40 protein-coding genes and 2 pseudogenes are annotated in these 47,860 nt (G+C 73.8%); 23 read left to right on the forward strand and 19 right to left on the reverse strand.

All coding sequences use genetic code 11. The features are described from left to right. The first annotated feature begins 274 nt into the window (after positions 1 to 274). Positions 275 to 598 carry a plasmid stabilization protein gene (locus ACIBH3_RS32110; protein ID WP_396315629.1) on the forward strand — a complete coding sequence of 108 codons (324 nt, stop codon included), beginning with the start codon at positions 275 to 277 and terminating at the stop codon, positions 596 to 598. Between the two features lie 346 nt (positions 599 to 944). On the opposite strand, the gene ACIBH3_RS32115 is transcribed toward ACIBH3_RS32110, so the two are convergent. Beyond that, positions 945 to 1,472, reverse strand: coding sequence for a hypothetical protein (locus ACIBH3_RS32115; protein WP_396315630.1), 528 nt, complete (start codon positions 1,470 to 1,472; stop codon positions 945 to 947). A gap of 452 nt (positions 1,473 to 1,924) precedes the next feature. Next, positions 1,925 to 2,293 carry a low affinity iron permease family protein gene (locus tag ACIBH3_RS32120; RefSeq protein ID WP_396315631.1) on the reverse strand — a complete coding sequence of 123 codons (369 nt, stop codon included), beginning with the start codon at positions 2,291 to 2,293 and terminating at the stop codon, positions 1,925 to 1,927. Positions 2,294 to 2,564: 271 nt separating this feature from the next. On the opposite strand from ACIBH3_RS32120, the gene ACIBH3_RS32125 reads away from it, so the two are divergent. Next, complete coding sequence (locus ACIBH3_RS32125) at positions 2,565 to 3,245, forward strand: HAD family hydrolase (RefSeq protein ID WP_396315632.1); 681 nt, start codon at positions 2,565 to 2,567, stop codon at positions 3,243 to 3,245. Between the two features lie 29 nt (positions 3,246 to 3,274). On the opposite strand, the gene ACIBH3_RS32130 is transcribed toward ACIBH3_RS32125, so the two are convergent. Then, positions 3,275 to 4,231 (reverse strand): TIGR03557 family F420-dependent LLM class oxidoreductase, encoded by a 957-nt coding sequence (locus ACIBH3_RS32130; protein WP_396315633.1) that lies wholly within the window; start codon positions 4,229 to 4,231, stop codon positions 3,275 to 3,277. A gap of 228 nt (positions 4,232 to 4,459) precedes the next feature. Then, positions 4,460 to 4,918: pseudogene (locus ACIBH3_RS32135) on the reverse strand (SRPBCC family protein); the annotation flags it as partial. Between the two features lie 328 nt (positions 4,919 to 5,246). Here ACIBH3_RS32135 and ACIBH3_RS32140 point away from each other — a divergent pair. Then, positions 5,247 to 6,815 (forward strand): CHAD domain-containing protein, encoded by a 1,569-nt coding sequence (locus ACIBH3_RS32140; RefSeq protein WP_396315634.1) that lies wholly within the window; start codon positions 5,247 to 5,249, stop codon positions 6,813 to 6,815. Between the two features lie 112 nt (positions 6,816 to 6,927). Here ACIBH3_RS32140 and ACIBH3_RS32145 read toward each other — a convergent pair whose 3' ends face one another. Next, the gene (locus tag ACIBH3_RS32145; RefSeq protein WP_396315635.1) at positions 6,928 to 7,950 is read right to left on the reverse strand and encodes a YihY/virulence factor BrkB family protein; all 1,023 of its coding nucleotides are present in this window, start codon (positions 7,948 to 7,950) and stop codon (positions 6,928 to 6,930) included. A 180-nt stretch (positions 7,951 to 8,130) separates the two neighbouring features. On the opposite strand from ACIBH3_RS32145, the gene ACIBH3_RS32150 reads away from it, so the two are divergent. The 4 genes from ACIBH3_RS32150 to ACIBH3_RS32165 all read left to right on the forward strand — a co-directional run bounded on the left by ACIBH3_RS32150 (position 8,131) and on the right by ACIBH3_RS32165 (position 10,032). Further along, positions 8,131 to 8,259 (forward strand): hypothetical protein, encoded by a 129-nt coding sequence (locus tag ACIBH3_RS32150; protein ID WP_396315636.1) that lies wholly within the window; start codon positions 8,131 to 8,133, stop codon positions 8,257 to 8,259. Positions 8,260 to 8,404: 145 nt separating this feature from the next. Beyond that, positions 8,405 to 8,899 carry a flavin reductase family protein gene (locus tag ACIBH3_RS32155; RefSeq protein WP_396315637.1) on the forward strand — a complete coding sequence of 165 codons (495 nt, stop codon included), beginning with the start codon at positions 8,405 to 8,407 and terminating at the stop codon, positions 8,897 to 8,899. A 226-nt stretch (positions 8,900 to 9,125) separates the two neighbouring features. Next, a complete protein-coding gene (locus ACIBH3_RS32160) occupies positions 9,126 to 9,782 on the forward strand; it encodes a HemK2/MTQ2 family protein methyltransferase (RefSeq protein WP_396315638.1) in 657 nt (218 codons plus the stop codon). Between the two features lie 64 nt (positions 9,783 to 9,846). Continuing rightward, entirely contained in the window at positions 9,847 to 10,032 is a 186-nt protein-coding gene (locus ACIBH3_RS32165; RefSeq protein WP_396315668.1) for a CDGSH iron-sulfur domain-containing protein, read from the forward strand. On the opposite strand, the gene ACIBH3_RS32170 is transcribed toward ACIBH3_RS32165, so the two are convergent. Continuing rightward, positions 9,976 to 11,001, reverse strand: a complete 1,026-nt coding sequence (locus ACIBH3_RS32170) for an iron-containing redox enzyme family protein (protein ID WP_396315639.1) — start codon at positions 10,999 to 11,001, stop codon at positions 9,976 to 9,978. The two genes, ACIBH3_RS32165 and ACIBH3_RS32170, sit on opposite strands and share 57 nt — an antisense overlap. 306 nt (positions 11,002 to 11,307) lie before the next feature. Between ACIBH3_RS32170 and ACIBH3_RS32175 the strand changes: the two genes are divergently transcribed. Next, on the forward strand, positions 11,308 to 12,372 hold the full coding sequence (locus ACIBH3_RS32175; RefSeq protein ID WP_396315640.1) for a YihY/virulence factor BrkB family protein: 1,065 nt from the start codon (positions 11,308 to 11,310) through the stop codon (positions 12,370 to 12,372). A 215-nt stretch (positions 12,373 to 12,587) separates the two neighbouring features. Here ACIBH3_RS32175 and ACIBH3_RS32180 read toward each other — a convergent pair whose 3' ends face one another. Then, positions 12,588 to 13,898 carry a peptidase C39 family protein gene (locus ACIBH3_RS32180; protein ID WP_396315641.1) on the reverse strand — a complete coding sequence of 437 codons (1,311 nt, stop codon included), beginning with the start codon at positions 13,896 to 13,898 and terminating at the stop codon, positions 12,588 to 12,590. Between the two features lie 398 nt (positions 13,899 to 14,296). On the opposite strand from ACIBH3_RS32180, the gene ACIBH3_RS32185 reads away from it, so the two are divergent. The 3 genes and pseudogenes from ACIBH3_RS32185 (at position 14,297) to ACIBH3_RS32195 (ending at position 17,902) form a co-directional block, all read left to right on the forward strand. Then, entirely contained in the window at positions 14,297 to 15,586 is a 1,290-nt protein-coding gene (locus ACIBH3_RS32185) for an alpha/beta hydrolase family protein (RefSeq protein WP_396315642.1), read from the forward strand. 305 nt (positions 15,587 to 15,891) lie between these two features. Beyond that, positions 15,892 to 16,307: pseudogene (locus tag ACIBH3_RS32190) on the forward strand (DUF2871 domain-containing protein). A gap of 371 nt (positions 16,308 to 16,678) precedes the next feature. Continuing rightward, a complete protein-coding gene (locus tag ACIBH3_RS32195) occupies positions 16,679 to 17,902 on the forward strand; it encodes an FAD-dependent monooxygenase (protein ID WP_396315643.1) in 1,224 nt (407 codons plus the stop codon). A gap of 85 nt (positions 17,903 to 17,987) precedes the next feature. On the opposite strand, the gene ACIBH3_RS32200 is transcribed toward ACIBH3_RS32195, so the two are convergent. From ACIBH3_RS32200 to ACIBH3_RS32210, 3 genes are all read right to left on the reverse strand, one after another. Then, the gene (locus tag ACIBH3_RS32200; RefSeq protein ID WP_396315644.1) at positions 17,988 to 18,971 is read right to left on the reverse strand and encodes a TIGR01777 family oxidoreductase; all 984 of its coding nucleotides are present in this window, start codon (positions 18,969 to 18,971) and stop codon (positions 17,988 to 17,990) included. Positions 18,972 to 19,111: 140 nt separating this feature from the next. Next, the gene (locus ACIBH3_RS32205) at positions 19,112 to 19,588 is read right to left on the reverse strand and encodes a hypothetical protein (protein WP_396315645.1); all 477 of its coding nucleotides are present in this window, start codon (positions 19,586 to 19,588) and stop codon (positions 19,112 to 19,114) included. A 291-nt stretch (positions 19,589 to 19,879) separates the two neighbouring features. Continuing rightward, the gene (locus tag ACIBH3_RS32210; protein WP_396315646.1) at positions 19,880 to 20,362 is read right to left on the reverse strand and encodes an SRPBCC family protein; all 483 of its coding nucleotides are present in this window, start codon (positions 20,360 to 20,362) and stop codon (positions 19,880 to 19,882) included. Between the two features lie 63 nt (positions 20,363 to 20,425). On the opposite strand from ACIBH3_RS32210, the gene ACIBH3_RS32215 reads away from it, so the two are divergent. Beyond that, positions 20,426 to 21,052 carry a TetR/AcrR family transcriptional regulator gene (locus tag ACIBH3_RS32215; protein ID WP_396315647.1) on the forward strand — a complete coding sequence of 209 codons (627 nt, stop codon included), beginning with the start codon at positions 20,426 to 20,428 and terminating at the stop codon, positions 21,050 to 21,052. A 132-nt stretch (positions 21,053 to 21,184) separates the two neighbouring features. Then, positions 21,185 to 21,706: a cupin domain-containing protein gene (locus ACIBH3_RS32220; protein ID WP_396315648.1), complete on the forward strand. Its 522-nt coding sequence runs from the start codon at positions 21,185 to 21,187 to the stop codon at positions 21,704 to 21,706. Positions 21,707 to 21,901: 195 nt separating this feature from the next. On the opposite strand, the gene ACIBH3_RS32225 is transcribed toward ACIBH3_RS32220, so the two are convergent. Next, positions 21,902 to 22,828: a ketopantoate reductase family protein gene (locus tag ACIBH3_RS32225; protein WP_396315649.1), complete on the reverse strand. Its 927-nt coding sequence runs from the start codon at positions 22,826 to 22,828 to the stop codon at positions 21,902 to 21,904. Between the two features lie 265 nt (positions 22,829 to 23,093). On the opposite strand from ACIBH3_RS32225, the gene ACIBH3_RS32230 reads away from it, so the two are divergent. Beyond that, entirely contained in the window at positions 23,094 to 23,990 is an 897-nt protein-coding gene (locus tag ACIBH3_RS32230; RefSeq protein ID WP_396315650.1) for a LysR family transcriptional regulator, read from the forward strand. Here ACIBH3_RS32230 and lepB read toward each other — a convergent pair. From lepB to ACIBH3_RS32245, 3 genes are all read right to left on the reverse strand, one after another. Continuing rightward, positions 23,892 to 25,145, reverse strand: coding sequence for a signal peptidase I (gene lepB, locus ACIBH3_RS32235; RefSeq protein ID WP_396315651.1), 1,254 nt, complete (start codon positions 25,143 to 25,145; stop codon positions 23,892 to 23,894). The two genes, ACIBH3_RS32230 and lepB, sit on opposite strands and share 99 nt — an antisense overlap. Before the next feature lie 130 nt (positions 25,146 to 25,275). Further along, complete coding sequence (locus tag ACIBH3_RS32240; protein ID WP_396315652.1) at positions 25,276 to 26,322, reverse strand: hypothetical protein; 1,047 nt, start codon at positions 26,320 to 26,322, stop codon at positions 25,276 to 25,278. Positions 26,323 to 26,911: 589 nt separating this feature from the next. Next, complete coding sequence (locus ACIBH3_RS32245) at positions 26,912 to 27,925, reverse strand: hypothetical protein (RefSeq protein ID WP_396315653.1); 1,014 nt, start codon at positions 27,923 to 27,925, stop codon at positions 26,912 to 26,914. A 319-nt stretch (positions 27,926 to 28,244) separates the two neighbouring features. On the opposite strand from ACIBH3_RS32245, the gene ACIBH3_RS32250 reads away from it, so the two are divergent. From ACIBH3_RS32250 to ACIBH3_RS32265, 4 genes are all read left to right on the forward strand, one after another. Further along, positions 28,245 to 30,716, forward strand: a complete 2,472-nt coding sequence (locus ACIBH3_RS32250) for a HAMP domain-containing protein (RefSeq protein WP_396315654.1) — start codon at positions 28,245 to 28,247, stop codon at positions 30,714 to 30,716. 96 nt (positions 30,717 to 30,812) lie between these two features. Beyond that, on the forward strand, positions 30,813 to 32,366 hold the full coding sequence (gene pgsB, locus ACIBH3_RS32255) for a poly-gamma-glutamate synthase PgsB (RefSeq protein WP_396315655.1): 1,554 nt from the start codon (positions 30,813 to 30,815) through the stop codon (positions 32,364 to 32,366). Next, positions 32,363 to 32,845, forward strand: coding sequence for a poly-gamma-glutamate biosynthesis protein PgsC/CapC (locus ACIBH3_RS32260; RefSeq protein WP_396315656.1), 483 nt, complete (start codon positions 32,363 to 32,365; stop codon positions 32,843 to 32,845). The genes pgsB and ACIBH3_RS32260 overlap by 4 nt, the downstream gene beginning before the upstream one ends. Positions 32,846 to 32,879: 34 nt before the next feature. Beyond that, positions 32,880 to 33,974: a C40 family peptidase gene (locus ACIBH3_RS32265; RefSeq protein ID WP_396315657.1), complete on the forward strand. Its 1,095-nt coding sequence runs from the start codon at positions 32,880 to 32,882 to the stop codon at positions 33,972 to 33,974. 39 nt (positions 33,975 to 34,013) lie between these two features. On the opposite strand, the gene ACIBH3_RS32270 is transcribed toward ACIBH3_RS32265, so the two are convergent. Then, positions 34,014 to 34,622, reverse strand: a complete 609-nt coding sequence (locus ACIBH3_RS32270) for a SixA phosphatase family protein (protein ID WP_396315658.1) — start codon at positions 34,620 to 34,622, stop codon at positions 34,014 to 34,016. A gap of 99 nt (positions 34,623 to 34,721) precedes the next feature. Further along, positions 34,722 to 35,186: a YidB family protein gene (locus ACIBH3_RS32275; protein WP_396315659.1), complete on the reverse strand. Its 465-nt coding sequence runs from the start codon at positions 35,184 to 35,186 to the stop codon at positions 34,722 to 34,724. A 298-nt stretch (positions 35,187 to 35,484) separates the two neighbouring features. Here ACIBH3_RS32275 and ACIBH3_RS32280 point away from each other — a divergent pair, with 298 nt between their 5' ends. Beyond that, positions 35,485 to 36,744 (forward strand): cation:proton antiporter, encoded by a 1,260-nt coding sequence (locus tag ACIBH3_RS32280; RefSeq protein ID WP_396315660.1) that lies wholly within the window; start codon positions 35,485 to 35,487, stop codon positions 36,742 to 36,744. Positions 36,745 to 36,774: 30 nt separating this feature from the next. Here ACIBH3_RS32280 and ACIBH3_RS32285 read toward each other — a convergent pair whose 3' ends face one another. Together ACIBH3_RS32285 and ACIBH3_RS32290 are read right to left on the reverse strand one after the other, a co-directional pair. Next, a complete protein-coding gene (locus ACIBH3_RS32285) occupies positions 36,775 to 38,187 on the reverse strand; it encodes an FAD-binding oxidoreductase (RefSeq protein ID WP_396315661.1) in 1,413 nt (470 codons plus the stop codon). Between the two features lie 104 nt (positions 38,188 to 38,291). Beyond that, on the reverse strand, positions 38,292 to 41,564 hold the full coding sequence (locus ACIBH3_RS32290; RefSeq protein WP_396315662.1) for a tetratricopeptide repeat protein: 3,273 nt from the start codon (positions 41,562 to 41,564) through the stop codon (positions 38,292 to 38,294). A gap of 421 nt (positions 41,565 to 41,985) precedes the next feature. On the opposite strand from ACIBH3_RS32290, the gene ACIBH3_RS32295 reads away from it, so the two are divergent. The 3 genes from ACIBH3_RS32295 to ACIBH3_RS32305 all read left to right on the forward strand — a co-directional run bounded on the left by ACIBH3_RS32295 (position 41,986) and on the right by ACIBH3_RS32305 (position 44,516). Next, positions 41,986 to 42,339, forward strand: coding sequence for a hypothetical protein (locus tag ACIBH3_RS32295; RefSeq protein ID WP_396315663.1), 354 nt, complete (start codon positions 41,986 to 41,988; stop codon positions 42,337 to 42,339). Positions 42,340 to 42,514: 175 nt separating this feature from the next. Next, complete coding sequence (locus ACIBH3_RS32300; protein ID WP_396315664.1) at positions 42,515 to 43,000, forward strand: hypothetical protein; 486 nt, start codon at positions 42,515 to 42,517, stop codon at positions 42,998 to 43,000. A gap of 202 nt (positions 43,001 to 43,202) precedes the next feature. Next, complete coding sequence (locus ACIBH3_RS32305) at positions 43,203 to 44,516, forward strand: diacylglycerol/lipid kinase family protein (RefSeq protein ID WP_396315665.1); 1,314 nt, start codon at positions 43,203 to 43,205, stop codon at positions 44,514 to 44,516. Positions 44,517 to 44,584: 68 nt separating this feature from the next. On the opposite strand, the gene ACIBH3_RS32310 is transcribed toward ACIBH3_RS32305, so the two are convergent. Continuing rightward, positions 44,585 to 47,260, reverse strand: a complete 2,676-nt coding sequence (locus ACIBH3_RS32310) for a SpoIIE family protein phosphatase (protein WP_396315666.1) — start codon at positions 47,258 to 47,260, stop codon at positions 44,585 to 44,587. Between the two features lie 148 nt (positions 47,261 to 47,408). Here ACIBH3_RS32310 and ACIBH3_RS32315 point away from each other — a divergent pair. Then, positions 47,409 to 47,860, forward strand: a 452-nt coding sequence (locus ACIBH3_RS32315; protein WP_396315667.1) for an SDR family oxidoreductase, incomplete at its 3' end; no start/stop codon positions are given.

Raw genomic sequence — 47,860 nt, forward strand, 5'->3', positions numbered from 1 at the left:
CTGTGCATACCTCACAGCACACGACTACCGGGACCGACCCTCCACCGGCAGGCGAACGCTACTGCTTCACCCGTCCGAGCGACATCACGAATTCAACTTCAGTAGCGATTGAAGGCCACCCGTCCGCCGGCTGGCGAATCCTGTGTCGACGCACTGCGACGGCGGTGACACCGGCGCCGGACGGGTGAGAGCGGGTTGCCCCGAATCCTTGCCGGGTTCGTTTCACGGATGCGGGGTAGACGCGCCCGTAGTCACAGGACAGGAGCAGGTGGCCATGCCTCGCGGATCAACTCCCAAGCGGGAGCGTCAGTACGAGCACATCAAGGACAGCGCATTGGAGCGAGGTGAGAGTGAGAAGCGCGCCAAGGAGATCGCCGCCCGCACGGTGAACAAGGAACGCGCCCGCCACGGGGAGTCGAAGACCGCCAGCCGCAGCTCGGTCAAGGACACCTCCTCCGCCCACCGCGGCGGGCAACGCTCTCACAGCGGCTCCCAGGGCCCCACCAAGGAGCAGCTGTACAACGAAGCCAAGCAGCGCAACATCCAAGGCCGCTCGAATATGAACAAGAAGCAACTCGAGAACGCCCTCGGCCGATAGGAACCTGTGATCACCATGCTGCCCGACCCCTCCGACATCACCCGGGTTCCGCCGCCAGAGCTCTCGTCGCTGCCGAGGCCGCCGGAGCCTGTTGATCCACCCGGTCCGCCGGAGCCGACCGAGCCGCCGAGGCCGCCGGACCCCCCGGCGCCGCCCGGCTCGCCCACCCCGCCGCCCGAGCCGCCCATCCCACCCCGTGAGCCTGCCCCGCCGGAGCCGGGGCCCCGCGCACCGGAACCGCCCGACTGAACGCAGGTGAACGCAGGCCGCTCGGCGGCATTGGGCCCGCCGGGTGTCCGTCTCCGCAGGGTTCCCGCGGCGTTCCCTGCCCGCCCTGGGCTGGTGTTCACAGGGGTGACGGCGCGCCGAACCTGGCGCCATGCCGGGTGAGGACCTCGGCGCTGACGGCCTGGTGCCAGGCGGTCAGCGTGCGTGCCTGGTCGGCTGCGCGTTGGGAGAGACGATCCAGGTCGACCGGATCCAGTCGCGGGTCCTCGTCGGCGATGGCGCGAAGTGCCCGCCACAGTGCGGCCTTGCCCTCGACGCCGGTGCGCATCGCTTCCAGTTCGATCAGGTCCGACAGCGGGGCACGGCGGACCAGGGTGCCGTTGGGCTTGAGCCGGCCGATCCGCTCGCCGGCGACCCCGAGCCAAGTGCGGTAGTGGCGTACGGGCACGCCCAGCCGGTTCATGATCCGTACGAGTTCGTCCCGGTCCTCCTCCACTTGCCGGGCCAGGAGGCGCAGCTCGGCGGCGCGCCGGCTGTCGGAGTGGGTGTCGGCCATTCGACGGGCGAGAGCGGCACCGCCGAAAGCTCCGGTGAGGTGGTCGTTCAGGTAGATGTTCAGGGGCTGCGCCAGGCTGTGAGGAGACATGACGTGTCCTCCGGGGATCGGGCTCGCGGGCTGCCGCCCATTGCCGAGCGCGTCACGGTCGAACCGCAAGCGCCCGAGGTGCACAGGCGTGCTCTCTCATGGTGCCCCTCAGCGGGGGCCGACGCTTGGCGAGCACCCATCGCTCCGGCCCTCGGATCGACAGCGGGCACAATCAGACGGGGGCACCTTCACCGCGTGGCTGGGCCCTGCGCACGCCGGCGCCTCACGATCAGGGGCGACCCGGGCTTCGAGAACGGCATCGCGTTCGAGTACGCGCTCCAGGCGGCAGGGCGCGCCCGCCAGGAATCCTGCAGTGGACTGGCAGCGCGGCGCGAAGGCGGTGATGTCGCGCGCCGGAGACCGGGCAGCCCGGTGGCCGGCCTTGGCGACGGCCGGGAACCACGGGTCACGTCCCCGGGTAGCACGGCGGGCTGATCCGTACGGCGGGAATCTCAGAGCCGCTCTTCCATGCGGATGGCCTTCCTGAGCTCTTTGTGCGCGTCGCCCTCGTGGCCTTCGTGCTGTTCGAGGAGGGCCGCGGCGATCGCGTCCAGTTTGCGCTGGACGGCGTGCTCGGCGCGCCGCTCTGCATTCTTGAGCAGCGCCAGCAGGAGCAGTGTGATCGCGGTCATGGTGTCACCTACGAGGATCTGCCACTCCGTCGACAGACCGGCCGCGTGGACCGCGATGAAGGCGGCCACCAGAAGGACGCAGAACAGGGAGAAGGCAGGCGAGCTGGTGAGGTTGGAAGCGGTCTCGGCAAGCCGCTCGAACCGGCCGCGCGCGCCGTCACCGCGGTCTGCAGGGTGCGAGAGAGTCATGTCCCTTTCCCTACCACCCGCCGCTGTGGAGGCGTCCGACGCCACGCATGCCCCGCGCTCCCTCCGGACAGGGCCGCACCCCTTGTGAGCGGGAGCGGTGCCGCCCCCCGGGGGCCGGCACCGCTTTCAGTGCCCGACGGCGTCGGCAAGCTGTTCGTCGTCTGCCCGGCGGGCCCAGGTACAAACGCGCCGGGCGCGGTGCGTCGCGTTTCGATTGGAGCCGCCGTAGCGTCGTTGACCAGATCAGCCGTTTCGGACAGGAGGCAGCCAGATGGCGCCGACGGCGCTCTTCGACGTCGACGGGACACTCCTCGACACGAACTACCTGCACACACTGGCCTGGGCGGAGGCGCTCGCCCAGTACGGCCACACCCCGGCGATGGCCCGCATCCATGCCTCGATCGGCATGGGCGGCGACCAGCTCCTCGACCACGTCCTCTCCCAGGACCGCGACCGGGCGCAGGACGGTGACATCAGCTCCGCCCAGCACGCGCTGTTTGCCCGGTTCTGGCCGCGCCTGCGGCCCTTCGACGGTGCTGCCGACCTCCTGCGCGCGGTGGCTGTGCGGGGCTGGACGGTGGTCCTGGCGAGTTCGGCGTCCGGGCGGGACCTGGAGGTGATGCGCCGCGCCCTGGACGCGGACGACGCGGTCTCCGCCGCGACCAGCGCGGATGACGTCGAAGCCAGCAAGCCCGCGCCCGACCTGGTCCATGCCGCACTGGACAAGGCAGGTGCCCGTGCAGGCGAGGCCGTCTTCGTCGGTGACACGGTGTGGGACGTCCAGTCCGCGACCGCCGCTGGGGTGCCGTGTATCGCCGTGCTCTCCGGCGGCTGGAGCGAGCGCGATCTGCGGGCCGCGGGAGCGGTGGAGGTGCATGCGGACCCAGCCGCCTTGCTTGCGAGTCTGGCGGACAGCGCGCTCGGGCAGCCGCCGCCCTCGCGCCGTGGCTAGCGGGTGGCTGTGCGGCACGCGCCGGCCGTTCAGCCGGGCAGCGCCGGAAGGACCGCGCTCCGGTAGTTGTCGAAGAAGGCCTCGTTGTCGGGGCCGATCTGGCCGACGTACACCTCGTCGAAGCCGGCCTCGACGTAGGAACGCAGCGTCGCGATGTGCCGGTCGGTGTCGTTGCCGCAGTTCACGGCGTCGCTGATCATCTCGGATGTGACCAGCTCACTCGCCTGCTCGAAGTGCGCCGGGGTGGGGAGGATCTGGGCGAGTTCACCCGGCAACAGTTCGGTCGGCCACAGGCGGAGTACCAGGTCGACGGCCTTGTCCCGGTCCTCGTTCCAGCAGACCTTGACACCGCCGATCACCTGCTTGCCGGCGCCGCCGGCCGAGCGGAACTCCTCAACCAGTTCGCGGTCGGGGGCCATGGTGACGAAGCCGTCGCCGATCCGGCCGGCCAAGGCGGCCGCGTTCGGCCCGAAGCCGGAGACGTAGATCGGTGGCGCGTCGGCGGGGACAGTGTAGAGGCGGGCGTTGTCCACGGCGTAGTGCCGGCCGCAGTGGGAGACCTGACGTCCGGTGAACAACTCTCGCATCACCTCCACGGCTTCCTCCAGCATGTCCGCCCGCTCGGCGAACGACGGCCAGCGGTCGCCGTGCACGTGCTCGTTCAGTGCCTCACCGGTGCCGACGCCCAGGGTGAAGCGGCCGCCCAGCAGGACGCTGGAGGTGGCGGCGGCCTGCGCGGTGACCGCCGGGTGCAGGCGGACCGTCGGGCAGGTCACGAGTGTGGTGACGGGCAGGTCGACGCTCTGGGAGAGTGCGCCGATCATCGACCAGACAAAGGGGCTGCTTCCCTGGGCGTCGTTCCAGGGGTGGTAGTGGTCGGAGATCGCCAGGCGAGTGAATCCGGCGTCCGAGGCGCGCCGAGCCTGGTCGAGGAGCTGGGCCGGGGTGAACTCCTCGCAGGAGAGGAAGTAGCCGAACGCGGTCATGGGTCCGCCTGTCATTCCGGGGCCGCTGGGCGGCACGGTTCGATGACGCCCGGGCGCCGGCTCGTCCTTCGAAGCGCCGGCGCCCGGGCGTCCGGGAAGGGGTCAGCCGTGCCGCATGTCGTCCGGGTCCTCGGGCAGGGGTGGCGCGCCCTCGCCGGTCATCCGGGCCTGGGGCCGTTCGCGCACCGGCGCGTCACCGAGGCCGGCCGGCGCACCGGCAGCCGACCCGTCGCCGGGGGCGAGCCGGCCGCGCCAGCCGCCGCCTTCGCGGCCCTGGTCCTCGATGAAGCCCTTGAACCGCTTCAGGTCGCCCTTGACCTGGCGGTCCAGGACGCCGAGGAGATCGCCGGCCCTCTCGGCCATGCCGTGGGGCTCGAAGTCCATGGCCAGGCTCACCCGGGTGTGGGAGTCGTCGAGGCGCTGGAACGTCACGACTCCCATCTGCTGGACGTCACCCCCCACCGTGCGCCAGGAGATCCGCTCGTCGGGGAGCTGATCGACGATCTCGGTGTCGAACTCGCGGCGGGCACCGGCGACCTTCGTCGTCCAGTGGCAGTGCCGGTCGTCCGTCTGGCGGACCTCCTCCACACCGTTCATGAAACGCGGGAAGTCCTCGAACTGCGTCCACTGGTTGTAGGCACTGTGCAGCGGGACGTCCACGTCGATGGACTCCTTCACCTTGCTCACAACATTCTCCTTCCGAGCGATAGACCGGACATTCCGTATCAAGCGTGCGCCTGCCCTCCGATCGGTCACCTAATCGGGCAGCTCGGCCGTCTGACGACCTTCGAGGCGCGGGCCTGTCCGAGAAGCAGCGCGCATTCGGTCCCGGACACGCCACCCACATGCCGCAGGCCGCAGGCCGCGCGCACCTTCGGATCACGCCGAAGGCACTCCCGGCGGACGGGCAGCCCTGGCAGACACGCGCCCCGACCTGCGTGCCGAGCTCCAGGCCGGGCCTGGCCCCAGCCGATGCCCTGGGCGTGAATCCACGATCTGCGGGAAGGCGCTGAGCATGAGCGCCGAACACATCGAGAGGGAGCGAAAGTACGACGGAGGATGGCCACCTCGGCGGTTCGAGGGCCTGCCGGGCGTCGCACAGGTGGTGCCCGCCGAGCCGCAGATGCTGGATGCCGTCTACTACGACACCCCGGACCTGCGCCTGCTGCGCCGACAGATCACCCTGCGCCGGCGCACGGGCGGCAACGATGCCGGCTGGCACCTCAAGCTGCCCCGTGACGCGGACACGCGCGAGGAGATCCACGAACCGCTGGCAAGCGGTGCGACAGGTCAGGTGCCCTCGCCGCTGACGCTCCGACTGGCGGTGCTCGTACGTGGCCGCACGCTGGTGCCCGTCGCCCACCTGCACACGCGCCGACGCCGCGAGCTGCTGCTCGACGCGGCCGGAGCCACGCTCGCGGAGATCACCGAGGATCAGGTCACCGCCCAGACCCTCGATCCACCGTCCCAGGACAGCAGCCATGACGGAGCTCCCGCGGGTGCCCGGTCCGGCGGCCCCCGTACGCAGGTGACCGCCTGGACCGAGACCGAGGTCGAACTGGAGGAGGGTGACGTTGCGCTTCTCGACGGTGTCGAGGACGCGATCACAGGCGCGGGCGGGACCCGCTCCCGCTTCTCGTCCAAGCTCGCCAGAGTACTGAGCGACAGACGGACGCCCGCCTCGGGCCGGGTTCGGCTGCGCCAAGAGACACCCGGTGCGGTGGTAGCCGGACGGATCCGCGAGCAGTTCGGAACGCTCATGACACTCGATCCGCGGGTGCGTCTCAACGAGCCCGACTCGGTGCACCGCATGCGAGTGGCGGCCCGGCGCCTGCGTAGCCTCCTCAAGGCCCACCGCCGGTTGTTCGATCGCGGGCAGGCCGATCCTCTGGCCGCTGAACTCCGCTGGCTGGGAAGGTCATTGGGTCGAGCTCGAGACCAGGAGGTACTCGGCGAGCACCTGGCTGCTGCGGTCGACGGCCTGCCCCCGGAGGTACGGCGGGGCGATCTTCGCGCCCGGATCACCGGCCGGTACGCCCACGCCTATCGGCAAGCCTGGGAACACACGGCTGCTGACCTCGCCACTGCGCGCTATTACAAGCTGCTCGACGCACTGGAGGCCTTCGCCGACGATCCGCCCTTCGCTGAGCAGCCGGACGGCGACGGGAACGCCACTGAGCTACTGTCCCGGACGCTGCGCCGGGAACAGCGCAGAACGGTGAAGAGGCTCGACGCCGCGCTTGTACTCGACCCTGGGCCTGCACGCGACGACGCGCTGCACCGCGCCCGCAAGGCGGCCAAGCGTGCCCGCTACACCGCTGAGAGTGCCCGCCGCGTCTCCCCCGAGCGCGCCAAGAAGTTCGCCAAGCGGATGAAGTCCCTGCAGCGAGCCCTCGGCGCCCACCAGGACGCGGTGATCGCGCGCACCGCCCTGATGAAAGCCGGCTCGTCGGATGGAGGACGCCACGCATTCGCCTACGGTGTCATGTACGGGCACCAGCAGGAGGTGACCCGAGAGACCGAGAGTCTCATGCCAGATCTGCGCCGCCGGGCGCACAAGCACGGGCTCGCCAACCTCACCTAGCCACTGCTCCTGCCTGGCCGAACACCGCCAGGGACCGATTCGGCGGCACGCGGGTCGGGCGGTTGTCCGTCGGCCGGTTGGTGGCCGCGATGCCTTCGTCCTTTGCCGTGGGTCAAGGCTGTTCGTCGTCAGGCCAGGCCCTGATGTCGCGGGGCCGGACATACGGCTCCTCACCCTTCGGCAGGCCGCCCTCGATGGCGCGTTCACGGGAGAGCTCGGCGTCGAACTCCAGGCCGAGGAGGATGGCGAGGTTGGAGATCCACAGCCAGACGAGGAAGACGATGACGCCTGCCAGCGTGCCGTAGGTCTTGTTGTAGGAGGAGAAGTTCGCGACGTACAGGGCGAACCCGGCGGAGGCCGCCATCCAGAGCGCGACCGCGAGCAGACTGCCGGGGGAGATCCAGCGGAACCCACGGTCGCGCACGTTGGGCGCGGCCCAGTACAGCACGGCGATCATCAGCACGACGAGGAGCACCAGGACCGGCCACTTGGAGATCGACCACACCGTCAGCGCGGTACGGCCCACACCCAGCGCCCGGCCGACGCGGTCCGCCAGCGGGCCGGTGAACACGACGATCACCGCGCTCGCCGCCAGCATCATCAACAACAGCATTGTCAGGCCCAGGCGCAGCGGTGTGGTCTTCCATACGGGGCGGCCCTCGCGGATGTCGTAGACCGCGTTGGAGGAACGGGTGAAGGCCGCCACGTAGCCGGAGGCCGACCACAGAGCGCCGGCCAGGCCGACGATCATCAGGATCGTGCTGGTGCCGCCACTGTTCTGCAGCTGGTCGACGGCACTGCGCAGGATGTCCCGGGCGGCGCCGGGTGCGAGGTTCTGCAGATTGTCCAGGACGCTGCTCGTCGCGGACTGCCCGATGACGCCGAGCACCGAGACCAGGACGAGCAGGGCGGGGAAGATCGCCAGGACGCTGTAGTAGGTGAGGGCCGCGGCCCGGTCCGGCAGCTCGTCGTCCAGGAACTCCTTGCCGGTGCGCCGCAGCACGGCCCGCCAGGAGTGCCGAGGCAGGTCGCTGGGTTCGTCGGGGGCCGCTGCCTCGACCTGCCGGCTCGGGCCGGGTCCGTCGGTACTCTCCCTGTCTCCGGTCGTGTGCTTGCGGCTGAATAGGGATGCCATGCCGTGCGTCTGTCCGCAACGCCCGCGATGAACCTTCACCGAGCGCCCCCGAGGCATGGCGGCCCACCGCTGGAGCCCGGACCGGCCTGGGGCGCGGCGTGGAGCCCGTCTGCGAGACGCCGGAGGTCTCCGGCCTCGATCTGGAAGGCGGCCACCGGCGGCCCGACATAGATTGCGGGCATGACCAGTGACGCGGCAATCACCCCCGCCCTGGGGGTGCGCGGCCTGGACGAGATGTTCGAAGCGACCACGGGGGCCAGCGAGCAGCCGCAACCATGGACCGGCTTCGAACATATGCTGGACACCTAAGGATGGGCCGCCGCATCCCCCTGCGGCGCCCCGATAGCGGCCCGAGCAAAGACTTGCTGCCCGCTGACGGGCCAGCTGGCCCGAGGGCCAACCGCCGTCGCCGCACACACCGCTGGCCCAGCTCGCTCGCGCGCCTGGAGGCAGTATGGAGAGCCAGTTCGACGCCTTCGTCTCCCTGTTGGACTATCCGGTCTATGTGGTCACCGCAGCTGCCGGTCCAGAGCTCGCTGGGTGCCTGGTCGGCTTCGCCGGGCAGTGCTCCATCGAGCCCCCTCGATTCGCTGTGTGGATCTCCAAGGCGAACCACACCTACGGTGTCGCATCACGCTGCGACACGCTCGCCGTCCACCTCATCCCCCGGAAGCGCCATGACCTGGCCGAACTCTTCGGAGGGCAGAGCGGAGACAGCGCCGACAAGTTCGCGGCCGTCGCCTGGACACCCGGCCCGTCCGGGGTACCCGTTCTGGCGGATGCGGAAGCCTGGTTCCTCGGCCGCGTGCTCGACCACGCCGACTGGGGCGACCACGTCGGATTCCTCCTCGAACCGGTCAGCACCCGCGCGCCCGCGCCCACAACCGCGCCCACCACCGCCCTGGCCTTGCGCGATGTCTCAGACATCGATGCCGGCCATCCCGCATGACCAGACACACTCGGGCCCTCGTTGCCCGTCGCCACGGAGGCGAGCACCACAAACAGCTCCGAGCAGTAACCGGAGATCGCCGAGGGCCCGGCGGCGGGCCGGACAGAGCTCGTCCGGCGGGCCGTCGAGCAGCAGCGGCGAGCCAAACGCCGCCGCGGGCGTCGCCCGCGCCGTGCCGACCGGGGCGTGAGGCATGATCCGCTCCCGATCCGGGCAGCCGCCCGGCATGCTGTTGATCAGACCGCCGGGCGTCTATCCGCCCCAGGGCGACACCGAACTGCTCGTCTCCTGTCTGCGCCGCGAGTCGCTGGACTCCGCCAGCAGGGTGCTCGACCTCGGCACCGGGACGGGCGCGGTGGCGCTCGCCGCCGCCGGGACGGGGGCCCGGGTCACCGCCGTGGATCTCTCCGCCCGGGCGGTGGCGACCGCCTGGCTGAACGCCCGGCTGTACCACCGCAGGATCCGGCTGCGCCGCGGCGACCTCTCCTGCCCCGTCGCCGGGCAGCGCTTCGACCTCGTCACCGCCAACCCGCCGTATGTCCCGACCGCCGACGGGGTGACTCAGCCCGGGCACGGGCCCGCGCTGGCCTGGGACGCGGGGCCCGACGGCCGGCTGCTGCTGGACCGGATCTGCCGGGAGGCGCCGCGACTGCTGGCCCGCGGCGGTGTACTGCTGGTCGTGCAGTCCTCGCTGGCCGACGTCCCGGCCACGCTGGCCGCCCTGCGCTCGGCCGGGTTGCGGGTGACGGTGGCGGCCCGGCGCAGGCAGGCCTTCGGACCGGTGATGACGGCGCGCGCCGCAGTGTTCGAACGGCGTGGGCTGATCAGGCCCGGCGAGCGCGAGGAGGAACTGGTGGTGGTGCGTGGTGTCCGGAGGTGGTGAGCGGGACGCGACCAGGGTGGTCGTCGTGCCGGGCGGGCCACTGCTGATCGAGGGCCCGGTGGAGGTGGTCCTTCCGGATGGCACGGTCTGCGTCTCCGACCGCCCGGTGGTGGCACTGTGCGCGTGTCGGCGCAGCCGTCGCTATCCGTTCTGTGACACCAGCCACCGGCGGCGCGCCCGCTCCGAGCGGGCTTCAGGGCCGGACGTCGGGCAGAGGGCCGTCGGGCATGGGGACGTCGGGCAGCGGTGAGCGCAGCGAGCTGGCGCCGGCTCGCCAGTGGCCGAGCAGGTGATCGGAGAAGCGGACGTCCACGACCTCGGCGGCCGCGATGCCGAACGCGATGTCGTCCTCCAACTCGGGCTCGACAGCGAGCAGTTCGTTGATCACCCCGCGTCGGACCAGCTGCTCGTGAACGGCATCCGCCTCGACGTGCTCGCGGTAGAACAGAGTGCCGTCCGGCCCGGCGCCGAGATGTTCCAGCGCGGCCGCGAGGCGCGCGGAGCCCGGCGAGGAGGTGATCTCGACGGTGGCGAAGTGCCCGACGGCGGCACCGCGCAGCGCGCGGTGCAGACCGAACAGGGTCATCAGGTTGACCACGGCCAGTGCAGGCGCGGGGATCACGTCGAGGTAGCGTCCGTAGCGGGGGTCGAGGCCGAAGTCCGCCATCATCCGGGCGAACAGCACCGCGTGGGCCCGGTCGGGGCGCCCGGCACCGTACTCGTCGTACGCCACCGTCATCAGCACCGCCTGGGCGGCGCCGTGGATCCTGGGCAGCATCCAGAGTTGGGGGTCGGCCTCCTTGAGGTGGTAGACGGAACGGTGCACCAGGTACTCGCGGGCGTGCCGGCGCTCGCCCTCGGCGAGGAGGAAGTGGGACGGACCGGTCTGGTCGGCCGGCTCCGCCAACAGCCGGTCCAGAGCGTCCGGGAGCGGCGGGACGGGATCCGCCTCGGCCCGCACAGCGGCGACGAAGTCGCGCTCCAGCTCCTGGCGGAGCCCGAGGAGCGCGGGCTCCCATTCCCAGCCCGGGTCGACTCCGGGAAGGCCACGGTCGTGGAGTTCGTAGCAGAGGTGGAGGGCCAGTTGGTGGTCCTCACCCCACGGATCAGCGCCCGGGCCGGGCAGTGCGAGGGGACGGCCGGCGCCGGGGGGCCCGGCGGTCAGCAGCCCGAGCACCGCCTCGGACAGCGGCCCGCGCGGATCGGGAAGCCTCCTCATCGCCGGCTCCGGCGGCCGTCGGTACCGGCGTCGCGGCGCAGCTCACTCTCGATCCCAGGCGGTGTCGCCTGTGCTGTCGCCTGTTCCCGCCGGTCCATCGTGCCCGCCTCCTCGCGTCCGCCGTTCCTGCCACGGGAGCGGCTTCCCCCGTTCGGCCGCGGCTAACGCTCGCTGCGTCAGGCGCACGGCCGGCCGGCAGCTGTCGGCGGCGGGTTCGGGCCGACTTCCGAGCGCCGTCCGGGGCCCGGGACGGCCCGCGCCGCCTTGCGCGTGTCAACCCCCGCGCGAGCGGGCAGACGCGCCGGCGTGAACCCGATCGAACGGACCCTGCACGCTCTGGATCGCTTCCAGCAGCGCCACCGCCCGATGGGCCTGGTCGTCGGGGTCGTCAAGAAGTACGGCGACGACCGCGGCGGGCTGCTCGCCGCCCTGATCACCTACTACGGCTTCGTCGCCCTGATCCCGCTGCTGCTCCTGCTCAGTACCGCCCTCGGCTTCGTCCTGCACGGCCATCCCGGGGCCCAGCGGGCGGTGCTGGACTCCGCGCTCGCCGACTTCCCGATCATCGGCAACCAGCTGCGCCAGAACATCCACTCCCTCCAGGGCAGCGGCCTGGCGCTGGTCATCGGCGTCCTCGGGCTGCTGTACGGGGCGCTCGGCATCGCGCAGGTGCTCCAGCACGCGATGGCCGAGATCTGGAACGTCCGCGGGGTGCGGCGGCCGGGCTACTTGCCCCGACTGGGCCGGGGCGTGCTGTTGTTCACGGTCCTCACCGCCGGGCTGCTGCTGACCACCGCGGCGGGCACGCTCGTCGGCACCACCCTGGCCGGGACGGCCGCCCGCGTCGGGGGCCTGGTGGTCTCCGCCCTGCTGAACGCCGCCCTGTGCCTGGCCTGCTTCCGGGTGCTCACGCCCAAGGAGGTCCCCACCAGGGCGCTGTGGCCCGGCTGCGCACTGGCCGGGCCGCTGTTCACCATCCTCCAGGCCTTCGGATCGCTGCTGGTCGCCCACGAACTGCGCCACGCCGGCCAGGTCTACGGCTTCTTCGCGACCGTGATCGGCCTGCTCTCCTGGCTCTACTTGACCGCGCAGATCACCGTGTTCGCGGCTGAGACCGACGTCGTGCTCTTCCGCCGGCTGTGGCCGCGCAGCATCCTCCGGCCTCCGCTCACCGAAGCCGACGAGAAGGTCCTGTCGTCGGTCGCCCGGCAGGAGGAACGCAGCCCCGAGCAGCGCGTCGATGTCTCCTTCCGGGACGCGGCCGGGCCGTCGGGTGAGAAGGGCGCGAAGGAAGGCGACCGGCCCCGCGACGGCGGCCGCTCCGACCCCGGGCGTGAGGCCGGTGGGGGCGTCACCGATCGCCGATCGTGACGGGACGTGCGGTGGTGTGGTCGCGGGCCGTGGTGTGATCGCGGGAGCAGCGGGCAGGCGCGGGGCGTCCCGACACGTCGGGCAGGCCGTACCCCGCCCCGGGTGCCAGGGGGCGCAGGGGTCGAGTCGTCAGGCGCGCGTCGCGGATCCCGTGGGCCTCGACGGACTCGGAGCTGGCACGTGGGTTCCCACCGACGGGCCTGGCCCGGAAGTACTCAGCTGATCCCCACATCCCGTAGCGCGCGGTTCTGACTTGGTGCTGACCTGGTAGGCCAGTAGATGTAGCAGACACCGCCTGAACCGGCCGCCACCCGGCCTTCTGCGTCGTACCGCTTGGTCCGCAGCCAGATGTTCTCGAACTGGCGCCGCCTGTACACCCTGCGGACCGCGTCGTTGTGCGCACTCGCCGGGTCGTTGGCGATGACGTCGCCGGCCGCGGTGAAGCCGACCACGCACATGAGGTGCCCGGCGGTGCCGTAGCCGGCTCCGTCCAGTTCCGAGGCGAGGAAGGACTGCGAGGTGATGACGGGGATCCCGGCGCGGATCAGCCGCTCCAGCGCGTTGAGGGAGCTCAACCGGGTGACGACGCCCTGCATGCCGGGGTACGTCGCGGCGTAGGCAGCGTTGAACGGCCAGTTGCCGCAGCCCCGGTACTGGTGGTCGAAGGTGTGGCGGGCCGCGTGCTCGATCTGGGGGTCGGCGAAAGCCGGGTCGACCCAGGCGAGATCGGCCGGGGCCGGCCGGTGGCCCCAGTAGTCGATGACCATCTGCGAGGAGGTGGGGCTGCACCACGCCTCGCCGCCGTTGTCGTACTGCGGGTAGTGCCCCCGGTGGGTCTCCTGGGAGTAGCGCGGCACCGCGAGCTCGTGACCCGCGCCCTCCCCCGGCACGGACGCGGGCACCGTGAAGCGGTCGGGAAGGTCCGAGCTCATCGCGCCGACCCGCCGGACGGTGGGGGTCAGAGCGGTGCCCGGCCTGCGGTGGAGCGTCAGGCGCAGTGCGTACGAGGCCAGTCGCAGGCCGCTCGCCCGGTCGTCGATGGCGAGGGTGTCGGTGGCGACGCTGCTCCTGCCGTCGCTCTGCCCCTCGACCGACGTGCGACTGATGTCCCCCTGCGCATCACCTGCCGTCCAGCGGCCCAGGACGTACCAGGGGGTGGCGGTGGCATCGGTGTACGTCCCGCACAGCTCGGCCTGGAGCCAGGTGCCCGCCGGGGTGTGCGCGTTCCACGACGCCACGACCTCGCTCGCCGGGACGGGCGGAGTGTGGATGGGAGACGTCCAGGTCGCGTACTCCCAGCGGGCCGTGGTGCCGGTGTGCGGGTCGGTGTAGGCGGTGGTGCCGACGGCCTGGTCGATGACCAGGCCGGGGTGCTCGCCGGGCAGGACGCGGGTGCCGTCGTACGAGCCGGCGTGCCAGTCGGCGAAGCCCGTCCAGCCCTGGTAGTGCACCGGCGCGCTCCGCGCCGCACGCCCGGAGGCGGCGGCGGGCGCGGCGGGCCGTGCGGTGGTGGGCCTGCTGGTCATGGCTGGGCCTCCGGTCTGCTGGGCACGGTGTCGGGTCGAGCGGGAGGTCCGCCCCTGCCGGTCGCCCACCGGGCCGTGCCGGGAACGACGGCCCGGTGCCGCCACCGTGCGCCGCGGGCTGCTCCGAGGCAGCATCCTTGCACCGCTCGCGCCGCGCGGGCAGAAGACGCCACGACGTGGGCGGCGCGGAGCAGCGGACGGCGGAGCAGCGGACGGTGTCACGCGGCACGGCACGGCGAGTCGCCGCGAGGTCGGCGGTGAGGTTGCCCGACGAGCCGTCACCCGGCGGGCGCCGGGCGCCGGTGAAAGAGTGGTGCGCCGGAAGTCATCCTCACGACGAGCCCTTGTCCCTCGGGCGGGGGAGGTGGCCGCGCCGGTCGGCTTCGTAGCGTGCAGGCATGACTTCGACACATCCGAGCATCCGCCGTTGGGTCCGGGGCCTCGCCCTCGCCGGGCTGTTGAGCTCCGCCGCCGTCCCGGCCGCCCACGCGCTGCCGGCGCAGGGACTGCCCACCGCTCAGGCCGCGCAGGCGGCCTCCCGGCAGCCCACCGCGATGACCCTGCCCTCCCCCGGCGGCCCGTATCGGGTCGGTATCACCGATCTCCACCTGGTCGACCGGTCCCGGCCCGATCCCTGGCGGCCGGAGCAGCCTTCCAGGGAGCTGATGGTCAGCCTCTGGTACCCCGCCCGCCCGGTGCACGGGCGGCCACCGGCACCGCAGTTGCCGCCCGGCACGGCCGGTGCCTGGGGAGCGATGGCCGCGCAGCCGGCGGACCAGGGCGGTCCCGGCATCCCGCTCGACGCGGCCGACTGGGCCGGCACCCGCACACACGCGCAGCCGGGCGTCCCGGTGCAGCGCCGCCACGGCGGGCTGCCGGTGGTGCTCTACTCACCGGGCAGGAACGTCCCGCGCGGGATGGGCACGGTGCTGGCAGAGGAGTTGGCGAGCCGGGGCTACCTGGTGGTGAGCATCGACCACACCTACGAGACGACGGCGGTCGAGTTCCCCGGTGGCCGGGTGGCCGCCCTGGACCTCTCGACGGAGCGCGCGACGCTCCAGAAGCTGCTCGACGTCAGGGTGGACGACACCCGGTTCGTCCTGGACCAGTTGGCGGCCGTCGACGCCGGACGCAACCCGGACGCCGAGCACCGGCCGCTCCCGGCGGGTCTCTCCCGCGCACTGGATCTGTCCCGGACGGGCATGTTCGGCCACTCGATCGGGGGCGCGACCGCGGCGCAGGTCATGCACGACGACCCGCGCGTCAAGGCGGCCGCCGACCTCGACGGAGGATTCGTCCTCGGCCCCGGGGAGCCGATCGGCAGCGTCGTCCAGGACGGCCTCGACCGGCCGTTCCTGCTGATGAGCAGCGCCATCGGCGACCACCGTCACCCGGCCCACGCTCCGCTCTGGCAGAACCTGCGGGGCTGGCACCGCAACGTCCAGCTGCCGGCCGCAGCGCACTACTCCTACACCGACCTGCAGGCGCAGTTGCCCCAGCTCGGAGCGGATGACGGCCTGCCGGACGAGGTCGTGACCGGCAACGTGGGCACCATCGACCCGGCCCGCTCCTTCGCGGCGCAGCGGGCCTATCTCGACTCCTTCTTCGACCTGCACCTGCGCGAGCGGGACGACCATCTGCTCGACGCCCCCTCGGACTGCTACCCGGAGGCTCGGTTCGTGGACTGACACCGCGCCGGCACCGAAGCGCCGCACCGCGCAGCCTCGCCCGCCTCGCGATCCCCGGCAGCCACATCGAGCACGCCGGCCACACGGCGCTCGGCTCGCGCGTGACCAGGGACCACCCGCCGAGGCGAACCCCGGGGCGGGGGCAGCGCAGCCGAGGCGGCGGCCGGGGCCGGCGGATCGGGCTTGGGCGGTCTCCGGTGCAGGGGCCCGCCCGAGGTGCTTCAATTACCCCCGCCGGCACCGTACTTGATCACCTGGGAGCGAGCGCGAAGATGCGGAAGTCCTACTACGCGGCACATGTCTACATGATCCTCGGAGTGATCTCCGGGCTGTACTACCGCGAGATCACCAAGATCAACAAGTTCGAGGGCGACACCCAGCTGTCGGCCGTCCACACCCACCTGCTCGCACTGGGCATGCTCGGGTTCCTGATCGTCCTCGCCCTCGACAAGCAGTCCAGCTGTCCGGAACGAGACAGTTCACGTACTTCTTCTGGTTCTACAACGCGGGCATAGCGATCACCGTCCTGATGATGCTCTTCCGCGGCACCCAGACGGTGCTCGGCAACCACGTCCCCGAGGGCGTCGCGATGATCGCCGGCCTGGGCCACATCGTCCTCACGGTCGGCCTGATCCTGCTGTTCGTCCTGCTCGGGAAGCGGCTCAACGAGTCGGCGAGGACGGGACCCGCGGACTCGGAGCCGGTGGAGACCTCGGCCTGAGCCCGCCGCACGCGGCGCCCCGGGCGCATCAGGCCGAGCGCGTCGGGCCCGACGCGCCCTTGTCCGGGCGCCGCACCGGGCACCCCTGCAGCCGTCGACGTCGAGCGGATGCCTGTCCCGGTCCGCGCAGAAGAGGTTCCCGGGTGTCGCCCGAACCGTTACCACGACCGGCTACTGACGTTCACTCACCGGATCTCCTCGCGCGCCTGGGGACGGACTGCGCAGGACCATCCGGACGGCGCCACCCCGTGCCCCGGCAATCGCGTGGTTCGGCCGAGGCCGGCCACCCGTCGACGCTATGGTCGGCTGGGGACGCGGTCGGCAGCCGCCGCCCGTGCAACCGGTCGTGGCCCGGCCGGAGGGAGCAGGGGATGTCACGGATCCTGGTCATCGGTGGAGGGATCGCCGGCTCGGCGGCCGCACTGGGACTGCACAAGGCCGGCTTCGAGGTCAGCGTCGCCGAGGCGCATCCCGACACCGGCGCGGACATCGGTGCCTTCCTCACCCTGGCGAGCAACGGCATGCGCGCGCTCGCCCAGCTCGACGCGGCGGAGCCGGTGGCGGAACTCGGGTTCCCCCTCACCACGATGAGCGTCATCGACGAGGGCGGCCGGCAACTCGCCACCGTGCCGCTCGGGGAGCGCGACCACGCGCTGACCCGCTACCGCTGCCTGCGCCGCGCCGACCTCGGGGCGGCGCTCCGGCGCGAGGTCCACCGGCGGGGGATCCCGATCCGGCACGCGGCGCGGCTCGTCACCGTGACCGAGAGCTCGACGGGCGTCACCGCGGCGTTCGCCGACGGCACCTCGGCGACCGCGGACCTGCTGGTCGGAGCCGACGGGCTGCACTCGACGGTACGCGGGCAGCTGGACCCGGGCGCGCCCCGACCGGACTACGCGGGCCAGAGCGTCTTCTACGGGTACACCACGGACGCCGAGCCGCCGGCGGACGAGCCGTCGGAACGGATCACCATGGTCCGCGGCAGCGGCGCCGCGTTCGGGTACGCGTTCTCCCCGACCGGGGAGACCTTCTGGTTCGCGCGGGTGCCCGGCCCGGCGGTGACGCCCGAGGAGGCGGCCGGCACGACGCCGTCCCAGTGGCGGTCCCGGCTGGTTCCGCTGCTCCGTCCCGACCGCACGCCGGCGGCGGACATCGTCGCCGCCACCGCCGACCGGCTGATGGTGACCAACGCCCTGCACCTCAGCCCCGGGACCCGCTGGCGCGGCCGCCGTACCGTGCTCATCGGCGACGCCGCGCACGCCGCCTCGCCGGCCACCGGCCAGGGCGCCTCGATGGCGCTGGAGGACGCCGTGGTGCTGGCCAAGGCGCTGCGTGACGCCGACTCGCCCACCGCGGCGCTGGAGCGCTACGAACTGCTCCGCAGGCCGAGGGCGGAGCGGAACATCACCGTGAGCGCCCAGCTCACCGCGAGCCGGGGCACGGCGGGAGCGGCGGCGCCGTCACCGTCGCCGTCACCCGCTGCCGCCGCGCCCCCGGCCCGGGACTCCGAGCGTCCCGCCGAGCGGGTGGGCGAGGATCTGCTGCGGCTGCTCGACTGGGACACCCCGCTGCCGGAGGCCGGCCCGGACGCGTGACCACGGCCCGGACCCGCCCGGCCTCGCCCGCCCCTCCGGACCGGCCCGGCCCGGCCCGGCGACGGGCCCAGCGCAGCCCGGTCGGTCAGCGCACCGGCCGGCTCGCGGGGGCCGCGCTGCCCGTCCCCGCTCGACCGCGCATCCGCCGGACGAGGTCCTGCGCCGCGTCGGACCAGCGGTCGTGCTCGAACTCGAAGCCCGCCTCCAGCAGGCGACCGGGGACCACCGAACGGCTCTTCAGCAGCAGTTCGGTGTCCGATCGCAGCACGAACGCGCCGATCTCGGCCATCCACCGGGTGGCGGGCAGGCCCACGGGGATGCCCCGGGCCACTCGGATCGCCCGCATGAACGCGTGCTGGGGCTGCGGGTCGGGAGCGGCCAGGTTCACCGGCCCCGCCAGGTCGTCCCGGGCCACGAGGAACTCGACGGCGCGTACGAGGTCCCGGTCGTGGATCCAGGACATGTACTGGGCGCCGCCCGCGATCGGGCCGCCGAGCCCGGACCGCGCCAGCCGCAGCAGCAGGTCGAAGGCCCCGCCGCGGTCCGGGCTCATCACCATGGCGCAGCGCAGGGCGACCTTGCGGGTGTCCGGCGTCAGGGCCCGGTCCTGGGCCCGCTCCCACGCCATGGCGATCTCGACGCTGTTCGTCCAGTACGACGGGACGCCCGGCTCGGTGCCGCCGATCACGCCGGTCCGCTCGTCGTGCTGCGCGTCGAAGCGGTGGGCGTAGATGGTGGCGGTGCTCATCTGCAGCCAGACCCGGGGCGGCCGGGCCGCCGCCGCGATCGCCTCGCCGACGATCCGGGTGGAGTACACGCGCGAGTCCATCATGGCCTGGAGGTTGGCCGGTGTGTAACGGCAGTTGACGGTGCTCCCGGCCAGGTTGACCACGACGTCGCTGCCGTCGATCGCGTCGGCCCAGGGGCCGAGGCTCCTGCCGTCCCACCGGAGTTCGTGGTCACGCTTCGGCGTCCGGGTCAGGACCACGACCTCGTGGCCCGCCGCGCTCAGCGCGCGGGTCAGGATCGTGCCGACCTGCCCGGTTCCACCGGGTATGACAATCCTCATCGGTCCCCCTTGGTGCTCGGGGGCGAGCCTAGCCCAGATATGAACGTGTTCAAAAGCTGGAAGGCGAGACGGTGCGGTCGATGTGACCGGTACGACAGTCGGGCCGTCACCACGCGACGGTGGGCGAAGGCGAACGGGCGTCAGGTGAAGCTGGAGACCAGGAACTGCACCCGCCGGTTCTCGGCCCGCTCCGCCTCGCCGGCCGGCACGGTGTGGATGAGGTCCGCCGCACCACAGGGGGCGATGGCGATGTCGAAGTTCTGCGCGAGCGGCAGAGTCGCCGGCGGGATCACGCCGGCATTGGTGAGCCCGAGCGTGATCTGCTCCCAGACCCAGTTGGCCGCGCTCTTGGCGCGATCGAGACTCGCGCCGAGCTCCTGGGCGCGGCGCTGCTCGGAGGTCAGTCCCGGGGTGTCGACCCGGTCGGAGTGACCGAGGACGGTGACGGAGCAGAACTGCCCGCTGGACGGGAACCGCTCGGCGTCCACGGCGGGAGTGATCACCGCGTCGTTGATGGTGGTCCGGGCGTTCACCGAGAGCCGGTCGAACAGCGCCGAGAAGTCGACCTCCTGGGCGACGAACCCGGCGACCGGCAGATCGTCCAACGACTTGGTCATGCCTGCTCCTTCGCTCTCTGCCGCACCTCGGCCGCCGGGCCGGGCCCGCCCGAGCGGGCGGGAGCGACAGCAGGATGATCCCGTGCCACGCCAGGGCGAGGTCGGCACCACGCTGACCCCGCCCTCAGCACCACCGGGAAGGACGCCACGCCCACCCGTCGACCGACGCCCCCGGACCGAGCGGCAGCAGCCCCGTTCGGCCCTCGGGCGGCGTGCAGGGCTCCTGAGCGCGCTCGCGCCCGCGCCGCACTCCCTGTGGTGCGGCGCAGGCGCGGGCGCGCGTGCCGCCGATCAGCGCGCGAGGCGGCGAAGGAACCGTACGTACGGGCTCCACCGCGCCGGACGCGCCGGCCTGCCCGCGCAGGCCAGTTCGGCGCTGTCGAGACTGTCCTCCAGCAGGGCGTCATGGAGCGGCCGAAACAGCAGCGGCCAGGTGAGACGGGCCGCACCGCGATTGTCCATGGCGAGCGTGTGGCGCAGCGCGGTGTGCTCCTCATCGACGGCCAGGGCGGCGTACTCGTGGAACCCGTGGAAGCCGCGCGGCCCGGTGAAGGCGAACCGCACCCAGGTGCCGGGGACGTACGCGGCGACGGTGTAGCGGACCGGGCCGTGCCCGCCGACCGCCCCGGCGGCCAGCGGTCGGTCGAACGCCATCGGCGGCCAGTCCCGGCGTGGCCACAGCTCGTCGTCGCTGCTCGCGAGGGTGTCGATCAGCACCCCCACCTCGTGCTGCTTCGCCGCCAAGAGTCGCTCGTGCACGTTGTAGACGCCCATCAGTCCTCCCCGGACCAGTTTTGGAGGATGCTCTCCAATACTGTGCAGAGTACTCTCCAGCTCATGGCCAGACCACCCCGCTTCGACACCGATCAGCTCCTCGACGCCGCCGTGCGCCAGGCCGCGACGTCGGGCCCGGCCGGGGTGACCATGTCCGCGGTCGCCAAGGCCGTGGGGGCGCCGAGCGGTTCGGTGTACCACCGCTTCCCCGGCCGGAGCGCGCTGCTCGCCGAGGTGTGGCTGCGGACGGTCGAGGGCTTCCAGGAGGGCTACTTCGAGGCACTCGACACGGACGACGACGCGCGGCGAGCAGCCTGCGCGGCCGCGCGGCACGTCGTCTCCTGGAGCCGCGCCCACCCCGAGGAGGCAGCCCTCCTGCTCTACGGCGCCGAGGACTTCGCACGCGCCGACTGGTCCGAGGAGCACGTCCGCCGCGCGGACCGCGGCAATCAACGCGTGCGCGCCTCCCTCGCGGCCCTCGCCGCGGCCCTGGGCGCCGAGGGCCCCCAGGCCGCCGAGTGCGTCACCCTGGCCGTGATCGACCTGCCGCTCTCGCTGGTACGCCGCCACCTGCGGGCCGGCGGGCCGCTCCCCGCCCACGCCGAGGACCTCGCCGAGGAGTGCACCGCCGCCCTGCTCGGCTCGCTCCCCGCCGGACCGGCGACATCGCCCGGCACAGAGGCACACTGACGGAGAGTCGGCAACGGCTCGTCGGCAACACCGTGTTCAGCAACGCGGCCTGATGGTCGGTCGGATGTGCTCCGGCCCGCGAATCGGAATCTCGCTGGATCATGGATCGGACCATCCGATAGATTCATGATCATGGAAATCACCACCGCCGAGACCGGCAGCGCCCAGATCCCCGCACAGGCCGTCCTGACCCGCGGCGCCGAGGCCGAGACCTGCTGCGACCCGAGTAGCACGATGACCCTGCTCGCCGACTCCGCCGACACCCAGGGCGCCCTGACGAGCTACCGCTCGACCTTCGCCGAGGGCGCCGTGGGCGCGCCGGCCCACTTCCACGCCAAGGCGTGGGAGCTCTTCTTCGTCATCAGCGGGTCGCTTCAGGTCCTGGTCGGCGAGGAGATCACCGTCCTCGGCGAGGGCGACTTCCTCGCGGTGCCGCCGCGCACCCCGCACGCCTTCGCCGCCGCTCCCGGTTGCACGGCCGACGTGCTGTTCGTCTTCACCCCGGGCATGGAGCGCTTCGACTACCTGCGGCTGCTCGGCCGTGTGATGCGAGGCGAGACGCCGCCCAGCGAGATCGCGGCCTCCTCGGAGCAGTTCGACAACCACTACGTGGACAGCCCCGTCTGGCGCGCCGCCCTTGAGGCCCGGGCCTGACTCCCGCACTCGGGGGGAGCTGACCGCCCACGAGCCCGGCTCCTGGGCGGTCCTGCGGTCCCGTCCGGTCCTCGCGACCGGGCGGGACCGCTGCCGTGTCGGGTGTGACCACTCGCCGGCCATGCGGCGACGCCCGATCACGCTCGCCCCGGGCCGGTCCGCCCCGCACCGGGCAACGCTCCGAGCCAGAGGCAGTCAGCCGGTGGTCGGCCAGCCGGTGGTCAGCTCGGCCACCAGCCGCGTGGCGACCGGGACGGGGACGCCGTGCCGGCCGGCCGCCCGGAGCAGCGCGCCGCCGATCGCGTCCAGTTCCAGCGGACGGCCGGCCTCCGCGTCGCGCAGCATCGAGGACTTGCCGCCGGCCGGGAACGAGTCGTACCGCGCCAGGGACTGTGCGGGGTCGGCCGGCACACCGCAGGCCCGGCTCACCGCGGCGGCCTCCGCGACGAGCGCCACCAGTTCCTCGCGCCGCTCGGTCCGCACCTCACCGATGGCCAGGCGGTACCTGGTGGTGAGCAGGGCGAAGGGCGCGAGGAAGACCAGCTTGGCCCAGAGCACGGCGCGCTCGTCCTCCAGTACGCGGGTGGTCACCCCCGCGGCCTCCAGCACGGCGGCCGACGCGGCGAGCCGTCCGGACGCCCCGGCCAGGTCGAGCTCCGTGAACCGGCTGCCGTGCTCGATGACGCCGGGCGCGGTACGGGTCGACTCGACCCGGATCACGCCTGCGGCCACCCGATCCGCGCCGTACCGCCCGCGCAGCGCGTCCGGATGCTCGATGCCGTTGAGCAGCGGCAGCACCAGTGCGTCGCCGAGGACGCCGGGCGGTACCCGCTCCAGCGCGGCGTCGAGGGCGGTGTGCTTGACGGCCACCAGGCACAGATCGACCGGCTCCCGCAGTTCGGTGTCCGCCTCGACCTTCACGGAGAAGTCGCCGAACTGGCCGCTGCGCACCTGGATGCCGTTCCCGCGCAGGGTCTGCGTGGTGGCTTCTCCGGCCACACAGATCACCCGGTGTCCGGCGCGGGAGAGTACGGCGGCCAGCAGGCCACCGACACCTCCCGGGCCGAGCACCGAAACGGTCCAGGGGCGCGGCGAGGCTTCGCCGGAGAGGGAGGAGAGCACTGAGGGCGGTCCTTTCGCACGGATCGGCGCGGGAGCGGTCGACGGCGGGTGAGCAACGGAGGTCTTGGCCGGCGTTCAGCAGCCGGTGTTCAGCAGATGGTGTTCAGCGGGTCGACACCCGCCCCTCGCCCCGGCTGCGGTCCGGACCGCTGCGGGGAGGGGGGACGGGTTGCCGCCCTGGGCCCTGCTGCGATCATCGGCGAGGATCTGACTGCAAGTCAATCCTAGGGTTTCCTAGCCCTGACCCAAGCGATAGCTTGGCAGCATGACCCTTGATGACCTCCGCGTCTTCGTGGCCGTGTGCCAGAGCGGGAGCCTGAGCGCCGTCGCCCGCGAGCTCTCCTGCACGCAGTCCGCGGTGAGCCAGCACGTGAAGCGGTTGGAGCGGGAAACGGGTGCCCGGCTGCTGGAGCGTCACCCGCGCGGTGTGGTGCCCACCCCGGCGGGACGCGTCCTCCAGGCGGCGGCGGCGGACGGCATCGCCGGGCTCGATCTCGCTCTGCGCCGCGTGGAGGAGCTGGTGCGCGGCGAGGTCGGCTCCGTCCGCGTGATGACCGGGGCCACCACGGTGCGCCACTTCATGTCCGAGGCCGTCGTCGCCTTCCGCCGGCGCTCCCCCAACGTGAGCCTGGAGTTCCAGACGGAGAGCTCCAGCCGCAGGTGCTTCGCCGCGCTCGCGGCCGGCAGCATCGACCTCGCCTGGCTCACCATCGGTGCGCCGGTGCGCGGCATCGAACAGCGCCCGGTGGTCGAGCTGCCCTGGGTGCTGGCCGTCCGCGCCGAGGACCCGCTCGCCGGGCTGGCCGAGGTCGAGGCCGCCGAGCTCGCGGACATCCGGCACATCCGCCTCCCGGAGAACTCCTCCTCCCGGGCCCACCTCGACGCGGCCTTCGCGGAACTGGGCGTCCACGTCAGTTCCGAACCCAGCGTCGCCGACTGGGACACCGCGATCCTGCTGACCGAGCTCGGCCTCGGGCACGCGATCGTGCCCGCCCTGCCCGACCACCACGCCGTCGGTGAGGGCGGCCCGCTGCGATTCGTGCCCATCCCGGACCTCCCGCGGCTACCGGTGGGCTGGGCCGTCCGCCGGTGGGACACCCTCAGCCCGCTCGCCCGGACCTTCGCCGACACCGTCAGCGTCAGCTGCACCGAGCGGCCGTGAACGGCGGGTGAGGGCCACGCCCCGTCGCCGCCGGTACGGCAGCGTGATCGGGAGGACACCGAGCAGGCCGACCGCTGCGGGGACGGGCACGGCCGGCCCCGAGACCTGGATGCCATCCCCGTCGCCATCCCCGTCGCCATGACCGGCACCATCCCCGGCGCTGCCTCGGGGGCTTGCGCCGGCGCCGATGCCCGGTTGCGCGAAGGTGTCGGGCTCCGGGAGGGTCCGCCCGTGCGTGAGGGGCCAGGCCACCGCGATCGCCCGGCCCACCACCGCGCTCTCGGGCACCGCTCCGCCACCCGGCTCGTCCATGTGATACCGGGAGTCACTCGAGTCGTTGCGATGGTCACCCATCATCCAGAGCGAGCCGGCGGGCACCTTGAGCGGCCCGAAGTTCTGGTCGCCGCACGGCGTCGCGCCGGGGTAGAGGTAGGGCTCGTCGAGCGGCTTGCCGTTGACGTAGACCGGCCCGGTGCCCGAGCAGCTGATGGTGTCCCCACCGACCGCGATGACGCGCTTGATCAGGTCCTTCTCACTCGCCGACGGCAGCAGGCCGAGCCAGCTGAGGGCGTCCTGGGCGCCGCGCAGCACGCTGTTGCCGCTCTGGTGCCCGCCGGGCTCCCCGCGCAGCCAGTCGCTCGGGTCACGGAAGACCACGACGTCACCGCGGGAGGGCCCGGATCCGAAGTGCGGCGTCAGCTTGTCGACCAGCACCCGGTCGCCGATCCGCAGGGTGTTCATCATCGACCCGGACGGGATGGAGAAGGGCTGCACCAGGAAGGTCTTGATCATCACCGACAGCACCAGGGCGACCACGACCAGGACCGGCAGCTCCTTCCACAGGGGGCGCTGCGTCCTCGCCCGACGGGACTTCCCGTCCGGGTCGTCGTGCGGGTCCTCGCCCGGGCCCTCTGGCGCTCCCGCCTCGGCGGCAGCCCGATCCGCGGAAGCCGCCCCGTCCACCGAGGCTGCCCGGCCCGCCGAGGCTACGGGTTCCGTGCCCTCCGCCGGGTCCGCCACGCCGACCGAGGGGGCCGACCCCCGCTCGCCCGACGTTCCGTCATACCCGAGCCCGGCCACCGGATCCGCGGCGCGGTCCGCCGAGCCCGGTGACTCGCCCGCGCCTGAGCGTGCAGTGTTCAACGGCTCCCCCATGTCGTCTCCCGGTCCACGACGGACATGCCACGTCCGCGCAGCTCGTGTCCGGGACATCATCGCGCCGGCGGGGTGTGGCCGCGGTAAACGCGGCCCGGGCCCCGCCGCCCGGCCGTCCGGGCGTCCGACCTCAGCGCCACACCCTCACGTAGTCGACGCTGAACTCGATCGGGGCCCCGGCGGGGGGTGCGGGGTGGTACCGGCCCGCGACGACCGAGAGGTTGAGAATCAGGTAGGCCGACCAGGTGGAGCGGACCCCGACCCGGTCGGAGTGCACGCGGACGCCGTCCACGTACCAGTCCACCGAGTCGCGGCCGTAGCGGGTGCCGATGGTGACCCACTTCCCCGGGGCGATGTGCGCGGGGTCGGTGAGGTACTTGCCGGTGGCCCCCAGGCGGTTGGACAGTTCCAGCGTGGCGGGGTGGTCCGGGTGGTACTCGAAGGAGTCGATCTCGTTGCCGGAGCCCTTCCACGTCCACAGGGCGGGCCAGGCACCGAGGCCGTACGGCATCCGTACCCGCGTCTCGACGTAGTCGCCGGTGCGCACCTGGAAGCCCTCCCGGGACCCTTCGGTGGTGAGCAGACCGGTGTCCCAGGACCTCCGTCCGTTCTCCAGGGTATGGGAGCCGGGGCGCGCGGTGAAGGTCGCGACCCCGCCGAGCACGGTGACGTTGGCCGGGTTGAGCCAGTCGAGCTTGTCGTCGTCGGGGTTGTGGTTGCCGTACCGGTACGCGCTGGTCCGGTCCGCGACCCACCGGGCGCCCGGGGTGAGCGGCGCCGCGAACTCCTCGTACCAGGCCAGCGTGCGCCCCGCGATGGGTGCGGTGGGCGGCGTGGTGGGCAGGGCGGGCGGTGTGGTGGTGGCGGGGGGCCGGCCGCCGGGCAGTGCACACGACTGCATGAACGGGAAGCAGATGGGCCAGCCCGACGCCTTGCAGTCGCCGCATGCGAAGGCACCCGGCAGCGACCCGAAGATGCCGGGCATCTGGATGCCGAGCCCTCGCTCCTGCGGCTGGGGCGCCTGCGGGCGGGGCACGGAAGAGGCGCGAGAGGGTGCCGACGCGGACGGCGCGGACGGCGCGGTCAGCGCGGCCGAGGGCAGACCGGCGCCGCCCGCGCCGAGCGCCGCCACGGCCACGACCACAGCCGCCCGGCGTACCACGCCGGAGCGCCGCACGGACCTGTCCGCCCTGCCGCGGCGGCGGCAGCCCGAGGCGGTGGCCCCGACGGGCGCCACAGGGCGCCCCGGGCGCACTGGCCGAACGGGAGGCCCCACCCCGGCGCGCTCTTGGAGGGCCGGGCCGGCCGCGGACCGGGCCGAATGCTCCTGACGGCCATTTGGTGACAGTTCATCATAAGATGCCATGAATTCTGTATCTCATGATCCCCGGTTCTTCGCCCGCCGACCCGTACCGGACCCGGCACCGGGCAGGACGCGGACAGGGCCGGGACGCGCAACACCCGCCCGGACCTGACGACGCCGCAGGCCGAAACCCGCAGGACGACCGGCACGCTCTCGGGCAGCCTGGCGCGTCTTCAGCCCGCCGCACAGAGTCCGGCACGGTTCTTGGACCTCACCTCCTGGACCTCGCCGCCACCTTCCACCTGAGCGCCCGCGACTACCGCAGCGCGATGGGCAACTCCACGACCCGTACGGGTCATGATGATCATCAGCCTGCTGGCGGCCGCCGTGGGCCCACTCGCCCTCTTCGCCGACGACCCGACGACGGTGCTCATCAGTAGCCGGACGGGCCGCGCGAAAGCGCTCAGGACGCGGCCGTCGCGCCGCTCCACGAGCGGGCCGTCGCGGCCAGCGCCGCCGCCACCCGCGACCGCTGCTGCGCGTCGGTGCGCAGGGCGTTGGCGAGTTCCACATGGAGCCACGGCACGCCCAGGTCCGCCGCGAACCGGCCCTCGACGTTGGTGGTGCCCTCCAGGTGCCCGCACCTGTCCCGCCAGGCTCGGCAGACCGCGAAGCCGGCCCGTCCCAGGCCGTCCGCGGTGAGCTGGGCGGCCGGACCGGGCGCCGCGGTGCCGACCGAGACCACCGCGTCCTGCCCGGGCAGGCTGCCCTCGTCGAAGCCGTGCAGCTGGATGGCCGGCAGGCCCCGGCCCGCGAGTGCCTCGATGACCGCGGCGAAGACCGTGTCCGTCCGGTGCGCCGGGTCGGACGAGCCGTCGGCGCCGGCCTTGCGGTGTGCGCCGGCCAGCACGAACACGCCGCCGGGGGCCGCGCGGAACAGCTCGACGCCCAGCGCCTCGGTACGGCTGTCGAAGACCGGGTGGGGCACCTGCACCACCCAGGACGTCTTCGCGGAGAGATCCAGGTAGACCCGCCCCCAGCCACGCTCGGCAGCCGATTGCGGCGACGCGTCGGCGATCTCGGCGACGCGCCGGCCCGACCCCTGGTCCACGAACTCGGACAGCCGGTAGCCCACCCGCTCCACCGTCCGCGCGGCCTGCTCGGGCCGGCTGTCGAGCAGCTGGGTCACGCCGTCGGCGAGCGCCCGGCGCCGCGCCGCGTCCGGGATCCGGTACGACGCCGACGCGCTGAACAGTGAGGTGTACGCGTCGACCCGGCTCGCCAGGTCGGACGACTGCGGGCCCGCGTCGGCGTCCGCAGGCGTCCGCGCCGGCTGACCGGAGTGCCCGGAGTCAGCGAGGGGCCGGGCACGACCCGAGCTCCCCGCATCGGGCAGCAGGGCGGTCAGCATCCCCGCGAGCGCGGCCAGCAGGGCGGCGGCGAGCAGTGCGCCGCGTCGCGAACCCCGTGTCTCCATTCCCGAGAACCTACCTGCCCGGCAGTACGACGATCACCCCGGCGGATCGCCCTCTACTACTTCAAGGACGCGAATGTCTCAAACATTGCCTAAACGAGACCGATTCGAGATCGATCCTGGCCGATCGATCCATACGCTGTACAGGTTTGCCAGCCCCACCCCAGCAACCCCACCCCAGCAACCCCACCCCAGCAACCCAGCCTGACCGGTCCTCCCGAACGGTCCTGACCAGTATCACTGCGACCGGCGTCGCAGCGAGCCGCACCGGAGTGGGCACGCCACCCGCCACCCGCCACCGCCCGGCAGTGAGGTCCCCACCGTGAGCACGTCCGCCGCCCGGCCGCCCCGGATGCACCGGCAGCACCGCTACCGCAGGCGGGCGGACATGCCACTGCTCGGCGGGATCCGTCCGCCCATCGCGTTGCTGCTGCTCCTGCTGGTCTCGGTCAGTGCCGTCACCGCCGTCGCCGTCGGCGGGCTGCGCCTGGACTCCACCCCGCAGGCCGTCCGGGAGTCCCAGCAGTACACGGCCGAGGACGGCGCCGGCGCCCTGCGGGCCGCGGTCAACGAGAGCGCCACCGATCTGCGCCGGGCCGCCGCGGGCTTCGACGCCGCGCCCGCCGGGCCCAACGACGTGCTGGCGACGCTGGGCCAGGCGTACCAGAAGTGGCGTGGGACGGTCGTCGTGCGGCCGGGCAGCGGACAGCTGCTCGCCGCACAGGGCGAGACCGTCCCGCTCTCCGGGCTGGACCTCGGCCGGATCACCAACACCGCGCCGGCCCCCGTCCTGACGTCCTCCGCGAGCGGCCCGCGGCTGCTGGTCTTCGCGCTGGTGGCCACCAAGGCGCAGGGGCGGGCGCTGCTGGTCGCCTCCGACGACCTGCGCCTGCCGAGCCTCTCCACCGCCAAGACCCAGACCGTCGAGGTACTCGACCCGGGCGGCCGGGTGCTGGACAGCACCGGCCCGCAGCTCGGCGCCGAGGGTGATGAGCGGATCGTCGCCGACGCCCGCAGTCGCGCCGCCCGGCAGCGGGCCGCCGGCCCCCGTCCGGGCACCGAGGAGAGCGCCTCAGGCAGCCTGACCGGCGCCGCCGACCCACACGGCGTCCGCCGGATCGTCGGCTACGCCGCCGTGGGCGGGACCCGGGACCTCGCCGCGCCGCTCGGGCTCACCGTCGTGTCCAGCACCACGGTGGACCGCCAGCCGGGCAGCCTGCGCCACCCCCTGCTCGGGCTGGCCGCCGCCGGCACCCTGTTGCTGCTCGCCCTGCTGATCGGCGGGCTGCTCGTCCGCACCCTCCAGCGTCCGCTGCTCCAGCTCTTCCTGGAATCGCGGCGACTGACCCGCGGTGAGCGGCTCGACCAGCCGGTGACCGGCCCCAACCGGGGCGAGGCCGGCCGGATCACCCGCGCGCTGGAGGAGATCAGGCGGCAGCTGCTCGACCCGGGCCGGACGCCCGGGCCGACGTCCGACGGCACCCGGCGGCGCGCCGGCCGGCGGCTGCGCCGACCCGGGATCGCCCTGCCGCTGGCGCTCTGCGCCGCCGTCGTGCTGGGCTGGTCCGGACCGCTGCTGCTGCTCGGCGGCAACAACGACTCGATCCGGGTCCCGCAGCAGGTGGTCGCCGCCCAGCGGGACCGCACGGACAGCACCGCCGACCGGGTCCGGCAGGCCCTGAACGAGGGGTACGCCGACCTGAGGTCCCTCCGCCGGGCCCTGGGCGACGGTACGGGCACCGCCCCGAGCACAGGCGCCGCCCCGAGCACGGGCACGGCCCCGGGCGCAGGCGTCGGCGCGACCCAAGGTGCGGGCGCGGGCGCGGGAAGCTCCGGTGACACCGGTGACACCGGCCCCCTGGCGTCCGAGGCCGTCCTGCGGGCCGCGCTCGCGGAGCACGGCCGTTACCGCTCGCTCTACCTCCTCAGCCCCGCCGGCGCCGTCCTGGCCAAGGCCGGCGAAGCCCCACGGCACACCGGCGCCGGGGCGGTCGGACCGGACGGTGTCCTGCTCCTCAACACCTCCGGCAAGGAGCCGCAGATCGCCGCCCGGGCCGCGTTGGGCGAGCAGTCCGACGCCGCAGCCGGCGAAGGCGCCGCCGCCGCGCCGGCCACCGCCACCCCGACGCCGTCCCCTTCGACGGCCTCCGCACCCACGCCGGGCACGCCCGCGGTGAACGGTCCGGTGCTGGTCGGCGAGTTCAAGCTCGACTTCCTCGTCGGACTGCTGGACCGCGCGGGCCTGGGGCACGTCTGGCTGCTCGACGAGCGGCAGCGGATCCTCGCCGCCAACCAGGGCTTCAGCTCGTTCGGCGAGCTGCCCGAGGGCCGGGCCCGGTCGGTCCTGGCGGACGCCTCGAAGGGCGCGAGCGCGGACGTGGCACGCGGCGGCGGGGATCCGGCCGTGTTGGCCGCCGCCAAGCTCGGCGGCAGCGGCTCGGTCGCCAGACTCGGCTGGTCCGTGGTCAGCGCCCAGCCGGTGTCCTGGCTCCACCTGGACCAGAACCGGGCCGACCGGCGCACCATGCTCGCCGGGATGCTCGGCCTCGCGGCCGCCGCACTCTGCCTGGGCTGGCTCTACATCGCGGTCGGTCTGCCGCTGCGCCGGCTCGCCGCGGCCGCCGAGGAGCTGGCGGCCGGCGACCGCAGGACCGTCCTCTACCCCGTCCACCACGACGAGGTCGGGGCGGTGGCCCGCAGCCTGGAGCTGCTCCGGCAGCGGCTGGACCGGCGGGGCAGGCGGCTGTCCGCCGGGCGCCCGGCGGACGCGCCCGCGCGAAGCGGCCCGCCCTAGGACCGGCCCCGGCCCTGCCCGCCCACCGCCCCCGGCCCGCTCCCGGCCGTCCACTCCCCCGGCCGACTCCAGCACCACCCGAAGGAACCCCGCTCCGTGCTCTTCCTCTACGTCGTCCTGGTGGTGTGCTGCACGATCCTGCTGATCGCGGGCATCGTCGAGCAGCGCCGCCACTTCACCGCCCTGCACCAGATCCCGGCCCGGGTACTGGTCAACGGCATCCGGGGCAAGAGCTCCATCACCCGGCTCTGCGCGGGTGCGCTGCGGGGCGGCGGCCTGGTGACGGTGGCGAAGACCACCGGCACGGCGGCCCGGTTCATCCACCCGGACGCCACCGAGGAGCCGGTCTACCGCAAGTTCGGCATCGCCAACGTGGTCGAGCAGATCGGCATCGTGCGCCGCGCCGCCACCTACCGCCCCGACGCCCTGGTGATCGAGTGCATGGCGGTGATGCCCGCGCTTCAGGAGGTCAACCAGACCAAGCTGATCCGCTCGACGATCGGTGTGCTGTGCAACGTCCGGGAGGACCACCTCGCCGAGATGGGCCCGACCCTGGACGACGTCGCGCGGTCACTGTCCCGCTCGATGCCGGTCGGCGGCGTCTGCGTCACCGCCGAGCGGGACCGCCTGCACATCCTGCGCGAGGAGGCGGCGAAGCGGGACTGCCGACTGATCGCGGTCGATCCGGAGACCGTCAGCGACGAGGAGCTGCGCGGCTTCAGCTGGTTCACCTTCAAGGAGAACGTGGCCATCGCCCTGGCCGTGGCCGAGCTGCTCGGGGTGGAGCGGGAGACGGCGCTGCGCGGCATGTGGGAGGCGCCCCCAGACCCGGGCGTGCTGTCGGTCGAGCGCTACCGCACCGAGGACGGGAAGCGGCTGCGGTTCGCCAACGTCTTCGCCGCGAACGACCCGGAGTCGACGCTGATGAACGTCCAGCAGCTGCTGGACCTCGGCGCGATCCACCGGCCGCTCAACGTCGTCATCAACTGCCGCCCGGACCGGGTGGAGCGCAACGGCCAGATGGGCTCCATCGTGCCGGACCTCGACCCCGACACGGTCTTCCTGATCGGCCACCCCACCAGGAGCGCCCGGGACGGCATTCCCGCCGGCTGGCAGGGCCGGGTGGTCGACCTGGGCGGCGACCGCCGCGACCCGGCCGCGCTGACCGTCGAGCTGCTGGCCGAGCTGGGGCCCGACTCCTCGCTGGTCGCGATCGGCAACATCCACGGCCAGGGCGAGCTGCTGCTGGAGGAGCTGGCCCTCCTCGACCCGGACGAGGACGACGACGCGGCCGGGTACCAGGGCGGGTACGAGGACGAGGCCGGCTACGGGACCCGGGACGGGCTGCGGCAATCGCCCTCGTACGACGAGCCGACCTACGCGCTGACGTACGAGGCGACCTACGGCCCGGCGTACGGCGTACCCCCGGCCGCCGGGCCGAGGTTCACGGACACCGTCCCGCTCCAGGCCCCGGCCCCGGCCTCGCCGGACCACCATCCCGCACCACCCCGGCAGTACCCACAGCACCAGTACCCGCAGCAGCCGCAGTACCAGCAACACCCGCAGTACCCGCAACACCCGCAACACCCGCAACACCCGCAGTACCAGCAGCAGCACCTGCACCAGCACCCCTACGGAGACCAGCAGTGATCCCCACCCAACTCACCCCCGAGATCGCCGCCATCGGCATCGCGCTCGGCCTGGTCTTCTCACTCGTCTGCTACCTGACCACCAACCTCTCGCCCGGCGGCATGATCACCCCCGGCTGGCTCGCCCTGACCCTGGTCGAGGACCTCCAGCGGGTGGCCATCGTGGTGGGGGTGACGGTGCTCACCTTCCTCGTCACCAGGCTGGTCCAGCAGCTCGTCATCCTCTACGGCAAGCGACTCTTCGCCGCCGTCGTGCTCACCGGCGTGGTGCTCCAGGCGAGCGTGATGCTGATCCTCCAGCGCGAGCTGCCCACCCTCTACGCCAACCAGACCCTGGGCTTCATCGTGCCCGGCCTGATCGCCTACCAGCTGGTCCGCCAGCCCAAGGCCGCCACCCTGATGGCGACCACCACGGTCACCCTCGCCAACTACGTGGTCCTCACCGCCGGTGTGCTGCTCGGCGCCCTGCCCGGCACCTGAGTCCGCCCGCCCCCGCTCCCCCGAGGAACCAGCCATGCGTGTCTCCCGCAAGTCCCTGCTCAGTGGCGCCTTCGCCCTGACGCTGCTGGCCGCCAGCGGCTACCTGACCGTGGAACTGCAGCGGCGCGACGCGGCCCCGGCGCCCTTCGCCGCGGCCCCGCTGCTCACCGCCGTGCCGGCCCCGGCCCCGGCCGCCGCCCGGGCGGCCACGCCCGCGCCGGCCGCCTACCGCTACGAGCGCCTGTCCGGACCGGACCGCACGGTGGTCCGGGACGCCTCGGGCGGTGTGGTCGCCACCCTCACCGACGGTGCCCGCACGGCGCTGCTCAGCGGCCCGAGCCGGACCTTCGCCGAGCCCGGCACCACCACCGCCACGCTCGTCAGCGACGCCTGGGTGCGGCTGCTCCCGCAGCCGTGGAAGGCGGGCGCCGAGGGCGAGGCCTGGTTCCGCACCTGGCTCCAGCAGTACCTGGGGAGCCAGGCCGACGACATCCTCGCGATCGCCACCCAGTACCTGGCCGGCGCCGAGCCGCAGAGCGACGCCCGCAGGATCCGCTTCCGCGGTGACGCCTCGTTCGGCCCGATCAACCCCAACGGCTCACTCGGCCAGGACTACCGGCTGGAGCAGACCGACTTCGTCGACTACCTGGGCGCGCCGTACACCTTCGCCGACAAGGTGACGAAGCAGCCGGACAAGAGCCGGTACGGCGCGTTCGACTGCTCGGGCTTCGTCCGGATGGTGTACGGGTACCGCGCGGGCTACCCGCTGCTCAGCAAGGACGCTACCGGCCCCGGCCTACCGCGCAGCGCCAACGGCCTCGCGCGCCTGGGGCCGGGCGTGCCGGTGCTGCCGATCGTCACCGCCCCGGGATCGGACGTGACCCTCCGGCCGGCCTCGATCGACGCCCTGCAGCCCGGCGACCTGGTGTTCTTCGAGATCGACGCCCGCACCGGCACCCGGCTCGACCACACCGGGATCTACCTCGGCCTGGACACCGACGGCCACCCCCGGTACGTCTCCAGCCGCGAGGAGGCCGACGGCCCGACCTTCGGCGACAAGGGCGGCACCGCCCGCCTGGACGACAACGGCCTCTACGCCAGGGGCCTGCGCAGCGCCAAGCGGCTCTGACCGGCGCCACGGATACGACGCCGCGCCCGGCGGCGGACCTCAGCCGGCGGCGTCGCCGCGCGGGACGGCGAAGTCGGTGAGCAGCGCGGCGGCCGGCCCGAGCGAGGCCCAGGTGCCCGGCAGCGCCAGTACGGCGATGGCCGCGGTCGGGTACTTCTCCCTGACCCGCGCGGACGGCTCGTCCGTCCGGTCCATCATCAGCATCAAGGTCAGCTCCTGGACGGCCGGACGGTGACCGACCAGCAGGACGGTGCGCCGGGCCTCCGGGGCGCGGCGCAGCAGTTCCAGCAGTTCGGCGGCGCCGCCCCGGTACGCCAGGGGTTCGTACCGGACCTCCGGGTCGGCACCGAGTTCTGCCGCCGCCAGCTCCCAGGTCTCGCGGGTGCGGCGCGCCGGGGAGCAGATCACCAGGTCGGGGATGCGATGGCAGTCCCGGAGCCAGCGGCCTGCCGCCGGGGCGTCGCGGCGACCACGCAGGGCCAGCGGGCGGGCCTCGTCCGGCACGTCGGGCCAGGCGGCCTTGGCGTGCCGCAGCACGACCAGCCGCGCGGGAGCGACGGGCTCGGCGGCCTCGACCGCGCCAGGCCCGGGCTCGGGCTCGGTGGCTCCTGATTCGGTGACTCCTGATTCGGGTGCGTCAGCCGTCATACGGCCAAGTCTGCGCCCGATACGGCCGAGTCTGCGCCCGCGAGTGCCCGGACGGGCGCCGCCTGGCGGACGGCCGCGCGTCACGGCCGCTGACGGTGCCTATCGGGCCCGGGCGATCAGCTCCTCCCAGGACCCCATCGGCACCTCACCCTGCGGGGTGAGCTTGTCGACGGCGTCCGGCAGGACGGCGGCCAGCTGGTCGGCGGCCTGCTCCGGGGACAGGCCCGCCTGCTGCGCGACGAGGTCGAGCTCCTGGTACGGCAGCGCCTGCGCGACATCGGCACCGCTGACGGGCCGGTTCTCGCCGGTACTCACCCAGGAGCGGGCCTGCTCGCCGAGGCCGCCCTCCTGGAGCTGTTGCAGCAGGCCGCTCAGTGACTGGCCGCCGCCGCTGCCGAGCGCACCGAGCAGAGCGCCCAGAAGGTTGCCGGCTCCCGGGCCGTGTCCGCCTCCGAGCATCCCGCCGAGCAGACTTCCGAGGTCGTTTCCCGCCATGGCTATCACCTTCCTGGTAGCAGGCCGGGGACAGCACGGGCAGCCGCCACCGGACCGATGACAGCGCAACGGTATCGAGCACGGGGGCGATCGGCTCAGATCATCCGCGCGCGTTCACCCGTACGCGGTGGCGGGCGCGGGCCCGTGGTCGGCCGCGGTCGGCGCCCGGGCCAGGGCCGCGGCCGAGCGGGACAACCGCACTCCTGCTGCGCCACGCCGACGCCACGCCGACGCAGCGCTCGGGCAGGCAGCCGGGTGATCCGGGGGCGCGGGCCGTGCCGCCGCCCGCCCGGGCCGGGCCCGGGGCCTACGATCGGGAGCACTTTGCCGCCGTCCGGTCACGCATCGGGGGAAGACGGGTGCCCGGGTGATCGCGCTGGTCGTCAGCATGGGGACGCTGTTCGCCTGGGCGCTGGTGGCCGGCCGGCTGACCCGGTGGAGCATCACGGCGCCGGTCGCGATGACGGCCGCAGGCGTGGCGCTGACCGTGGGGCCGCACCCCGTGGTGCGGATCAGCGTGGCCACCTCGGACGCCGAGCGCGCCGTCGAGATCATCCTCGCCGTCCTGCTGTTCACCGACGCCACCGACGTACCCGCCGGTGTCATCCACCGGCAACGCGGGCTGCTGACCCGGCTGCTCGTCCTCGCGCTGCCGCTGACCCTCGCGGCCGGGGTGCTGGTGGGCGGCCTGCTGTTCCCGTCCCCCGGCTGGTGGCTCGCCGCGCTGTTCGCCGCGGTGACGGTGCCCGTCGACCTGGCGCCGGCCGCCGAGCTGATCCGTGACGCCCGCCTGCCGTCCTGGCTACGCGGGGTGCTGACGGTCGAGAGCGGGCTGAACGACGGCATCGTCGCCCCGGTCTTCCTGCTCTGCCTGGCGGGCGTGGAGGCGCACGGCGGCGCCCCGGAGGCGGCTGCCAACCCGGTCGGGGACGCGTTCGACGCGCTGCTCTGGGCGGTACTGGCGGGCGTCCTGGTCGGCAAGCCCGGCGGCTGGCTGCTGCGGCGTGCCTGGCTGGCCGGCTGGACCCGGCCGGCCGCCGTCCGGCTGGGCATCCTGGCCCTGCCGCTGGCGGCGTACGGGCTCGCGATCGTGCTGGACGGCAACGGCTTCATCGCCTCGTTCGTGGCGGGCCTGTGCTTCACCCCGGACTCCCGGGCGTTGCCGCCCCAGGCGCTGCACCTGGTGGAGGACGTCGGGGCACTGCTGTCGCTGGCGCTCTGGTTCGTCTTCGGTGAACTCGTCACCCAGGCCTTCACCGGCGACTTCGACGGCCGGGTGGTGGCGTACGCGGCGCTGTCGCTGACGGTGGTGCGGATCGTCCCCGTCCTGCTCAGCCTCACCGGCAGCGGCCTGGACCGCGCCGACCGGGTGCTGCTGGCCTGGCTCGGGCCGCGCGGCCTGGCGTCCATCGTCTTCGGTCTGCTCGCGTTCATCAGCCTCGCCCCGGTCGATCCGCACGCCGCCGACCTGGTCGGCCAGGTGATGACGATGACCGTGCTGATGAGCCTGCTCCTGCACGGGCTGACGTACGGTCCGCTGGCCGGCCGGTACGCGCGGGCCCGCGAGCGGGTCGGCGGCGGGCGGGGGCCGGATCCGGACGCCGGCCCGCTCGCCGACGCGGCCTGAGCGCCGGCGAGCGGGCGGGCGGGGTGCGGGTCAGCTCGCCGAGGACGGGCGGATGTTCTGGTTGAGCCGGAACAGGTTGGTGGGGTCGTACTCGTCCTTCACCCGCACGAGCCGCGCGTGGACGGCGTCCGGGTAGGCCGCCCGGACCTTGTCCTCGGCCGCGTCACCGGTGAAGTTGACGTACATCCCGCCGTTGCCGTGCCGGGCGATCTCCTCCCGGGCCCCGCGGGCCCAGGCGATGTGCCCGTCGAAGTCCTCCGGCCCCGGGGAGCGCGCGATCACATTGCACAGCATGCTCGCGTCCCGCTGGCTGAACGCGGTCGCGTCCGCGGGGACCCGGCCGAAGGCGCCGCCCAGGTGGTGCAGGTGCACCTCGCTGAAGGGCGTCGGCGTGCTGAGGTGGGCACCCAGCACGGCGTCGATCGCCTGATCGGTCGGCTCGACGAAGGCCGAGGTGAAGTAGTTGTACGCACCACGCGTCCAGAGCGGGTCCAGCAGCGTCTGCATACCGAGGTAGGGCATCGGGCCCATGACGTCGGCGAGCGGGGTGCCCAGCGAGCGCAGCGGGCGGACGGCCGCCTCACCGGCCTCCATCCCGCCGGCGTACATGCCCGCGAGGACGACGATCCGGGTGCCGTGCACCGATTCCGGCAGGAACGGCAGCGGGGGCGCCGTCGTCAGGTTGACCAGGGTGGTCAGCTCGTCGGGCATGGCGGCGGTCAGGTCACGCCAGCGGCTGACGACCTGCTGCGCCTCGGCGGCCGGGTAGATGACCAGGCCGGCGAGCACCTGCGGGCCCACCGGGTGCAGCTCGAACTCGAAGGAGGTGACGACGCCGAAGTTACCGCCGCCGCCGCGCAGCGCCCAGAACAGCTCGGGGTTCTCCTCGGCGTCGGCGTGCACGAGCCGGCCGTCGGCGGTCACGACGTCGGCCCCGACCAGGTTGTCGCAGGCCAGGCCGTGCCGGCGGAGCAGCCATCCCACGCCGCCGCCGAGGGTGAAGCCGGCGACGCCGGTCGAGGAGACCAGTCCGCCCGTCACGGCGAGGCCGAACGCCTGGGTCTCGTGGTCGAGCTCCCCCCAGGTCAGCCCGGGCTGCGCGACGGCCCGGCGGCCGGCGGGGTCGACCCGCACGCCCTTCATGGCGGACAGGTCGATGACGATGCCGCCGTCGCAGGTCGAGAACCCGGCGATGCTGTGCGCGCCGCCGCGGACCGCGACCAGCAGGTTCTGGCTGCGTGCGAACTCGACCGCCCGGATGACGTCGGCCGTGCCGGCGCAGCGCACGATCAGGGCCGGCCGCCCGTCGTGCGCGGCGTTCCAGACCTCCCGGGCCTCGTCGTAGGCCGCGTCGCCCGGGCGCACCAGCGTGCCGCTCAGCGCGGCCTCCAACTCGCCGATGGTGGCGTCCCCCAGAACCCCCTGTGCCGTCTCGATGGACATCGTCGGCCTCCTCGGTGTGATTCGGGCCGCCACGGTGGCTCCGGCAGCAGCTCCGGCAACAGATCCGACAGCAAGGACGGTAGGCGGCGGCACTTTGCACCCGGTTAGCCGTCGGTTAGCACCGGCTCAGCGCCGGCTCCGGACCCCTCCCGGCGCAGGTGGGCCAGGCCGCGGACGTCGCCCAGCCGGGTGAAGTGGCCCAGGGCCCGGGCGGTGAGCGCGTCGGCGTCCCCGCCCGCCTCCCGCTCCAGCCGGGCCAGCATCAGTGCCACCCAGCCGACGACGCTCACCGAGCCGGCCACCTGCTCAAGGGCCAGGGCCCGGGTGAGCATCGCCCGGGCCTGGGCGGTGTCGCCCGCCGCGCGGGCGACCAGGCCGAGGTGGAGCAGGCTGTTCGTGCTGCCCGGCAGGTCGTCGGTCTCCTCGAAGCCGGCGCGGGCCCGGTCGATCACCGTCCGGGCGGTGTCGAGATCGCCGACGGCGACGGCGAGCGCGCCGAGGTTGCCGAGCGTGATCCCGACCTCCCGGCGGTCGCCGAGCCGGCGTCTGATCAGCAGGGCGGCGTCCAGGCAGGCCCGGGCCCGGTCGTACTCCCCGCGGGTGCGGCGGATGCTCCCGAGGGTGTTGAGGGCGAGCGACTCGCCGCGCGCGTCGCCCAGCGCGCGGAAGCAGTCGACGCTCTGCCGGGCGGCTGCCGCGGCCGCGTCCGGATCGCCGTCCAGCCGGGCGGCCCGGGCGATGTTGGCGAGCGTGTAGCCGCGGGCCTGCTCGGTCGCGACCAGCCGGCCGACCAGCACCGTCTCCTCGAAGTACACCGAGACCCGGCCGTCGGCGTCCTCATCGATGACGTATCCGGGTGTGACGACCGGGAAGAACGGCCGGGCGCCCGCATCGATGCCGGTGAGCAGCCGCAGGCCCTGCGCGAAGGCCTCCTGGGCCGCCGGGCCGTCGCCGCGGCAGAGCGCGCCGATCCCCCGCTGGTGGGCGGCGGCCGCGAGCACCGGTGGATCGCCGTCGGCGAGGACGCACGCCTCGTCGAGTGCGTCGCGTGCCTCCTGCCAGGTGCCGCGCAGCCAGAGCAGCAGCGACTGCTGGTAGAGCGCGTACGCGAGGGCCCCACGGTCTCCGCCGGCCCGGTGGGCGGCGACGATCTCCGCGCCGATCGGTGCCAGGCGGGAGGTGTCGCCGAGGCGGATCGTGAGCACGGCCTGCGCCATCAGGGCGCGGGCCCGCAGCGGGGTCGGCGCGGGGGCGGCGGCGAGGGCGTCGTCCAGCAGGCGCCGGCCCTCGGCGAGGTAGCCGCGCTCGGCCCAGAACAGCCGCAGGGCGGCCGCAAGTCGCAGGGCGCTCTCGGGGTCCCGTTCGAGGGCCGATCTCAGCGCGGCGCGGAGGTTGTCGTGGTCGGCCTCCAGGCGCAGCGGTGTCCCGGCGGGGATCCGGTCGTCCGGCGCAGGGTCGTCGGTCAGGGCGGGCCCGGGGTTTGCCGGGCCGAGGTGGGTCAGCTCCGGGTCGTAGGCCTCGGCGAGCGCGAGGTAGTACCCGCGGTGACGGCTCTCGGTCCCGGTGAGTTCCCCCGCCTCCCGCAGCCGCTCCCGCGCGTACTGCCGGATCGTCTCCAGCAGCCGGTAGCGCACCTCCTCACCGTGGCGCTCAACCACCACCAGCGACTTGTCGACCAGCCGGCCCAGCAGGTCGAGCGCGGCGGCGGCCTCGACGCCGGCGGTGCACACCCGCTCGACGGCGGCCAGCGAGAAGCCGCCGGTGAAGACGGCCAGCCGACGGAAGAGCATCCGCTCCCGGGGGCCGAGGAGCTGGTGGCTCCACTGCAGTGTCGCCAGCAGCGTCTGATGGCGGGTCACCAGGTGGCGGCTGCCCTGCCCGAGCAGGGTGAGCGCGTCGTCGAGCCGTTCGGCGATCTGCCGCGGTGCCAGCATCCGGACCCGGGCGGCGGCGAGCTCCAGGGCGAGCGGCATCCCGTCGAGCCGGAAGCAGATCTGCGCGACGGCGGCCGCGTTGTCCGGGCCCAGCCGGAAGTACGGGACGACCTCCGCGGCCCGCTCCACGAACAGCCGTACCGATGCGAAGCGGGCCAGCTCGGCCGGCTGCGGGAGGCCGTGCAGGTCCGGCAGGCCGAGGGAGGGCACCCGCCAGGTGCGCTCACCGTAGGCCTGGAGCGCCTCCCGGCTGGTGGCCAGCACCGTGACGCCGGGGCAGCCGGTCAGCAGGCCGGCGGCCAGTGCGGCGCACGCCTCGACCAGGTGCTCGCAGTTGTCCAGGACGAGCAGCAGCTCCCGTCCGGCGAGCTGCGCGATCAGCGCCTCCTGCGTACCGCTGCCGGAGGAGAGCTGGAGGCCGAGCGCGGTGCCCACGGCGTCCGGGACGGACCGCGGGTCGGTGAGGGTGGCGAGGTCGACGAACCAGACGCCGTCGCGGATCCCGTCCAGGCGGCGGGTCGCAACGGCCAGCGCGAGCCGGGTCTTGCCGCAGCCGCCCGGGCCGGTCAGGGTCAGCAGCCGGCTGCGCGCCAGCAGCTCCTGGACCTCGGCGATCTCGCGTTCCCGGCCGATGAAGCTGGTGACCGGCGCGGGCAGGTTGTGCCGGCGCGCCGGAGCCCGTTCGGTCTGCTCCTCGACCGATCCCGCCAGCAGGGTGCGGTAGAGCTCGCGGGTCTGCGGGTCGGGGTCGGACCCGGTCGCGCCGCGCAGTTCGTCGCGCAGTTGCTCGTACGCCGCGAGGGCCTCGCGGCGGCGACCGGCGGCCGCCAGCAGGCGCATCAGCGTGCGCTGGCCCGGCTCGTTCAGCTCGCCGTCGGCCCGCAGGGACTGCATCACCTCGATCGCCTCGCCCCCGAGGCCTTCCCGCTCCAGGGCCTCGGCCAGGGCGAGCCGCAGCCCGGCGCGGCGCACGGCAATGGCGCTGCGCAGCTCCTGCGTCCACGACTCGAAGGTGTCCTCGGGCAGCGGCTCGGGCTCGGCCAGGGCGAGCGCGGCCCGGTAGTGCGCGGACCCGCCGTCGGCGGCCGCCCGCCGGACGGCGTCCTCCAGCTCGTCGACGTCGACCAGGACACCGCCGTCCGGACCGAGGACCACCACGTCGTCCCGCAGCGCCACGACGTCGCCGGGCGCACCCACCGTGGCGAGGGCACGCCGGACGGCATGCAGCGCCTGGTGCAGGTTGTTGGCCGCCGCCGCCGGGTCGAGGCCGGGCCAGAGCAGGTCGTACAGGCGGTCCCGGTGCAGCCGGTGGCCGGGGGTCATGGCGAGCAGCTTCAGTACGCTCCGGGCCTTGCGCAGCCGCCACGCCCCGGCGGCCACCTCACGGTCACCGACCGCGACGTGCAGGCCACCGAGGAGACGGATTCGCACTTCGTCGGCCATGTCAGCCCCTACGGCAGGCCAGCCGGGGTGAGTGGATCGGCCGGCAGCCCGTCGGCCGGCGGCGCGGACCGCCCGTGGCCGGTGTCCCGGCCCTCGGCCCGGCCACGCAGGATCCGCAGATCATCTTACAGGCCCGCGGCTTCCCGCCTCCTGGGCGAGCCGGCCCGGCGGAGCAGGGCTGCTGCTCTTCGTCGGCGGCCGGTCCGGCCCCGTCACCGCGCGGCTCCCCCACCCCGCTCCGGCACCGCCGGGCAGGCCCGGCAAGGGCACCTGCCCGGCGGTGCCCGCGGGAGTCAGAGCCGGGCCCCTCGCCTGCGCCGCTTGACGGGCCGGCAGCTACCGGTGCGCCAACCGTCCGGGCAGGGGGCGGTGTTGTGCTCGTAGTGGAGGCGGAGCCCTGCCGCCCCCTAGGGTGAGGGGCATGACGAACAGCAAGAATACCGAGGACCAGAAGACCGACGTCCGCGTCAGCATCATCGGCGGGCACCGGCTGGCCGGGGCGGCGATCCACGAGCGGACGGTGACCGCCTCGCTGATCGGCGGCGCCGACATCGACCTCACCGATGTCGAGTTCCCCGACGACGCCGAAGTGAAGATCACCAAGCTCAGCCTGATCGGCGGCGTCACCCTCCGGGTCCGCCCCGACGTCCGGGTGAAGGTCGGCGGCATCCGCCTCGGCGGGGTCAGCGACGACGGCCCGACCGAGGCCGGCGGCCCGAGTGTCCGGGTCGACGCCTGGGGCCTGCTGGGTGGCGTCCGCGTGGTCCGCGACTAGCCACGGCTCCGGCAGGCCCGCCGGCTCCGATCCGGTCGGGCACGGAGGAGAGCGTCGTGGGCGGTCCCGGCGGGCCGGCCCCGCGCTCCCCGAGCCCGCAGGCAGGGGGCGGTCGGCGGTCGCCTCCCCTAGGGTCTGGCGGCGCGCACTGCTCAGCTGACCACGAGGAACGACGTTGACGACCCCTTCGCCCCGGCCCGCCGCCGACACCCCGCCCGCAGCCGCCCAAACCCGTTCGGAGGCGGCACCCCTGATGGAGCCTCCGGAGCACGCCGAACTCCCGCCTTACGCCGGAGCTGAAGCCGAGGCCGGAGCCGGAGCCGAGGCCGCGCCGTCGAGGAGGCGGTGGTTCGGCCCGGGTGTGCGGGCGGGGCTCGGCTTCGTCGTGGTGGCGGCGCTCGCCCTGTTCGCCGTCGCCCACTTCTCCGACGACGACCCGAGGACCGCTCAGGTCGGCAGCTGCGTCCACAACTTCGGCAACGACACCGCGCCCCAGGTGCTGGTCGTGGACTGCAGGGCGGCCAACGCCGACACGAAGGTCCTCAAGGTGGTCCACAGCTCGAACAAGCAGGAGTGCGAGACCGAGCCCGGCCTGGTGGCCACCTACTCCGAGGAGGGGACCAGCAGCATCGTCATCCTCTGCCTCGGCGACAACGCCTGAACCACCCCGTCCGGACGACTCCTTCCGGGCCAGGCCGGCCCGGCGTGGCTCAGGTGCCGCCGGCGAAGCGGTCGACCGACGTCGCCACGGCCGATCAGGGCGGGCCGGTCGGCCGGAAGCTCCCCGTACGGGCGGGTATCGCGCTACCGTCCCTCCGACGTGATCGACTCGGAAGGGTGCGGGGACTGTGAGGGAGCCGAGGATGGTCGGGCCCAAGGAGGCGGCCGGCAGAGCCCGGCGGCTGGCCAGGACGGCGCTGGCCTGCGGGGCGCTGGCAGCCCTGGTGCTGCTGGTGATGGTGAGCGTGCGCGGGGTGGGACTGGTGCTGGGCGGCCTCGCGGGACTGGCCGCGGCCGCCGCCGGGGCGTGGTGGGCCCTCGCCCACCGGGGGCTGGTCCGGCTGCTCGGCGCGGCGCTGGTGCTGGTGACGCTCGGTTCGGTGCTGGCGTTCTACGTCGGCACCGGACTCTGGGCGCCCGGCAGCGCCGCCCTGCTGCTGTGGGCGGCCGCCCTGGTCTGCGCCGACCGGGCCCTGCGACTCACCCGCCCGGTCGCCGACCTGCTGGCGCGGGTGAGCCCGCCGCCCGAGCGGCCGGTACTGATCATGAACCCGCGCTCCGGCGGCGGCAAGGTCGACCGGTTCGACCTGGTGTCCAGGGCCGAGGCGCTCGGCGCCGAGGTCATCCTGCTGGACACCTCGGGCCCCCAGGACGTAGCCGCCCTGGCCCGCCGGGCGGTCGCGGACGGCGCCGACCTGCTCGGTGTGGCGGGCGGCGACGGCACCCAGGCGCTGGTCGCCGAGGTGGCCGCCGAACACGACCTGCCGTTCCTGGTGATCTCCGCCGGGACGCGCAACCACTTCGCGATGGACCTCGGACTCGACCGCACCGACCCGGCGACCTGCCTGGACGCCCTCGTCCAGGGCGTCGAGCTGCGGGTCGACCTCGGCACGGTGGCCGGCCGGGCCTTCGTCAACACCGTCTCCTTCGGCGCGTACGCCGAGATCGTGCAGAGCCCCGCCTACCGCGACGCCAAGGCCGGCACCGCGCTCGACGCGCTGCCCGAGCTGCTGGCCGGCCAGGCCGGTTCCCGGGTCACCGCCGTGGCCGACGGCGTCCGGCTCGACCAACCGCAGGCGCTGCTGGTCAGCAACAACCCGTACGACACCCGGGACCGGCTCGGCGGCGGCCGCCGGCCGAAGCTGGACACCGGGCGGCTGGGGGTGCTCGGCCTGCGGGTCGAAGGGGCGGTCCAGGCGGCGGCGGTGGCGCTGGGTGGGCAGTCGGCCGGCATCACCGAGCTGACCGCGCGCGAGGTGGTGGTGACCTCCGGGACCGCGGACATCCCGGTCGCGGTGGACGGTGAGTCGCTGGTGCTGCCTGTGCCCGTGCGGTGCACGGTGCGGCCCGGAGCGCTGCGGGTCCGGGTACCGCGCGACCGCCCGGGCGCCACCCCGCCGACCGGCCTGCTGCGCAACTGGCGACGCCTGCGCGCCCTGGCCGCCCGCACCCCGTAGCCGGGGTGCACCGGGCGCGGGGGCACATCCCGTGCGCCCCCGCGCCGCCCTGCTGCGGCGTCACGCGCTCAGGAGGGCGGCAGTGCCTGCTCGGCCCAGATGATCTTGCCCTGCGGGGTGTAGCGGGTGCCCCAGCGCTCGCTGAGCTGGGCGACCAGGAACAGCCCGCGGCCGCCCTCGTCGGTCGTGGCGGCGTACCGCAGGTGCGGTGAGGTGTTGCTGCCGTCGCTCACCTCGCAGATCAGGCTGCGATCGCGCACCAGGCGCAGCCGGACGGGCGGCGAGCCGTAGCGGATCGCGTTGGTGATCAGCTCGCTGAGCACCAGCTCCAGGGCGAACTCCAGCTCGCTCAGGCCCCACTGCGCGAGCTTCGCGGCGGCCGCGGAGCGCATCTCGGCGACGGCGGCCGGATCGAACGCCACGTCCCACTCGGCGACCCGGTCGGGGCCGAGCGTGCGGGTACGGGCGACCAGCAGCGCCACGTCGTCCTGCGGGCTGGCCGGCAGCAGCGCCTCCAGCACGGCCCGGCAGTGCTCCTCCGGGTCGCGGCCCGGGCCGGTGAGCGCCGCGCGCAGCAGCTCCATACCGACGTCCAGGTCCCGGGTACGGTCCTCGATCAGCCCGTCGGTGTACAGGACGATCTGGGTGCCCTCGTCCAGCCGGAGCTCGGCCGTCTCGAACGGCATCCCGCCCAGCCCCAGCGGCGGACCGGCAGGCAGGTCGGGGAAGTCCACGCTGCCGTCGGGACGGACCAGCGCGGGCGGCGGGTGCCCGGCCCTGGCCATGTCGCAGCGCCGGGTCACCGGATCGTAGATCGCGTACAGGCAGGTGGCTCCGGTCAGGCCCGTCCCGACGCCGGAGTCCGTCTCCTCCTGGTCGATCCGGTTCACCAGGTCGTCCAGGTGCCCGAGCAGCTCGTCGGGCGGCAGGTCCAGGCTGGAGAAGTTGTGCACCGCCGTCCGCAGCCGGCCCATCGTCGCGGCGGCGTGCAGGCCGTGGCCGACGACGTCGCCGACGACCAGCGCGACCCGGCTGCCGGGCAGCGGTATGACGTCGAACCAGTCGCCGCTGACGCCGGACTGCGCGGGCAGGTAGCGGTACGCGACCTCAAGGCCGCTCTGCTCGGGCAGCGCCCGCGGCAGCAGGCTGCGCTGGAGGGTGACGGCCATGGTGTGCTCGCGGGTGTAGCGGCGGGCGTTGTCGATGCTGACCGCGGCGCGCGCGACCAGCTCCTCGGCCAGCGCCCGGTCCTCGTCGTCGAACGGCTCGGGCTTCTCCGACCGCCAGAAGTTGGCGACGCCCAGGACGACGCCGCGCGCCAGCAGCGGGGTCGCGATCAGGGAGTGGATCCCGTACTCGACGATCTGCCGGGTCAGCGGCGGGTCCTGGGCCAGCCAGCCGTGCGCCTGGGACAGGTCGGCCACCACCTGCGAGCGGCCGCTGTCGAGCCCGCGGGCCTGCGGGGTGGAGGGGATGAAGGCGATCAGCTTGCCCAGCGGGTAGAGCGGGTGGTCGTCGCGGATGCCGTGGACGGCGGTCCGGCGCATGTCCGCCCCGGCGCCGGTCGGCTCGTCGCCGCGCAGGACGGCATCCGCCAGGTCGACGGTGACGAAGTCCGCGAAACCGGGGACGGCGACCCGCGCCAGGTCCTCGGCGGTGCGCACCACGTCCAGGGTGGCCCCGATGCCGAGCCCGGCCTCGTACAGCAGGCTGAGGCGCTTGCGCGCCACCTCGGCCTTGCCGGCCAGCGCGCGCAGCTCGGTGGAGTCCCGGATGGTCGCGACCGTCCCCATCGCGGAGCCGTGGCGGTCGGTGGGCCGCTGGTTGACCGCGAGCAGCCGCTCCCCCGCCGGGTGCACCTCGTCCGTGGCCACCCGGCCGGACAGCAGCAGCCCGGCGGTGGCGCCGTCGAGGCCGGCGAGCGCGCTCACGTGCTGCCCCTCGGCGTCTGCCGGGAGGTTCAGCAGCTTCTTGGCCTCGTCGTTCGCCAGCAGCAGCCGGCCGTCGTGCCCGACGATGACCACGCCCTCGCGCACGGCGTGCAGGACGGCGTCGTGGTGCTCGTACATACGGGTCATCTCGGCCGGGCCGAGTCCGTGGGTCTGGCGCCGCAGCCGCCTGGTCACCAGCGCCGTCCCGGTCGTGGACAGCGCGAGCGCACCGGCGCCCGCGCCGAGGATGACCGGCAGCTGGCGGTCGACGGTGGTGGTGACGCTCTTGACCTTGAGCCCCGCGGACACCAGGCCGACCACCGACCGGTCGGGCCCGAAGACCGGCACGACCGCCTGGACCTCGTGGCCGAGCGGCCCGTTCACGCTCTCGGTGTAGACCCGGCCGGCCAGCGACGGGCCGATCGTCCCCACGAACCGCTGACCGATCCGGTCGGGAAGTGGGTGGGTGTACCGGATCCCCTGGGTGTTCATCACCACGATGAAGTCGACGCCCGCCTTCTGGCGCGCCTCCTCCGTGAGCGGCTGGAGCACACTGCTGGGGACGGGCAGCTTGAGGACAGCGCCGAGCCCGGGCGAGTTGGCGAAGGTCTGCGCGACGGCGACCGAGCGGTTACGGGCCTCCGTCTCGGCGTCCTGCCGCGACTCGAGCACCAGCGCCAGTACCGCACCGATGACGAGCAGCACCACGACCACCGCCTGCAGGATGAACACCTGCCCGGCGGCGCTGCGAGGGCGCTTATCCCTCAGTGACTGCGCCGATGCGCCCCGAGATCGGTCGAGAACGTCGACCATGGGTCATTTCTAGCACCGCGCGGGCGGGTGGCCGACCCGGGGGTGCCCGCGTCGGCCGCGGAGTTCTCGCGGGCGGGCTCCGCGGGGTGCGGCCACCGCCGCTTCCGGGCCGCACCGGGGGCCGGACGCGGCGGGTGCCGGGTGCCGGGTGCCGGGTACCGGGAGGCCAGCCGTCAGCCACATCCCGTCACCGGCGACCTACGGCATCGTCAAGGCGGCGCTCAACGCGCTCACCCTCGTCGTCTCCGCCTCCGTGTCCTCGTCGGTCGAGGTCAACGCGGTCTGCCCGGGCTGGGTCCGCACCGACCTGGGAGGGGCAGCGGCCCCGCTCCCGGTCGAGCAGGGCGCGGACACGGTGGTGTGGCCGGCGCCCGCTCCCGGACGGCGGCCCGTCGGGCGGCTTCCTCCGCAACCGCCGGCGGATCCCCTGGTGACACGGCTTCACCCCGGGCGGTATCCGGCGGGGGGGGGGGGGGGGGCCGGGGCCCCCCCCCCCCCCCCCCAGCCCCCCCCGGGCCCCCCCCCCCCGGGGGGCCCCCCCCCCCCCCGGGGGGGGGCCGGGCGGGGGGGCGGGGGGGGGGGGGGGGCCGGGGCGCGGGG

The organism is Kitasatospora sp. NPDC050543 (assembly GCF_044457565.1).
Classification (GTDB): domain Bacteria; phylum Actinomycetota; class Actinomycetes; order Streptomycetales; family Streptomycetaceae; genus Kitasatospora.

What these genes read in the sequence shown, in the direction of transcription:
- ACIBH3_RS32110 (WP_396315629.1), top strand. Translation starts at nt 275, where the DNA reads ATGCCTCGCGGATCAACTCCCAAGCGGGAGCGTCAGTACGAGCACATC.
- ACIBH3_RS32115 (WP_396315630.1), bottom strand. Translation starts at nt 1,472, where the DNA reads ATGTCTCCTCACAGCCTGGCGCAGCCCCTGAACATCTACCTGAACGAC.
- ACIBH3_RS32120 (WP_396315631.1), bottom strand. Translation starts at nt 2,293, where the DNA reads ATGACTCTCTCGCACCCTGCAGACCGCGGTGACGGCGCGCGCGGCCGG.
- ACIBH3_RS32125 (WP_396315632.1), top strand. Translation starts at nt 2,565, where the DNA reads ATGGCGCCGACGGCGCTCTTCGACGTCGACGGGACACTCCTCGACACG.
- ACIBH3_RS32130 (WP_396315633.1), bottom strand. Translation starts at nt 4,231, where the DNA reads ATGACCGCGTTCGGCTACTTCCTCTCCTGCGAGGAGTTCACCCCGGCC.
- ACIBH3_RS32140 (WP_396315634.1), top strand. Translation starts at nt 5,247, where the DNA reads ATGAGCGCCGAACACATCGAGAGGGAGCGAAAGTACGACGGAGGATGG.
- ACIBH3_RS32145 (WP_396315635.1), bottom strand. Translation starts at nt 7,950, where the DNA reads ATGGCATCCCTATTCAGCCGCAAGCACACGACCGGAGACAGGGAGAGT.
- ACIBH3_RS32150 (WP_396315636.1), top strand. Translation starts at nt 8,131, where the DNA reads ATGACCAGTGACGCGGCAATCACCCCCGCCCTGGGGGTGCGCGGCCTG.
- ACIBH3_RS32155 (WP_396315637.1), top strand. Translation starts at nt 8,405, where the DNA reads ATGGAGAGCCAGTTCGACGCCTTCGTCTCCCTGTTGGACTATCCGGTC.
- ACIBH3_RS32160 (WP_396315638.1), top strand. Translation starts at nt 9,126, where the DNA reads ATGCTGTTGATCAGACCGCCGGGCGTCTATCCGCCCCAGGGCGACACC.
- ACIBH3_RS32170 (WP_396315639.1), bottom strand. Translation starts at nt 11,001, where the DNA reads ATGAGGAGGCTTCCCGATCCGCGCGGGCCGCTGTCCGAGGCGGTGCTC.
- ACIBH3_RS32180 (WP_396315641.1), bottom strand. Translation starts at nt 13,898, where the DNA reads ATGACCAGCAGGCCCACCACCGCACGGCCCGCCGCGCCCGCCGCCGCC.
- ACIBH3_RS32185 (WP_396315642.1), top strand. Translation starts at nt 14,297, where the DNA reads ATGACTTCGACACATCCGAGCATCCGCCGTTGGGTCCGGGGCCTCGCC.
- ACIBH3_RS32195 (WP_396315643.1), top strand. Translation starts at nt 16,679, where the DNA reads ATGTCACGGATCCTGGTCATCGGTGGAGGGATCGCCGGCTCGGCGGCC.
- ACIBH3_RS32200 (WP_396315644.1), bottom strand. Translation starts at nt 18,971, where the DNA reads ATGAGGATTGTCATACCCGGTGGAACCGGGCAGGTCGGCACGATCCTG.
- ACIBH3_RS32205 (WP_396315645.1), bottom strand. Translation starts at nt 19,588, where the DNA reads ATGACCAAGTCGTTGGACGATCTGCCGGTCGCCGGGTTCGTCGCCCAG.
- ACIBH3_RS32210 (WP_396315646.1), bottom strand. Translation starts at nt 20,362, where the DNA reads ATGGGCGTCTACAACGTGCACGAGCGACTCTTGGCGGCGAAGCAGCAC.
- ACIBH3_RS32215 (WP_396315647.1), top strand. Translation starts at nt 20,426, where the DNA reads ATGGCCAGACCACCCCGCTTCGACACCGATCAGCTCCTCGACGCCGCC.
- ACIBH3_RS32220 (WP_396315648.1), top strand. Translation starts at nt 21,185, where the DNA reads ATGGAAATCACCACCGCCGAGACCGGCAGCGCCCAGATCCCCGCACAG.
- ACIBH3_RS32230 (WP_396315650.1), top strand. Translation starts at nt 23,094, where the DNA reads ATGACCCTTGATGACCTCCGCGTCTTCGTGGCCGTGTGCCAGAGCGGG.
- lepB (WP_396315651.1), bottom strand. Translation starts at nt 25,145, where the DNA reads ATGGGGGAGCCGTTGAACACTGCACGCTCAGGCGCGGGCGAGTCACCG.
- ACIBH3_RS32245 (WP_396315653.1), bottom strand. Translation starts at nt 27,925, where the DNA reads ATGGAGACACGGGGTTCGCGACGCGGCGCACTGCTCGCCGCCGCCCTG.
- ACIBH3_RS32265 (WP_396315657.1), top strand. Translation starts at nt 32,880, where the DNA reads ATGCGTGTCTCCCGCAAGTCCCTGCTCAGTGGCGCCTTCGCCCTGACG.
- ACIBH3_RS32270 (WP_396315658.1), bottom strand. Translation starts at nt 34,622, where the DNA reads ATGACGGCTGACGCACCCGAATCAGGAGTCACCGAATCAGGAGCCACC.
- ACIBH3_RS32285 (WP_396315661.1), bottom strand. Translation starts at nt 38,187, where the DNA reads ATGTCCATCGAGACGGCACAGGGGGTTCTGGGGGACGCCACCATCGGC.
- ACIBH3_RS32290 (WP_396315662.1), bottom strand. Translation starts at nt 41,564, where the DNA reads ATGGCCGACGAAGTGCGAATCCGTCTCCTCGGTGGCCTGCACGTCGCG.
- ACIBH3_RS32295 (WP_396315663.1), top strand. Translation starts at nt 41,986, where the DNA reads ATGACGAACAGCAAGAATACCGAGGACCAGAAGACCGACGTCCGCGTC.
- ACIBH3_RS32305 (WP_396315665.1), top strand. Translation starts at nt 43,203, where the DNA reads ATGGTCGGGCCCAAGGAGGCGGCCGGCAGAGCCCGGCGGCTGGCCAGG.
- ACIBH3_RS32310 (WP_396315666.1), bottom strand. Translation starts at nt 47,260, where the DNA reads ATGGTCGACGTTCTCGACCGATCTCGGGGCGCATCGGCGCAGTCACTG.